50 protein-coding genes (1 of these 50 cut by a window edge) are annotated in these 57,671 nt (G+C 59.9%); 32 read left to right on the top strand and 18 right to left on the bottom strand.

Translation table 11 applies throughout. The annotated features are described in order from the left end of the window. From topA to NF676_RS18445, 3 genes are all read left to right on the top strand, one after another. Window positions 1–974 carry the 3' portion of a type I DNA topoisomerase gene (gene topA / locus NF676_RS18455; protein WP_041477349.1) on the top strand. It extends 1,660 nt beyond the left edge of the window, so 974 of the gene's 2,634 nt are visible here — the last part of the coding sequence; its start codon lies beyond the left edge, outside the window; its stop codon occupies window positions 972–974. Window positions 975–1,118: 144 nt separating this feature from the next. After that, complete coding sequence (locus NF676_RS18450) at window positions 1,119–1,643, top strand: DUF6586 family protein (RefSeq protein ID WP_041477347.1); 525 nt, start codon at window positions 1,119–1,121, stop codon at window positions 1,641–1,643. A 106-nt stretch (window positions 1,644–1,749) separates the two neighbouring features. Then, window positions 1,750–1,983, top strand: coding sequence for a hypothetical protein (locus tag NF676_RS18445; protein ID WP_003226592.1), 234 nt, complete (start codon window positions 1,750–1,752; stop codon window positions 1,981–1,983). 97 nt (window positions 1,984–2,080) lie between these two features. Here NF676_RS18445 and sulA read toward each other — a convergent pair whose 3' ends face one another. Both sulA and lexA read right to left on the bottom strand, forming a co-directional pair. Next, the gene (gene sulA, locus NF676_RS18440) at window positions 2,081–2,554 is read right to left on the bottom strand and encodes an SOS-induced cell division inhibitor SulA (RefSeq protein WP_041477346.1); all 474 of its coding nucleotides are present in this window, start codon (window positions 2,552–2,554) and stop codon (window positions 2,081–2,083) included. A 10-nt stretch (window positions 2,555–2,564) separates the two neighbouring features. After that, the gene (lexA, locus tag NF676_RS18435; protein ID WP_016775490.1) at window positions 2,565–3,173 is read right to left on the bottom strand and encodes a transcriptional repressor LexA; all 609 of its coding nucleotides are present in this window, start codon (window positions 3,171–3,173) and stop codon (window positions 2,565–2,567) included. A gap of 229 nt (window positions 3,174–3,402) precedes the next feature. Between lexA and NF676_RS18430 the strand changes: the two genes are divergently transcribed. The 4 genes from NF676_RS18430 to NF676_RS18415 all read left to right on the top strand — a co-directional run bounded on the left by NF676_RS18430 (window position 3,403) and on the right by NF676_RS18415 (window position 9,332). Then, window positions 3,403–4,110: a TetR/AcrR family transcriptional regulator gene (locus NF676_RS18430; protein ID WP_056791523.1), complete on the top strand. Its 708-nt coding sequence runs from the start codon at window positions 3,403–3,405 to the stop codon at window positions 4,108–4,110. Window positions 4,111–4,280: 170 nt separating this feature from the next. Further along, window positions 4,281–5,279, top strand: coding sequence for a beta-N-acetylhexosaminidase (gene nagZ, locus NF676_RS18425; protein WP_236169425.1), 999 nt, complete (start codon window positions 4,281–4,283; stop codon window positions 5,277–5,279). A gap of 12 nt (window positions 5,280–5,291) precedes the next feature. Continuing rightward, on the top strand, window positions 5,292–6,029 hold the full coding sequence (locus NF676_RS18420; RefSeq protein ID WP_252886569.1) for an S-methyl-5'-thioinosine phosphorylase: 738 nt from the start codon (window positions 5,292–5,294) through the stop codon (window positions 6,027–6,029). 9 nt (window positions 6,030–6,038) lie between these two features. Next, window positions 6,039–9,332 (top strand): DEAD/DEAH box helicase, encoded by a 3,294-nt coding sequence (locus NF676_RS18415; RefSeq protein WP_252886568.1) that lies wholly within the window; start codon window positions 6,039–6,041, stop codon window positions 9,330–9,332. Window positions 9,333–9,480: 148 nt separating this feature from the next. Here NF676_RS18415 and NF676_RS18410 read toward each other — a convergent pair whose 3' ends face one another. Genes NF676_RS18410 through mfd form a run of 3 tightly spaced genes read right to left on the bottom strand, consistent with a single transcriptional unit; the run spans window position 9,481 to window position 16,209 of the window. After that, on the bottom strand, window positions 9,481–12,171 hold the full coding sequence (locus NF676_RS18410; protein WP_041477338.1) for a DEAD/DEAH box helicase: 2,691 nt from the start codon (window positions 12,169–12,171) through the stop codon (window positions 9,481–9,483). A gap of 11 nt (window positions 12,172–12,182) precedes the next feature. Then, on the bottom strand, window positions 12,183–12,749 hold the full coding sequence (locus NF676_RS18405) for a CsiV family protein (RefSeq protein WP_056791507.1): 567 nt from the start codon (window positions 12,747–12,749) through the stop codon (window positions 12,183–12,185). 10 nt (window positions 12,750–12,759) lie between these two features. After that, window positions 12,760–16,209 (bottom strand): transcription-repair coupling factor, encoded by a 3,450-nt coding sequence (gene mfd, locus NF676_RS18400; RefSeq protein ID WP_150634827.1) that lies wholly within the window; start codon window positions 16,207–16,209, stop codon window positions 12,760–12,762. 354 nt (window positions 16,210–16,563) lie between these two features. On the opposite strand from mfd, the gene NF676_RS18395 reads away from it, so the two are divergent. Further along, window positions 16,564–18,027, top strand: a complete 1,464-nt coding sequence (locus NF676_RS18395; RefSeq protein ID WP_016775482.1) for a glyceraldehyde-3-phosphate dehydrogenase — start codon at window positions 16,564–16,566, stop codon at window positions 18,025–18,027. A 172-nt stretch (window positions 18,028–18,199) separates the two neighbouring features. On the opposite strand, the gene NF676_RS18390 is transcribed toward NF676_RS18395, so the two are convergent. After that, complete coding sequence (locus NF676_RS18390; protein ID WP_252886567.1) at window positions 18,200–19,498, bottom strand: MFS transporter; 1,299 nt, start codon at window positions 19,496–19,498, stop codon at window positions 18,200–18,202. A gap of 75 nt (window positions 19,499–19,573) precedes the next feature. On the opposite strand from NF676_RS18390, the gene NF676_RS18385 reads away from it, so the two are divergent. Continuing rightward, the gene (locus NF676_RS18385; protein WP_252886566.1) at window positions 19,574–20,620 is read left to right on the top strand and encodes an FAD:protein FMN transferase; all 1,047 of its coding nucleotides are present in this window, start codon (window positions 19,574–19,576) and stop codon (window positions 20,618–20,620) included. Between the two features lie 201 nt (window positions 20,621–20,821). Next, window positions 20,822–22,216 (top strand): Si-specific NAD(P)(+) transhydrogenase, encoded by a 1,395-nt coding sequence (gene sthA, locus NF676_RS18380; protein WP_039760770.1) that lies wholly within the window; start codon window positions 20,822–20,824, stop codon window positions 22,214–22,216. A gap of 42 nt (window positions 22,217–22,258) precedes the next feature. On the opposite strand, the gene NF676_RS18375 is transcribed toward sthA, so the two are convergent. Next, on the bottom strand, window positions 22,259–22,981 hold the full coding sequence (locus NF676_RS18375) for a glycerophosphodiester phosphodiesterase (protein WP_041477331.1): 723 nt from the start codon (window positions 22,979–22,981) through the stop codon (window positions 22,259–22,261). A 14-nt stretch (window positions 22,982–22,995) separates the two neighbouring features. After that, window positions 22,996–23,577 carry a PilZ domain-containing protein gene (locus tag NF676_RS18370; protein WP_016775478.1) on the bottom strand — a complete coding sequence of 194 codons (582 nt, stop codon included), beginning with the start codon at window positions 23,575–23,577 and terminating at the stop codon, window positions 22,996–22,998. Window positions 23,578–23,671: 94 nt separating this feature from the next. Here NF676_RS18370 and NF676_RS18365 point away from each other — a divergent pair, with 94 nt between their 5' ends. The 3 genes from NF676_RS18365 (at window position 23,672) to NF676_RS18355 (ending at window position 26,921) form a co-directional block, all read left to right on the top strand. Continuing rightward, window positions 23,672–24,922 carry a lipoprotein-releasing ABC transporter permease subunit gene (locus NF676_RS18365; RefSeq protein WP_252886565.1) on the top strand — a complete coding sequence of 417 codons (1,251 nt, stop codon included), beginning with the start codon at window positions 23,672–23,674 and terminating at the stop codon, window positions 24,920–24,922. Next, window positions 24,915–25,613, top strand: coding sequence for a lipoprotein-releasing ABC transporter ATP-binding protein LolD (gene lolD, locus NF676_RS18360; RefSeq protein WP_024013628.1), 699 nt, complete (start codon window positions 24,915–24,917; stop codon window positions 25,611–25,613). Before NF676_RS18365 ends, lolD begins: the two co-directional genes overlap by 8 nt. Before the next feature lie 63 nt (window positions 25,614–25,676). Beyond that, window positions 25,677–26,921 (top strand): lipoprotein-releasing ABC transporter permease subunit, encoded by a 1,245-nt coding sequence (locus NF676_RS18355; protein ID WP_024013627.1) that lies wholly within the window; start codon window positions 25,677–25,679, stop codon window positions 26,919–26,921. Between the two features lie 119 nt (window positions 26,922–27,040). Here NF676_RS18355 and NF676_RS18350 read toward each other — a convergent pair whose 3' ends face one another. Next, a complete protein-coding gene (locus tag NF676_RS18350; RefSeq protein ID WP_252886564.1) occupies window positions 27,041–28,387 on the bottom strand; it encodes a heavy metal sensor histidine kinase in 1,347 nt (448 codons plus the stop codon). Then, entirely contained in the window at window positions 28,387–29,067 is a 681-nt protein-coding gene (locus NF676_RS18345) for a heavy metal response regulator transcription factor (protein ID WP_130903103.1), read from the bottom strand. Before NF676_RS18345 ends, NF676_RS18350 begins: the two co-directional genes overlap by 1 nt. A gap of 166 nt (window positions 29,068–29,233) precedes the next feature. Here NF676_RS18345 and copI point away from each other — a divergent pair, with 166 nt between their 5' ends. After that, on the top strand, window positions 29,234–29,767 hold the full coding sequence (copI, locus tag NF676_RS18340) for a copper-resistant cuproprotein CopI (RefSeq protein ID WP_252886563.1): 534 nt from the start codon (window positions 29,234–29,236) through the stop codon (window positions 29,765–29,767). Window positions 29,768–29,828: 61 nt separating this feature from the next. After that, entirely contained in the window at window positions 29,829–30,659 is an 831-nt protein-coding gene (gene queF / locus NF676_RS18335) for an NADPH-dependent 7-cyano-7-deazaguanine reductase QueF (RefSeq protein ID WP_252886562.1), read from the top strand. A gap of 187 nt (window positions 30,660–30,846) precedes the next feature. Here the strand turns inward: queF and NF676_RS18325 are convergent, their stop codons facing one another. Together NF676_RS18325 and pcrP are read right to left on the bottom strand one after the other, a co-directional pair. Next, entirely contained in the window at window positions 30,847–31,110 is a 264-nt protein-coding gene (locus tag NF676_RS18325) for a DUF4404 family protein (protein ID WP_252886561.1), read from the bottom strand. 108 nt (window positions 31,111–31,218) lie between these two features. Further along, a complete protein-coding gene (pcrP, locus tag NF676_RS18320) occupies window positions 31,219–31,839 on the bottom strand; it encodes an HAD superfamily inactivated hydrolase PcrP (protein ID WP_252886560.1) in 621 nt (206 codons plus the stop codon). A gap of 199 nt (window positions 31,840–32,038) precedes the next feature. On the opposite strand from pcrP, the gene NF676_RS18315 reads away from it, so the two are divergent. The 3 genes from NF676_RS18315 (at window position 32,039) to rssC (ending at window position 34,736) form a co-directional block, all read left to right on the top strand. Beyond that, entirely contained in the window at window positions 32,039–32,728 is a 690-nt protein-coding gene (locus NF676_RS18315) for an MlaA family lipoprotein (protein WP_016775470.1), read from the top strand. Between the two features lie 344 nt (window positions 32,729–33,072). Then, a complete protein-coding gene (gene rssB / locus NF676_RS18310; protein WP_024013622.1) occupies window positions 33,073–34,254 on the top strand; it encodes a two-component system response regulator RssB in 1,182 nt (393 codons plus the stop codon). Next, window positions 34,254–34,736, top strand: a complete 483-nt coding sequence (gene rssC, locus NF676_RS18305; protein WP_003226553.1) for an anti-sigma factor antagonist RssC — start codon at window positions 34,254–34,256, stop codon at window positions 34,734–34,736. Before rssB ends, rssC begins: the two co-directional genes overlap by 1 nt. 214 nt (window positions 34,737–34,950) lie before the next feature. Here rssC and tal read toward each other — a convergent pair whose 3' ends face one another. Together tal and NF676_RS18295 are read right to left on the bottom strand one after the other, a co-directional pair. Further along, the gene (gene tal, locus NF676_RS18300; protein ID WP_016775468.1) at window positions 34,951–35,877 is read right to left on the bottom strand and encodes a transaldolase; all 927 of its coding nucleotides are present in this window, start codon (window positions 35,875–35,877) and stop codon (window positions 34,951–34,953) included. 202 nt (window positions 35,878–36,079) lie between these two features. Then, window positions 36,080–37,036, bottom strand: a complete 957-nt coding sequence (locus NF676_RS18295; protein WP_252886559.1) for a glycosyl hydrolase family 5 — start codon at window positions 37,034–37,036, stop codon at window positions 36,080–36,082. Window positions 37,037–37,325: 289 nt separating this feature from the next. On the opposite strand from NF676_RS18295, the gene NF676_RS18290 reads away from it, so the two are divergent. The 8 genes from NF676_RS18290 (at window position 37,326) to NF676_RS18255 (ending at window position 46,897) form a co-directional block, all read left to right on the top strand. Continuing rightward, window positions 37,326–37,766, top strand: a complete 441-nt coding sequence (locus tag NF676_RS18290; protein WP_150741248.1) for a low molecular weight protein-tyrosine-phosphatase — start codon at window positions 37,326–37,328, stop codon at window positions 37,764–37,766. A 39-nt stretch (window positions 37,767–37,805) separates the two neighbouring features. Further along, window positions 37,806–40,028 carry a polysaccharide biosynthesis tyrosine autokinase gene (locus NF676_RS18285; protein ID WP_056791475.1) on the top strand — a complete coding sequence of 741 codons (2,223 nt, stop codon included), beginning with the start codon at window positions 37,806–37,808 and terminating at the stop codon, window positions 40,026–40,028. A 40-nt stretch (window positions 40,029–40,068) separates the two neighbouring features. Beyond that, the gene (locus NF676_RS18280; protein WP_252886558.1) at window positions 40,069–41,151 is read left to right on the top strand and encodes a glycosyltransferase; all 1,083 of its coding nucleotides are present in this window, start codon (window positions 40,069–40,071) and stop codon (window positions 41,149–41,151) included. Between the two features lie 15 nt (window positions 41,152–41,166). Further along, on the top strand, window positions 41,167–42,279 hold the full coding sequence (locus NF676_RS18275) for a polysaccharide pyruvyl transferase family protein (protein ID WP_252886557.1): 1,113 nt from the start codon (window positions 41,167–41,169) through the stop codon (window positions 42,277–42,279). Beyond that, entirely contained in the window at window positions 42,276–43,508 is a 1,233-nt protein-coding gene (locus NF676_RS18270; RefSeq protein ID WP_353956298.1) for an MATE family efflux transporter, read from the top strand. The genes NF676_RS18275 and NF676_RS18270 overlap by 4 nt, the downstream gene beginning before the upstream one ends. Further along, window positions 43,499–44,602 (top strand): hypothetical protein, encoded by a 1,104-nt coding sequence (locus tag NF676_RS18265; RefSeq protein WP_016775461.1) that lies wholly within the window; start codon window positions 43,499–43,501, stop codon window positions 44,600–44,602. Before NF676_RS18270 ends, NF676_RS18265 begins: the two co-directional genes overlap by 10 nt. A 12-nt stretch (window positions 44,603–44,614) precedes the next feature. After that, complete coding sequence (locus NF676_RS18260) at window positions 44,615–45,661, top strand: acyltransferase family protein (RefSeq protein WP_122508327.1); 1,047 nt, start codon at window positions 44,615–44,617, stop codon at window positions 45,659–45,661. A gap of 105 nt (window positions 45,662–45,766) precedes the next feature. Continuing rightward, window positions 45,767–46,897 (top strand): SGNH/GDSL hydrolase family protein, encoded by a 1,131-nt coding sequence (locus tag NF676_RS18255; protein ID WP_252886555.1) that lies wholly within the window; start codon window positions 45,767–45,769, stop codon window positions 46,895–46,897. Between the two features lie 99 nt (window positions 46,898–46,996). Here the strand turns inward: NF676_RS18255 and NF676_RS18250 are convergent, their stop codons facing one another. Both NF676_RS18250 and galU read right to left on the bottom strand, forming a co-directional pair. Further along, on the bottom strand, window positions 46,997–47,410 hold the full coding sequence (locus tag NF676_RS18250) for a mannose-1-phosphate guanylyltransferase (RefSeq protein ID WP_071173032.1): 414 nt from the start codon (window positions 47,408–47,410) through the stop codon (window positions 46,997–46,999). Between the two features lie 32 nt (window positions 47,411–47,442). Next, window positions 47,443–48,276, bottom strand: coding sequence for a UTP--glucose-1-phosphate uridylyltransferase GalU (gene galU / locus NF676_RS18245; protein WP_024013613.1), 834 nt, complete (start codon window positions 48,274–48,276; stop codon window positions 47,443–47,445). Window positions 48,277–48,663: 387 nt separating this feature from the next. On the opposite strand from galU, the gene galE reads away from it, so the two are divergent. From galE to NF676_RS18215, 6 genes are all read left to right on the top strand, one after another. After that, entirely contained in the window at window positions 48,664–49,680 is a 1,017-nt protein-coding gene (gene galE / locus NF676_RS18240; RefSeq protein ID WP_073471420.1) for a UDP-glucose 4-epimerase GalE, read from the top strand. A gap of 230 nt (window positions 49,681–49,910) precedes the next feature. Continuing rightward, window positions 49,911–50,147, top strand: coding sequence for a hypothetical protein (locus tag NF676_RS18235; protein WP_016775457.1), 237 nt, complete (start codon window positions 49,911–49,913; stop codon window positions 50,145–50,147). Window positions 50,148–50,238: 91 nt separating this feature from the next. Then, window positions 50,239–51,354: a polysaccharide biosynthesis/export family protein gene (locus tag NF676_RS18230; RefSeq protein ID WP_177180896.1), complete on the top strand. Its 1,116-nt coding sequence runs from the start codon at window positions 50,239–50,241 to the stop codon at window positions 51,352–51,354. Window positions 51,355–51,366: 12 nt separating this feature from the next. Then, the gene (locus NF676_RS18225; protein WP_252886554.1) at window positions 51,367–52,032 is read left to right on the top strand and encodes a YjbF family lipoprotein; all 666 of its coding nucleotides are present in this window, start codon (window positions 51,367–51,369) and stop codon (window positions 52,030–52,032) included. Continuing rightward, on the top strand, window positions 52,029–52,790 hold the full coding sequence (locus NF676_RS18220; RefSeq protein ID WP_122691310.1) for a capsule biosynthesis GfcC family protein: 762 nt from the start codon (window positions 52,029–52,031) through the stop codon (window positions 52,788–52,790). Before NF676_RS18225 ends, NF676_RS18220 begins: the two co-directional genes overlap by 4 nt. Further along, window positions 52,787–54,865, top strand: a complete 2,079-nt coding sequence (locus tag NF676_RS18215; RefSeq protein ID WP_252886553.1) for a YjbH domain-containing protein — start codon at window positions 52,787–52,789, stop codon at window positions 54,863–54,865. Before NF676_RS18220 ends, NF676_RS18215 begins: the two co-directional genes overlap by 4 nt. Before the next feature lie 323 nt (window positions 54,866–55,188). Here NF676_RS18215 and NF676_RS18210 read toward each other — a convergent pair whose 3' ends face one another. Further along, a complete protein-coding gene (locus NF676_RS18210) occupies window positions 55,189–56,583 on the bottom strand; it encodes an undecaprenyl-phosphate glucose phosphotransferase (protein WP_252886552.1) in 1,395 nt (464 codons plus the stop codon). 390 nt (window positions 56,584–56,973) lie between these two features. Next, complete coding sequence (locus NF676_RS18205; protein ID WP_041477289.1) at window positions 56,974–57,633, bottom strand: winged helix-turn-helix domain-containing protein; 660 nt, start codon at window positions 57,631–57,633, stop codon at window positions 56,974–56,976. Between the last annotated feature and the right edge of the window lie 38 nt (window positions 57,634–57,671).

Here is a 57,671-nt window from a genome sequence, read left to right as displayed (position 1 = left end):
AAGAGAACCTCGATGACGTGGCGCAGGGCGAGCGCGACTGGAAAAACGTGCTGGACGAGTTCTATGGCGACTTCAAGAAGAAACTCGAAGTAGCGGAAAACCCGGACAGCGGCATGCGCGCCAACCAGCCGGTCATGACTGACATTCCGTGCACCACTTGCGGTCGTCCGATGCAGATTCGTACCGCATCGACTGGCGTGTTCCTCGGCTGTTCGGGCTACAGCCTGCCGCCGAAAGAGCGCTGCAAGGCCACCGTCAACCTGGTGCCGGGCGATGAAATCGCAGCGGACGACGAGGGCGAATCGGAATCGCTGGTACTGCGTGGCAAGCATCGCTGCCCGATCTGCAGCACGGCGATGGACGCCTACCTGCTGGACGAGAAGCGCAAATTGCATATCTGCGGCAACAACCCGGATTGCGCCGGTTACGAAATTGAAGAAGGCAGCTATCGCATCAAGGGCTATGAAGGTCCGAGCCTGGAATGCGACAAGTGCGGCAGCGAAATGCAGCTCAAGACCGGCCGTTTCGGCAAGTTCTTCGGTTGCACCAACCCTGAGTGCAAGAACACCCGCAAGTTGCTGAAGAGCGGTGACGCGGCGCCGCCGAAGATGGATCCGGTGAAGATGCCTGAGCTGAAATGCGAAAAGGTCAACGACACCTACATCCTGCGCGATGGTGCGTCCGGTCTGTTCCTGGCCGCCAGTCAGTTCCCGAAAAACCGCGAGACTCGCGCTCCGCTGGTGATCGAGATTCTGCCGCACAAGGACGAGATCGATCCGAAGTACCACTTCCTGTGCGAGGCTCCGCAAAAGGATCCTGACGGTCTGCCAGCGGTCATCCGCTACAGCCGCAAGACCAAGGAGCAATACGTACAGACCGAAGTCGACGGCAAGCCGACAGGCTGGAAAGCGTATTACGACGGTGGCAAGTGGACTGTTGAAGACAAGCGCAGCGCAAAGGCCAAGGCTGAGTAAGCGCTAGTCTGAACAGCAAAAAGGCCGCATGAACCCTTCGGGTTTTCATGCGGCCTTTTTGTTTTTTGCTTGCGCTGGCATCGGCTGATCCATGACACTGCCGGGCCTGTGTGAAGCAATTATTTCGTTGTGGAGGCTGCCGTCATGGCCCACGAACTCTATACCCGCACCAACCAGAAGATCTATTTCGCAGGCCTGTCACTCGAAGCTCTGGCTCGTGCTGAAGAAGGGCGGGCGATGAATTCTCTGGCGCTGATCCAGGCCGGGCGTGAGTCGGCGTTGTTCCACCTCTACGGCGCACTGCTGGGCTTGTGTCATGAGATCGCCGGTTTTTATCGTCTGCCGCAGGCCAATTCGCCGAGGGCAGAGGAGTTGTTGAAGCGCGAAGTGCTGGAGTCGATCGCCATTCCGGAGTTGGCCGAAATGGTCGAGCTGGCCGGTAATCCGGAAACCTGGCTGGCGAAACTGCTGGCGGCGCACGCAGCACTGTTTCAGCCACCGAGGGCGCCACGCAAGCCGAAAGGCGACGTGACGCAGCCGCTGATCCAAGCGATTAATCTTGATGAAGAAGAGGCGCCAGAAGAGCTCAGTCGAGACGAGCTGGAGAGCTGGCGGCAGAACCTTAAAGGTCTGGCCCTGCGTTTCCGTGAAGGCTTGAACGAGTGCTGAGGTAGTTTGGCGCAGTGGCAATCTGAAACATGCTGCTGGTCAAGATCCCGAGCGAAGCTCGAATGATGTCTATATAATCGCTGCCTTTCGTGGAGAACAGACTTATATGCCAACGTCCTTTCTAGAAATTGTCGAGTTACCAGACGGCCGAATCGAACTGCGCAGGGCCGAGGACGAAGGTTCTCTGGTGACGCTGGATTTCTCCGAGGATGCCAAGGCGTTCCTGCAAGGCCAGCACGTTGAAATTGCCAAAGCGATGTTGAGCGTCGGCGTGCAGATGGCAGGTCGTATGGTTGAAGGCGAGTTTGATAAGGAAGAGGGGCCGCGGGTTCTTCATTGATCCACGCTTTGGCCTTTTCTCGGTCGCTTGCGCTTCAGATCGGCTTCTCTGTCCCTGGAGAAGCCCTGCGCTTCACACAGCGCGCATTACTCAACAATCAACCCAAACGAATGTTCAGGCTCTGAGCTTCGCCCGTGCGCGCGGCGCTGATCAGTTGTTGCCGTGAATTGGCATTCAACGGGTTTAGCCAGGTCACCACGGTGTGGCTGCGACCCAGTCGCAACGCTTCGCACGCCAGTTGCTGAGCACTCTGCGTGCCACGCGGTTGCAGCAGCAGGATGCGTTCGCGGTTCAGGCCGGCATCGCGCAGCCAGGTTTGCGTCAGGCTGGCGGGTGGGGCGATCAGCGTCAGCCAGCGCGCATCCTGATCCTCGCTCAATTCACGGAGGATCGGCGCTAGCAGGTTCAGGCAGTTCCCGGCCGCACCACGCAGTGATAGCTCACTGAAGGCGTCAGGTTTGGCATTCCAGTCACGCTCGACCACGTCTTTGAGGATCGGCGCAATCGGTTGCGCCAGAAACGCTTCAAATAAAGGCAGTTGTGTTTGCTGAGGTGTGTGTGGGAACTGCATGGAGCCTCCTTTAGCGGCGAATGACGCCGACACTCAAGCCTTCGATCACCAGTTCCTGATCTTTCAGGTCGACTTCGATAGGGGCAAACTCGGGGTTCTCGGCAATCAGCCAGACTTTGCTGCCTTCACGCTTGAAGCGTTTGACCGTCACTTCGTCGCCGATACGCGCAACCACAACCTGGCCGTTACGCGCTTCGCGGGTGGTATGCACTGCCAGCAGGTCGCCGTCGAAGATGCCGATATCCTTCATGCTCATGCCGTGCACACGCAACAGGTAGTCGGCGCGAGGATGGAAGAAGGTCGGGTTGATGTTGCAGGATTCTTCGATGTGCTGCTGGGCGAGGATCGGCGCGCCGGCAGCCACTCGGCCAATGATCGGCAGGGTGGAGTCGTCGGCCTTGGCTTCGAAGCCGGGAATACGAATGCCGCGGGAAGCGCCCGGGGTCATCTCGATCGCGCCTTTGCGGGCCAGGGCCTTGAGATGTTCTTCCGCCGCATTTGGCGATTTGAAACCCAATTCCTGAGCGATTTCCGCACGGGTGGGCGGATAGCCGTTGTCTTCGAGGCAACGTTTGATGAAGGCCAGAATCTCGGCTTGGCGTGGCGTCAGCTTTAGCATATTGATCGCTCTGTCTTTTTATACAGTGACTGGGATTATATACAGTGAAGCGGTCTTGGCAATGGCCGTTTTTTTGCCGCCCGCCGAGCGGTCGCGAAGGGCGCTTATTAATGCTGGCGCCTTGTGTGGTTAAATAGCTGACCGACCATTCCCAAAACGAACCGGCAGGCTTGACAAGGCTTAGGCTGAAACGTATGTTTCAAACAAGTGTTTGTCAGGCGGAGTAGCCATGGCCCAGTCGGAAACCGTTGAACGCATTCTTGATGCTGCCGAGCAGTTGTTCGCGGAGAAAGGATTCGCTGAAACCTCATTGCGTTTGATCACCAGCAAGGCTGGCGTCAATCTGGCTGCGGTGAATTATCACTTCGGCTCGAAAAAGGCGCTGATCCAGGCGGTGTTCTCGCGCTTCCTCGGTCCGTTCTGCGTCAGCCTCGATAAAGAGCTGGAGCGCCGTCAGGCCAAGCCTGAGAACAAGCCGACCCTCGAAGAGCTGCTGGAAATCCTCGTCGAGCAAGCGCTCGTCGTGCAGCCTCGCAGCGGTAACGATCTGTCGATCTTCATGCGTTTGCTCGGCCTCGCGTTCAGCCAGAGCCAGGGCCACTTGCGACGTTATCTGGAAGACATGTATGGCAAAGTGTTCCGCCGCTACATGCTGCTGGTCAATGAAGCGGCGCCACGCATTCCACCGATCGAGCTGTTCTGGCGCGTGCACTTCATGCTCGGCGCCGCAGCGTTCAGCATGTCCGGGATCAAGGCCTTGCGCGCGATTGCCGAGACCGATTTCGGCGTGAATACCTCCATCGAACAAGTGATGCGCCTGATGGTGCCGTTCCTCGCTGCCGGCATGCGCGCCGAAACCGGCGTCACCGATACAGCCATGGCCAGCGCGCAATTGCGTCCGCGCAGCAAATCCATACCGGTCGCCGCCAAGGTTTGACCGCGCACGGGTGGGCGCGGCAGCTGGTATCCGCTAAGCTAGCCGGCCATGCCGACTCTCGTACTGAACCCGATCTGCATGAATTCTGCTGACCGTCCGGGCATTGCCCACGGTAGCGAATGCAAGCAGATCGGGTTTTTCGTTTTCAAGGAATCTCTATGACTGCTGGCCTGCAAGGCTCGTTGATGGTGGACGTCGCCGGTACCTGGCTGACGGCCGAAGATCGCCAATTGTTGCGTCAGCCCGAAGTGGGCGGCCTGATCATTTTCGCCCGCAATATCGAGCATCCACGCCAGGTGCGCGAACTGAGCGCCGCGATCCGCGCGATTCGCCCGGATCTGCTGCTGGCGGTTGATCAGGAAGGCGGGCGTGTGCAGCGTTTGCGTCAGGGTTTCGTCCGTCTGCCAGCGATGCGCGCCATCGCCGATAACCCGAATGCAGAGTATCTCGCCGAGCAATGCGGCTGGATCATGGCCACCGAAGTGTTGGCGGTCGGGCTCGACCTGAGTTTCGCCCCGGTGCTGGATCTGGACTATCAGCGCAGCGCCGTGGTGGGCACCCGTTCTTTCGAAGGCGATCCCGAGCGCGCCGCCTTGCTCGCCGGTGCATTCATTCGCGGCATGAACAGCGCCGGCATGGCCGCCACCGGCAAACATTTTCCGGGCCACGGCTGGGCGGAAGCAGACTCCCATGTAGCGATCCCGAACGACGAGCGCAGTCTCGACGAAATCCGCGCCAATGATCTGGTGCCCTTCGCCAAACTCAGCAAACAACTGGCCGCCGTCATGCCGGCCCACGTCATCTATCCGCAAGTCGACTCGCAGCCCGCCGGTTTCTCCCGACGCTGGCTGCAGGAGATTCTGCGCGGCGAGTTGCAGTTCGATGGCGTGATCTTCAGCGATGATCTGTCGATGGCCGGCGCCCACGTGGTCGGCGACGCTGCCAGCCGCATCGAAGCCGCGCTGAGTGCCGGTTGCGATATGGGCCTGGTATGCAACGACCGCGCGGCAGCCGAGCTGGCGTTGAGTGCCGCCCAGCGTATGAAGGTCAAGCCTTCCGCGCGCATCGCGAAGATGCGCGGTCAAGCCTTCGCCAGTACCGATTATCGTCAGGACCCGCGTTGGCTCACCGCCCTCGGCGCGCTCAAAGACGCTCAACTGATCGATTAAGGATTTTTCGTTATGACCGTTTACGCAATCATCGGTGGCACTGGCCTGACTCAGCTCGAAGGCCTGAGCATTCGCCAGTCGCTGGCAGTCGACACCCCTTACGGCGCGCCTTCGGCCGAGGTGCAGATTGGTGAATACGCCGGCAAGGAAGTGCTGTTCCTCGCCCGTCACGGTCACCCGCATCGTTTCCCGCCGCACAAGGTCAACTACCGCGCCAACCTGTGGGCGTTGAAGCAGGCGGGTGCCGAAGCGATCATCGCCGTAAATGCCGTTGGCGGGATCCATCCGGCCATGGGCACCGGGCATTTCTGCGTGCCGCACCAGATCGTCGACTACACCAGTGGGCGCGAGCACACCTATTTCGCCGATGATCTGGAGCACGTCACCCACATCGATTTCAGCTTTCCCTACAGCGAGCCGTTGCGTCAGCAACTGATTGCCGCGATCGCCGCCGAAGGCTGCGAATACAGCGATCAAGGCGTGTATGCCTGCACCCAGGGTCCGCGTCTGGAAACGGTCGCCGAGATCGTGCGACTGGAGCGTGACGGCTGCGACATCGTCGGCATGACCGGCATGCCGGAAGCGGCGCTGGCGCGTGAGCTGGATCTGGATTACGCCTGTCTGGCGCTGGTGGTGAATCCTGCAGCCGGCAAGACCACCGAAGTCATCACCATGGCCGAAATCGAACAGGCCCTGCACGATGGCATGGGCAAGGTGAAATCAACGTTGGCGCGAGTGCTGGCCAGCTAAGGACTGTCCATGAGCATTTTCATCGAGCGGCTTAAAGGGCTGACATGGACCCACGCATTCAGTAGCAAGGCGTTGGCCAAGGCCCGCGCTTATGCCGCCGATGACCGGGTAGAGATCCTCGAGATCGATGACAGGAAGATCGAGGCGTTCTGCGTCGGTTCGCAACTTCAGGCGTATGAGCAAAGCATTTATCTGTCCGAAGATCGGCTGGGGTCGGTAAACCTGCGTTGCCTGTGCAGCTGTCCTGTTGCAATCGACTGTAAGCACAGCGCGGCGGTGATCTATCACCTGCTGGGCACGGGTGAGGATGCGTCTGACAATGATGCACAGATCCCGTTGGGGCGAGCGCTCGAGCATTGGCTTTCGACAATTCCCGTGCCGGCCAAGCCTGCTGACGAAAGTGCGCAAACCGCAGGCACGCGTCTGTTTTACAAGCTCAAATCGACGTCTGCGAACGGCAAGTGGCTGCTCGATATCTTCAAGGTCTACCAGCTCAAGAGCGGCGAGTTACGCGAGGTCAAACCGATGTACTCGCTCGCGGAAATGCTCATGCGCCAGCCGGGCTACCTGTCCGAACTGGATCTGCGCATCGCCCGGCTGTTGGTCGCCATGCATTCCCATCACGCCTATTACAGCGGCTATCCGCTGGAAGGCAGCAGTGGCGCCGAACTGCTGGAAATGCTCCTGCGTACCTCGCGGCTGTTCCTCGACTTCGAAGACCTGCGAGCGCTGACACCGGGGGCGAAACGCGTCGGTCAGTTCTCTTGGGCCGAGCAGGCTGACGGCGGATTCCGCGCGCGATGGAGCAGTGCCGAAGCCGCGCAGGAAACCGTGCTGGCGCTGGAGCCGCTTTATTACCTTGATCGCGAGCAGCGCCAGGTTGGCCCGCTGTTCACTGAGCTGGAAGAAAAACTCGCCTGCCATTTGACCCAGGCGCCAGACATCCCGGCGCGTCAGGCCATGCAGTTCAGTCATCGCATGAGCGCGATGACCCAAATTGCGCCACCGCACAAACTCACCGAACGGATCATCGATGACGTGCTGCCGCAGCCGCAACTGACCCTGGTCAGCGGCCGAGAACGCTCGCGCTGGGAATATGTGCTGGAGCACCGCGCCGCTCTGCTGTTTACCTACAACGGTCATCCGGCGGTGGATCGCAACCCGGAAGTGATGATCCTCAACGGCAGCGAAACCCAGCGCATTCAGCGTCAACCGGCGCTGGAAAAGAAGCTGCGCCAGAACCTGCAAAAACATGGCTTCAAGAAAGCCACGCGCAAGAGTGCAATGGATCGTCCCGGCGAGATGTTTACCTTGCCGGATGATTCCGCCTGGCTCGGGTTCATGCACGAAGGGCTGGCCACACTGCGCGCCGCAGATTGGAAAATCGAGATCAGTCCCGGTTTCCATTTCGATGTACAACCGGTTGAACAGTGGTACGCCGAGGTCGAAGAAGAGGCCACGCATCAGTGGTTTGATCTGCAGTTGGGTATCGTCGTCAACGGCGAGCGCTACAGCTTGCTGCCGATCCTTCTGCACCTGTTGCGGACCCAGCCGCGCTTGCTCGACCCGGTCAATCTGGCGCAGCGCAGCGATGATGAAAAACTCCTGATCGAGCTCAAGCCCAGCGGTTTTGGCGACCCGGCCGGCGCCAAGGTCGCGTTGCCGCTGAGTCGGGTCAAACCGCTGATGGCGACGCTGGGCGAGCTGTATCTGGGCGGACACCAGGGCGATGCACTGCGCTTGACCGCTCCAGACGCCGCACGCCTGAGTATGCTCGATGGCGTACCGCTGGACTGGCAGGGCGGCGAACGCCTGCGCACTTTTGCCAAGCGTCTGCAGAATTCCAGTCACGCCCAGGTTGCTGCGCCGGCCGGCCTCAACGCGCAACTGCGCCCGTATCAGCTCGAAGGCTTGAACTGGATGCAGACCCTGCGCGAGCTGGAGGTCGGCGGCATTCTGGGCGATGACATGGGCCTGGGCAAAACCCTGCAGACCCTGGCGCATCTGCTCACCGAAAAACACGCCGGGCGCCTGGACTGTCCGGCACTGGCGGTGATGCCGACCAGCCTGATTCCCAACTGGCTCGACGAGGCCGAGCGCTTCACGCCGCAGTTGAAAGTCCTGGCGCTGCACGGGACCGGGCGGCAGAAGGACTTTGCCAATCTCGCCGAATACGACTTGGTGCTAACCACTTACGCATTGCTGCCCAGGGATCTGGAGATCTTGCAGCCGCAGCCGTGGAGCGTGCTGATTCTCGACGAAGCGCAGAATATCAAGAACCCGCTGAGCAAAGCCGCGCAGGCCGCCCGTGACTTGCAGGCCCGTCAGCGCTTGTGTCTGAGCGGTACGCCACTGGAAAACCACCTCGGCGAGCTGTGGTCGCAGTTCCATTTCCTCATGCCCGGCTGGCTCGGCGACAGCAAATCCTTCAATCGCGATTACCGCACACCCATCGAGAAGCACGGCAATGTCCAGCGCATGCAGCACCTGACCGCGCGCATCAAGCCGTTTTTGCTGCGGCGCAAGAAGGATCAGGTCGCCACCGAGTTGCCGCCGAAAACCGAGATCATCCACTGGGTCGAACTCAGTGATGGTCAGCGCGACGTCTATGAGACGGTGCGCGTGGCGATGGACAAAAAGGTCCGCGACGAAATCGCCCGCAGCGGCGTGGCGCGCAGTCAGATCATCATCCTCGATGCGCTGCTCAAGCTGCGCCAGGTCTGCTGCGATCTGCGCCTGGTCAATATGCCGCTCACGGCGAAGGCGTTGCGCTCGGGCAGCGGCAAGCTGATCAGCCTGATGGAGATGCTCGAAGAATTGCTCGGCGAAGGTCGGCGCATTCTGCTGTTCTCGCAGTTCACCTCGATGCTGGCGCTGATCGAGCAGGAGTTGCAGCAACGCGGGCTTGCCTACTCGTTGCTGACCGGCGACACCACCGATCGGCGCACGCCGGTGAGGGATTTCCAGGGCGGCAAGGTGCCGTTGTTCCTGATCAGCCTCAAGGCCGGGGGCACTGGTCTGAACCTGACGGCGGCAGACACGGTGATTCACTTCGATCCTTGGTGGAACCCGGCGGTGGAGAATCAGGCGACTGATCGGGCGTATCGCATCGGGCAGAACAATCCGGTGTTCGTCTACAAGTTGATTGCCAAAGGCACCGTCGAAGAGAAGATCCAGGCGTTGCAGCAGGAGAAAGCGGCGCTGGCCGGGGCGGTGCTTGAGGGTGGCACGACGGGCGGATTCAAACTGGAACAGAGTGATATCGAGGCGTTGTTTGCGCCGTTGCCGGTTTCCAAGGGTTGAGCCCTGAGTGATTGCGCAATATTGGATGACCCCATCGCTGGCAAGCCAGCTCCCACAGGTATCGAGTTGAAACACAATCTTCGGTACAGCTCATAACCCTGTGGGAGCTGGCTTGCCAGCGATAGCTATCTAACCAGCGACGCCGCTTTCAGCGCTTGTCGATCTTGTCCGGCAACGGCGCAAACAGCGCTTCAATATCATCGCTCTGCAACTTCCAGTCCCCGGCCTTGCGCCCATCGAGCACGCCCGCTGCCAGGTCGGACTTTTCCTTCTGCAGGTGCTGAATTTTCTCTTCCACTGTGCCCCGGGCAATCATCTTGTAGACGAACACCGGTTTCTCCTGGCCGATTCGATACGCGCGGTCAGTCGCCTGATTCTCGGTTGCCGGGTTCCACCATGGGTCGTAGTGAATCACCGTGTCGGCTTCGGTCAGGTTCAAACCGACGCCACCGGCCTTCAGGCTGATCAGAAAAATCTGACGCGTGCCGCTCTGGAATTCCTTCACCGGTGTGCGCCGGTCGCGGGTCTGGCCAGTGAGGAGGGCGTAAGCGATCTTGCGTTTTTTCAATTCCTCTTCGATCAATGTCAGCATCGAAGTGAATTGCGAGAACAGCAGAATCCGCCGGCCTTCTTCGAACAGTTCCTCAAGCATTTCCATCAGGCTGTCGAGCTTGCCCGAGGTGCTGCCGCGCGCGGGCAGGGTGGCGTCGTTGACCAGGCGCAGATCGCAGCAGACCTGGCGCAGCTTGAGCAGTGCTTCGAGGATGATGATCTGGCTGCGTGCCACGCCTTTGCGAGTGATCTCGTCACGGACTTTCTTGTCCATCGCCAGGCGCATGGTCTCGTACACGTCGCGTTGCGCTTCGTTGAGTTCGACCCAATGGATGATTTCGGTTTTCGGCGGCAGCTCGGTGGCGACCTGCTCTTTGGTGCGGCGCAGCAGAAACGGTTTTATCCGACCGTTGAGGTGCTGCAGTCTGACTTCGCTACCGCGCTTTTCGATCGGCACGCGGTAATCGGCATTGAAACTTTTCACGTCGCCGAGCCAGCCCGGTAACAGGAAGTGGAACAGCGACCAGAGCTCGCCCAAGTGGTTTTCCAGCGGCGTGCCGCTGAGGCACAGGCGCTGGCGTGCATTCAGCTCGCGGGCGGCCTGGGCGGCTTTGCTGTTGGGGTTCTTGATGTATTGGGCTTCGTCCAGCACCAGAACGTGCAGCGGCTGTTTGGCCAAGCGCTCAAGGTCCTTGGGCAACAGGGCGTAAGTAGTGAGGATCAGGTCGAAGTCGGCCAGATTGTCGAAGTGCTTTTTTCGCGTGGCGCCGTACAGTGCGAGGACTTTCAGTTGCGGGGTGAAGTGCGCCGCTTCGTCGAGCCAGTTCGGAATCAGGCTGGTCGGCATCACCACCATGCACGGACGATCGAGGCGTCCGGCGTTCTTCTCGCTGAGAATATGCGCCAGGGTCTGCAGGGTTTTGCCCAGGCCCATGTCGTCCGCGAGAATGCCGCCGACTTCGAGTTGTCGCAGCGATTGCATCCAGCTCAAACCTTCGAGCTGATACGGGCGCAGCGTTGCATTCAGACCTTGCGGCGCTTCGGCAGTGAAATCGCGGATGTCGCGCAGGCGCTGGGCGAAGGTGCGCATCTGCTCGCCGCCTTCCCACAACAGCGGCAGGCCTTCCAGCGAATTGAGCCGGGTGGCGTCAGCCTTGCTCAGGCGCAGGGTGGTTTCGCCCGGCTCCTGCAAATAGAACTCGCCCAGCGTCATCAATACCGGCTTCAAGCGACCGAGCGGCAGCGCCACTTGCAACGGCCCATGCTCGCTGGTGCGTTGCGGAATGTTGACCAGAATCAGCTCGTCATCGCGACGGCGGGCGAGGCGTTCCGGGTTGAGGATCTCGGTGTGCGAGCGCATCAGATTCAGCAGAATCGGCAGCAGGCTCAGGCGCTCGCCGTTGACGATGATGCCCAGCTCCAGATCGAACCAGTCGCGTTCCGGCGCCTGTTCGACGGTGGCGTACCAGTCGTCGACGGCGGTCAGGTCGAAACCGAATTCCTCATCGATCTGCAACTCCCAGCCCTGGCTGCGCAACTTCGGCAAGTCATTGAGGGTGAAGGTCAGCCAGGCGCTGTCGTTGACCATCTCGTAAAGTTCGCCGGCGCTCTCCGGCAGGGCTTTGCTCTGCCGGGTGGCGATGCGGAAACCGAGGATGCGTAACTGTTCGCGGTAGGACTGTTCGACGTCCGGGTGACGTTTTATCCGCAGGGTCTGGGCTTCCTGACGGATCAGGATATCGCTGTGTTTTTGCCCGCTGACGTATTCGTCCAGATAGCTGAACGACAGCGCCGCGCGGTGCTGAATGTAGCGCTGCATCTTGCCGTTGCGCGGCTCGAAGGCGCTGAACTCGACGCTCGCCAGCCACAGGCGCGGCACCGGCTGCACGTTGTCCACCAGCACTTGCGGTGGCGCTTTCGGGCTGCGGTTTTCCAGCACGGCCTGGAGCTTCTCCAGCAGCTCGGCATCTTTAGCGGCGGCGGGGTAATCGAGGGTTTCCTGGATTTTCAGCAGCACCGCCGCGCAGTGTTTGCAGTTGCTGCGCACCGGGCAGGTGCAGGTGGCGTCGACCAGCAGCAGCGTCGCTTTGGCTGACTCGCGCAGATGGATGGTTTGTCGGTAAACGCTACCGCCAGAACCTTCGCAACTGGCGGTGATGGTCGCATCGCCGACCTGGGCGATGCGCACTCGATTCTCCAAAGCGTAGCGGCGGCCGCGCTCCAGACTCTGTTCTTTGAATCGGCTGACCCACGACGGGGCCAGCGGTTTGCTCAGGGGCGGCGGCATAAGGACTTCGATCAGTCCGGCACGACTTCAGGCGCTTCGCGAGGCGCTGGCGCGGTCAGGGAAGTGATCTTGATCAGCAGGGCCAGATGACCGTTGTCGAGGTAATTGAGCTGGCCGTTCTTGGTGTGGCTGTCCTGACGCAGACGCTCACTGGCGGTGACCAGGCCATTGGCGTCGATCTGATTGACCCAGAAATCGGCGGTCACGTCGGTGAAGCGGCCGAGTTTCATTTCCAGCGTGCCCTCGATGGGGAACTGGCCGAACTGTTCCTGACCTTCGCTCACTGCGACTTTCGCCGGCGCTTCGCCGAGGCTCTGCTGCCAGGCTTTGTGCATCAACACGGTGTACTCGCCGCTGGCGGTGAGTTTGTTCACTACATCATTCAGCGCTGGGGTGCGCTGGCTGTCGCTGCCCAGACGCTGGGCGCCTGCGGCCCAGTCTTCCGGGGCGGCGCGGCTGACGATGGCCGGGACGGCATTCTGGCGCACCAGGATCATTTCGACCTGATACGTGTCATCGGCAAACGCCGTCGGTGCTGCAAGTGCAAGCAACAAAGTCAGAGAGCGGAACAGGCGCATCGGGCGTCCTTCAAGCGGATTTCGGGATGAGACGCTCAAACAGCGCCTCGACAGTATTGAAACGTTCTTCCGGGCGCTCCATCGGCACCTGGAATTTAAACATCGTCGCGCCTTCGAACTTGTAGCGCTTGGGCTGCGTCTGGATCAGCTTGATCAGGGTCATCGGGTCAACCGGCGTCTGCGCTTCGAACTCGATGCGTCCGCCTTGCGGCCCGCCGTCGACTTTCTTGATGCCGAGCTTTTCCGCCTGCAATTTCAACGCGGTGATCCGCACCAGGTTCTTGGTCGGTTCCGGCAACAGGCCAAAGCGGTCGATCATCTCCACCTGCAGGTCCTTGAGGCCTTCCTCGTCGGTGGCCGAGGCGATGCGTTTATACAGAATCAGCCGCGCATGCACATCCGGCAGATAATCTTCCGGAATCAGCGCCGGCACCCGCAGATTGACTTCCGGGCCGCCACCCAGCGGTTGATCGAGGTTCGGCTGCTCGCCCTTGCGGATCGACTTCACCGCGCGCTCGAGCATTTCCATGTACAGGGTGAAACCGACGGCCTGAATCTGCCCGCTCTGACCGTCGCCGAGCAGTTCGCCGGCGCCACGGATTTCCAGGTCGTTGGTGGCCAGGACGAAACCGGCGCCGAGGTCCTGGGTATTGGCGATCGCTTCCAGACGTTTTTCCGCGTCCGAAGTGATTTGCTGGCGTGGCGGTGTCAGCAGGTAGGCGTAAGCCTGGTGGTGACTGCGGCCGACACGACCACGCAACTGGTGCAGCTGGGCCAGGCCGAACTTGTCGGCGCGCTCGATGATGATGGTGTTGGCGCTCGGCACGTCGATGCCGGTCTCGATGATGGTCGAGGCGATCAGCACGTTGAAGCGCTTGTGGTAGAAGTCGCTCATCACCTGTTCGAGTTCACGTTCGCGCATCTGCCCGTGGCCGATACCGATGCGCGCTTCCGGCACCAGTTCGGCGAGGTCGGCGGCGCATTTCTCGATGGTCTTCACATCGTTGTGCAGATAGTAAACCTGACCGCCACGCAGCAGTTCACGCAGCAGGGCCTCTTTGACCGTGCTCTTGTTCTGTTCCATGACGAAGGTGCGCACCGACAGGCGCCGCGCTGGCGGCGTGGCGATGATCGACAGATCGCGCATGCCCGACACCGCCATGTTCAGCGTGCGCGGAATCGGCGTCGCGGTCAGGGTAAGGATGTCGACTTCGCTGCGCAGGGCCTTGAGCTGTTCTTTCTGGCGCACGCCAAAGCGGTGCTCTTCGTCGATGATCACCAGCCCGAGGTTTTTGATCTTCACATCATCGGACAGCAGTTTGTGCGTGCCGATGACGATGTCGATCTTGCCTTCCGCCAGATCGGCGATCGCCGCGTTGACTTCCTTGGCCGACTTGAAGCGACTCATCACTTCGACGGTCACCGGCCAGTCGGCGAAGCGGTCGCGGAAACTGTTGTAGTGCTGCTGGGCGAGCAGGGTGGTCGGCACCAGAATCGCCACCTGACGACCGCCGTGCACGGCAATGAACGCGGCGCGCATGGCCACTTCGGTCTTGCCGAAGCCAACGTCGCCGCAGACCAGGCGATCCATCGGTTTCGGCGCGAGCATGTCTTCGCGCACGGCCTCGATGGTCGCTTGCTGGTCCGGCGTCTCCTCGAACGGGAAACCGGCGCTGAAGGTGGCGTAATCGGCCTTCGGGTCGGCGAAGGCGTAACCTTCACGGGCGGCACGACGGGCGTAAATGTCGAGCAATTCGGCGGCGACGTCACGCACCTGCTCGGCGGCCTTGCGCTTGGCTTTCTGCCAGGTTTCCGAGCCGAGGCGGTGCAGCGGCGCGAGCGAATCGTCGCTGCCGGTGTAGCGCGCGATCAGGTGCAGGTTGGCCACCGGTACGTAGAGCTTGGCGTTCTCGGCGTATTCGAGGGTGAGGAATTCGGCGGCCTGATTGTCGATTTCCAGGATCGTCAGGCCCAGGTAGCGGCCGACGCCGTGATCGATATGCACCACCGGCGCGCCTTCACGCAGTTCGGTGAGGTTCTTGATCACCGCATCGTTGCTGACGTCGCTGCGCTTCTCGCGACGACGACGTTGCATGACCCGTTGGCCGAACAGCGGACTTTCCGCCACCAGCGCCAGCGCCGGGTCGTCGAGCACCAGACCCTCGTCGAGCGGGGCGATGGTGATCGCCAGACGATCCTTGCTGGCAACGAAGTCCGGCCAGCTGTCGACGGTTTTCGGCCGCAACTTCAGACGTTCCAGCAGTTCCAGCAGGACTTCGCGACGACCCGCCGATTCAGCGGTGAACAGCACGCGACCGGGGAATTCTTCGAGGAAACCGGCCAGCGCCGCCAGCGGTTGCGTGGCCTTGGCTTCGATGGCCAGATCGGGCAGCGCATGTGCCGGGAAGCGCTCACGGCCGACGCCGCTTTCAACGTCCTGTTGACTGGCAACGACCCGTGGCCAGTTCTTCAGGCGCGCGAAGCAGTCTTCCACCGGCAGGAACAATTCGGCCGGTGGCAATAAAGGACGCGATGGATCGACGCGGCGTTCTTCGTAACGATTGCGCACGTCGTTCCAGAAGTTTTCCGCCGCCTGCTCGATGCCCGGCAGCGAGAACACTTGCGTGTCCTGGGGCAGGTAATCGAACAGCGTCGAAGTTTCGTCGAAGAACAGCGGCAGGTAGTACTCGATGCCGGCCGGAGTGATGCCGCTGCTCAAATCCTGAAAGATCGGGCAGCGGCGGAAGTCGACGTCGAAGCGCTCACGGAAACGCGCCTTGAAGCGGGTGACTGCGTCTTTCTGCAACGGAAACTCGCGGGCCGGCAGCAGCTTGACCGACTCGACCTTGTCGATTGAACGCTGGGTTTCCGGATCGAAGGTGCGCAGGGTTTCGATTTCGTCGTCGAACAGGTCGATGCGATACGGCAGTTTGCTGCCCATCGGGAACAGGTCGATCAGCGCGCCGCGTACGGTGAACTCGCCGTGCTCGTACACCGTGTCGACATAGCGATAGCCGCTGGCTTCGAGCCGCGCGCGCATCTGTTCGACGTCGAGCTTCTGGCCGATATCCAGCACCAGGCTGCTGCCGAGCAGGAATTTGGTCGGCGCCAAGCGATGCAGGGCGGTGGTGATCGGTACCACCAGCACGCCGTGGGCCAGTTCCGGCAGGCGATACAGGCTGGCGATGCGCTGGGAGATAATGTCCTGGTGCGGCGAGAACAGGTCGTAGGGCAGGGTTTCCCAGTCGGGGAAATGCAGTACGGGCAAATCCGGGGCGAAGAAACTCAGCTCCTGTTCCAGCCGTTCGGCGCTTTGGCTGTCGGCGGTCAGCAGCAGGGTAAAGCGCTTGGCAGCGCTGGCAGCCTCGGCAATCGCCAGGCTGAGGGCGGCACCGGGCAGATTGCCCCAGTGCTGTTTACCTGCTTCGGCAGGGAGTAACGGTAGACGCAGAACAGGCACGGAAGGTTGAGCTCCAGGCGTTGCGACAAAGTCGGTAATTGTAGCGGCCTCCGGTGCCGCCTGTCAGTTGCAGACTGCGTCTATCTTCACGGTTTGGACGAAATGTAGTGGTAACCATAAAAACGAGCACTTTTTTCATGGTTATGTAGTGCCGAAACCGGGTGGTGTTACGGAGGGTTACAGACATCGTCTAACAGTCGTCGAAAAATTGACTGCGCTGAAAGCCCCGGTTTTATTGGGCTGGAGAAGGGCGTAAATTTTTTGAACGGGAATTTGTTACCGATTGCGCGACAAGCGCGCATTGCTGAAAGGGCTTGTCGGCGGCATAATGTAGCCCCTTTTTTCTGCCCCTACATGTGGAAGGTTACCGTGACTCAGAAGCCCGACCAGTGTCTTGGTGAATGGATCGACCGTGAAGCACTCGCAGAAGCGATGATTCCGCTTATCGGTCAGCTCTACCGCAATAACAACGTGGTTAGCTCGATCTATGGCCGCAGCCTGATCAACCAGTCTGTCATCGCGATTCTCAAAGCTCACCGCTTTGCTCGCCACCGTTCTTCGGACGACAGCGAACTCTCCGTCCACGAAACATTCCCACTGCTCAAGGCCATGAGCGAGCTCAAGCTCGGCGCGGCGTCGGTGGATCTGGGCAAGCTGGCGTTCAAATTCCGTAACGAAGGCAACGGCCGCAGCGCCGAGCAGTTCGTGCGTGAAGAGATGGCTGACGTGGTTGGCCAGCAGAACGCTTCGGCCCGCAAAGGCACCGACGTTGTTCTTTACGGCTTCGGTCGTATCGGCCGTCTGCTGGCGCGCATCCTGATCGAGAAAACCGGTGGCGGCGACGGCCTGCGTCTGCGCGCCATCGTCGTGCGCAAAGGCGCCGAGAACGACCTGACCAAACGCGCCAGCCTGCTGCGTCGCGATTCGGTACACGGTTCGTTCAACGGCACCATTACCATCGACGAAGAAAACAACACCATCACCGCCAACGGTAACCTGATCCAGGTGATCTACGCGAAGAACCCGACCGAGGTGGATTACACCCAGTACGGCATCAAAGACGCGCTGCTGGTGGACAACACCGGTGTATGGCGTGACGCCGATGGCCTGGGTCAGCACCTGGCCTGCCCGGGTATCGATCGCGTTGTTCTGACCGCGCCTGGCAAGGGCAAGCTGAAGAACATCGTTCACGGCATCAACCACGGTGAAATCACCGCTGACGACAAGATCGTCTCGGCTGCTTCCTGCACCACCAACGCCATCGTGCCGGTGCTCAAAGCGGTCAACGACAAGTTCGGCATCATCAACGGTCACGTCGAAACCGTTCACTCGTACACCAACGACCAGAACCTGATCGACAACTTCCACAAGGGCGATCGCCGTGGCCGCAGCGCCGCGCTGAACATGGTGATCACCGAGACCGGCGCCGCTACCGCTGCTGCCAAGGCTCTGCCTGAGCTGGCCGGCAAGCTGACCGGTAACGCGATCCGCGTTCCGACGCCAAACGTGTCGATGGCCATTCTCAACCTCAACCTTGAGAAAGCCGCCACCCGTGAAGAGATGAACGAGTACCTGCGCTACATGGCTCTGCACTCCGAGCTGCACAAGCAGATCGACTTCGTCAATTCGCAGGAAGTGGTGTCGACTGACTTCGTTGGCTCGCGTCACGCCGGTGTAGTCGACGCTGAAGCGACCATCGTGCAGGACAACCGCGTCGTTCTGTACGTCTGGTACGACAACGAGTTCGGCTACAGCTGCCAGGTAGTTCGTGTGATGGAAGACATGGCTGATGTGAATCCGCCAGCGTTCCCGCGCTAAGCCTCAGGCTTGAATGAAAACGCCCCGGCATTTTGTCGGGGCGTTTTTGTTTGTGGGCCTGTTGGATCTTCGGCGTCCTTGCCGGCCTCTTCGCGAGCAGGCTCGCTCCCACACTGGATCGGTGTCGTTCACAATCTTCTGTGGGAGCGAGCCTGCTCGCGAAAGCATTCTGTCAGGCGCCGCTGGCTACCGAGGCCTGCGCTGTGCGCAACTCATGCCGGTTGCCACGGAACAGCACCAGTGTCGCAATCAAGCCCAACACCGCCGCGCCACTGAGCCAGATGCCCGGTGCTGCCTTGTTGTCCAGCACATGAATCAGATAGGTGCACGCTGCCGGAGTAAATCCGCCGAACGTCGCCGTTGCCAAACTGTAAGCCAGGGAAAACCCGGTCGTGCGCACTTCCACCGGCATGATCTCGGTCAGCGCCACCACCATCGCGCCGTTGTACGAGCCGTACAGGAACGACAGCCACAATTCGACAATCAGCAAATGGCTGAAGCTCGGATTCGCCACCAGCCACGACAGTGCCGGATACGCCGTGAGGATCGCCAGAATTGTCGCCGCCAGCAGTAAGGGTTTTCGGCCGATCTTGTCGGATACCGCGCCCATCACCGGTAGCCAGAAGAAGTTCGACAAGCCGATGCACACCGTCACCAGCAAGGCGTCGAGGTCCGACAGATGCAGCTCAGCCTTGCCAAACGTCGGCGTGTACGCAGTGATCAGGTAGAACGACACCGTGGTCATCACCACCAGCGCCATGCCGGCAATGACGATGCCGAAGTTCTGCCCGATCGAGCGGACGATTTCGCCGAGGGTAGGGCGGTGGGTTCGCGCCTGGAATTCCGGAGTTTCTTCCAGCGAGCGACGGATGAAGAAAATCACCGGCACGATCATGCAGCCAATCAGAAACGGCACGCGCCAGCCCCATTCGCCCATTTGCTCCGGACTCAGCCAGTGGTTGAGGCCAACGCCGAGCAGACCGGCGAACACCACGGCTGCCTGTTGGCTGGCGGACTGCCAACTGACGAAAAAGCCTTTACGCCCCGGCGTCGAAATTTCCGCCAGATACACCGACACGCCGCCCAGTTCCACGCCCGCCGAGAAGCCTTGCAGCAAACGGCCGAACAACACCAGCAGCGGCGCGGCGACACCGAGCGTCGCGTAGTCGGGTACGCAGGCAATCAGCACTGTACCGGCGGCCATCATCGCCAAAGTGATGATCAGCCCTTTGCGCCGTCCGTGACGGTCGATATAGGCACCGAGGAAAATCGCCCCCAGCGGGCGCATCAGGAAGCCGGCGCCGAAGGTCGCCAGCGACAGCATCAGCGAAGCGAAGGCGCTGTCGGTGGGGAAGAAGGTTTTGGCGATGGCCGTGGCATAGAAGCCGTAGACCATGAAGTCGAACATTTCGAGGAAGTTGCCGCTGACAACGCGAAAGATCGCTTTGCCTTTGCCCGTGGTGGAGGACATGGGAGGTACTCACTGTTCAATTTTGTATAAAGGCGTTGCAGCCATGGGGAAGCGAGCGGGCGCTTGTAGTTCATAATGGCCGCCGTGGTTTTGCGGGGAGATGAAGAATTGTTAACTGGACGCTGGTTGGGGCTTGTGGTGTTGGCGGTGGCAATCGGCGGCTGCGGCAACGGCGATTCCCTGGAAGAGGTTGGCGGTTCGACCATGGGCAGCACCTGGTCGGTCAAGTACGTACGCCACGCCGGGGTCGCCGATCCTTCAATGGTGCGCGGCGAAGTGGAGACCATCCTCGGTGAAGTCGATCAACAGCTGTCGACTTACCGAAGTGACTCCGCCATCCAGCGTTTCAACGCCTTGCCCGCCGATAGCTGCCAAGCCATGCCGGCAGCGGTGCTCGAATTGGTCCGTATCGGCGAACAGCTTTCAATGCAAAGCGAAGGCTCCTACGACCTGACCGTGGAACCGCTGCTGGACCTCTGGGGATTCGGCCCGCAAGGACGCGAGGAAAAGATCCCTGATGCGGCCGCTGTGGCCGAGGTCATGCAGCGGGTCGGCCATCAGCATCTGCGCATCGACGGCGAACGGTTGTGCAAGGACGCCGCCGTCGAAGTCGACTTCAACAGTATTGCCGCCGGTTACGCCGTGGATACCATCGCCGCCAGATTGCAGGGCATGGGCATCGACAATTACCTGGTCGAAGCCACGGGCGAACTCAAAGCCCGGGGCAAGAAGCCGGATGGTTCCGCGTGGCGCATCGCTCTCGAAGAGCCTCGCGATGACCAGCAAGTGGCCGAGCGGATTATCGATGTCGATGGCTACGGCGTGTCCACCTCCGGTGACTACCGCCATTATTTTCTGCAGGACGGTCGGCGTTATTCCCACACCTTCGATGCGCGCAGCGGAAGGCCGGTCCTACATGATCTGGCGTCAGTCACGGTGATTCATCCTTCAGCGTTGATGGCCGATGGACTATCGACGCTGTTGCTGATTCTCGGGCCGGAAAGGGCACGGGACTATGCCCAGAAGCATGACATTGCTGCATTCTTTGTCCTGCGTGCCGATACAGGTTTCGTCACCCGCAGCAGTCAGGCATTTACGCAGCTTGTCGGTGAAAAAAACTGACCGAAGACAAGACGAAAGCTGGCGTTGTAGTGCAGGCAAAAGTAGCCTACGACGCGACCAAGGGTTAATGTGCGCGGCGTTGACGCTTCTATAGACTGTGTCCGGGTTCTTCACTGGCCCCCAATTGTTCCTTCGCGCCGCCGTTCGGCGTGATTTAGCCGCCGGTGCTGCTGGCACCGCGGCCTGTTCTGAGGAGTACGCATGGCTGTCTACAACTACGACGTGGTGGTACTGGGTTCCGGCCCGGCGGGAGAAGGCGCGGCAATGAACGCCGCCAAAGCGGGGCGCAAGGTCGCGATGGTCGACAGCCGTCGTCAGGTCGGCGGCAACTGCACCCACCTCGGCACCATCCCGTCCAAGGCACTGCGTCACTCGGTGCGGCAGATCATGCAGTTCAACACCAACCCGATGTTCCGCGCGATCGGCGAGCCACGCTGGTTCTCCTTCCCGGACGTGTTGAAAAGCGCCGAAAAAGTCATTTCCAAACAAGTCGCATCGCGCACCGGCTACTACGCCCGTAACCGCGTCGACGTGTTCTTCGGTACCGGCAGCTTCGCCGACGAGCAAACCATCGAAGTGGTCTGCGGCAACGGCGTGGTCGAGAAGCTGGTGGCCAAGCACATCATCATCGCCACCGGTTCGCGCCCGTATCGCCCGGCGGACATCGATTTCCACCACCCGCGCATCTACGATAGCGACACCATCCTCAGCCTCGGTCACACCCCGCGCAAACTGATCGTTTACGGCGCTGGTGTGATCGGTTGCGAATACGCATCGATCTTCAGTGGTCTGGGTGTGCTGGTCGAACTGGTCGACAACCGTGGCCAGTTGCTGAGCTTCCTTGACTCGGAAATTTCCCAGGCGCTGAGCTACCACTTCAGCAACAACAACATCACCGTGCGTCACAACGAAGAGTACGACCGCGTCGAAGGCGTGGACAACGGCGTGATCCTGCACCTGAAATCCGGCAAGAAGATCAAGGCCGACGCCTTGCTCTGGTGCAATGGCCGTACCGGCAACACCGACACGCTGGGTCTGGAAAACATCGGGGTCAAGGTCAACAGCCGTGGCCAGATCGAAGTCGACCAGAACTACCGCACCTGCATAGAGAACATCTACGGCGCCGGTGACGTGATCGGCTGGCCAAGCCTGGCCAGTGCCGCCCACGACCAGGGTCGTTCGGCCGCTGGCAGCATCGTCGACAATGGCAGCTGGCGCTTCGTCAATGACGTGCCGACCGGCATCTACACCATTCCGGAGATCAGCTCGATCGGCAAGAACGAGCAGGAGCTGACCCAGGCGAAAGTGCCGTACGAAGTCGGCAAGGCCTTCTTCAAGAGCATGGCGCGGGCGCAGATTGCCGGTGAGCCGCAAGGCATGCTGAAGATCCTCTTCCACCGCGAAACGCTGGAAGTGCTCGGCGTGCACTGCTTCGGTTATCAGGCGTCGGAGATCGTGCACATCGGTCAGGCGATCATGAACCAGCCGGGCGAGCTGAACACCCTGAAGTATTTCGTCAACACCACGTTCAACTACCCGACCATGGCCGAAGCCTATCGGGTAGCGGCGTACGACGGCCTCAATCGGCTTTTTTGACGGGCTCCGGCCGGTGGCCTGAGCCGGCCGGGGAGACCGATTTCAGCAATTCTCAAGGGTGGCAGTGGCCAAACCGGGAAAGTCTGTAATCAGGCTGTCAACGCCGAAGTCGGCGAGTCTGCGCATCAGTGCAGGCTCGTTGACGGTCCACACCGACACGTGCAGGCCCTGACGCTGCGCCTTCTGCAGGCGTTCCGGCGTACACAGCGTCCAGTTCAACGCGAGAATTTCGCAACCGTAGCTGGCCGCCACCTTCAACGGATCGAGCCACGCGTATTCGGCCACCAGGCCACGGGATACGTCCGGTACCAGGTCCAGCGCTGCCTTCAAGACTTCCCGTGAACTCGAGGTGATCGTCACCTTGTCGAGCAGGCCATGCCGTTGAGCCATTTCCCGAATCGCCAGCACGGTAGTCGCCGCGCGGGTGCGTGAAGCGCTTTTGACTTCCAGCTGCCAGTGCTCGAAATCACATTTCTCGAACAACTCTTCCAGCGTCGGAATCGGGCACGGCTGGATCCAGCCCGGGCCACCCTTGCGCGCGTCGTAGGTCACCAGTTCGGCGGCGGTGTGCTCGACGACTTTGCCGCGACGGTCGGTGGTGCGCTTGAGCGTCGGGTCATGGATGACCATCAGCTCGCCGTCCTTGGACAGGTGCAGATCCAGTTCGCAGCGGCGCACGCCGTGCTTGAGGCATTCCTGAAAGCTGCTCAGGGTGTTTTCCGGTGCTTCGCCCTTGGCGCCGCGGTGGCCGTAGATGAGGGTCACGGTGCTTCCTTAAGTTAAATGCCAGATTCGTTCTGTTCGCGGGCCAGACGGCGTTCCTGAGCCTGCTTCTGCAAGATGTAGCGCGCGAGCAACTGGCGCTGGGCATCGGTCGGGCGCTCGAACTCGGTGCCGACGTCATAGCCATCGCCCTTGGGATCGCAATGGGTGACCCGGGCGCGCAGCAGCAGGCCAAGCGCCTGCGGCATCAGCACCAGTTTCACCGACAGGTGCGCGCCGGTGGCAATCGGGGTCGGGTACTGAAAGTCGATCCCGCCCTCGGAGATGATCACCGGCTGCGGCTCGCCGATGTGTCCGAGCACCGTCAGGGCGATTACCTGGCTGAGCAGGTCGATGCGTTTGTTCTGCGATTTGAGGAAGGCCGCGATGGCGCGGTCGCGCTCGCTGATCTGCCGCAACAGGTGCTGCGACTCGAATTCGCTCAGGTGCAGTTCGCTGAGCAGGTTGAACAGTGGGGAAGCATCCTGCAACACTTCCTGGCCTGCGGCTTCGGGAGCGGACAGGGGCCGAATTTCCAGTGCGATCGTGTCCTCGATACGGTAGTATTCGCGGCGATCTTCTTCATCTAATGTCGACATGGCGAACCCATGGTAGCGGCGGTGGTCTGAGTGTAAAGCTGGTTTTCGACCCCCGCCACAAGGACGTTCCTTTTCCCTCCGAACAAGCCCCGACATGTTCAGACCTCTCTTCGTATTTATCGGCACGCGTTATACCCGTGCAAAGCGTCGCAATCATTTTGTGTCATTCATTTCCCTGACTTCGATGATCGGGCTCGCCCTTGGCGTGGTCGTGATGATCGTCGTGCTGTCGGTGATGAACGGCTTTGACCATGAGATGCGCACCCGCGTGCTGGGCATGGTGCCCCACGCCACTCTCGAGACCGGCGAGCCGATCAATGACTGGCAGAGCCTGGCCGACAAGGTTAAGCAGAACCGGCAGGTGACGGCGGTGGCGCCGTTCACCCAGATGCAGGGCCTGCTGACCAATAACGGTCAGGTTTCCAAGGTGTTGCTCAATGCCATTGATCCTGCGCTCGAGCGCAATGTGTCGATCATCGACAACTTCATGAAGCAGGGCAAACTCGACGACCTGACACCGGGCAGCTTCGGCATCGTCATCGGCGACAAGGCCGCGACCAAGCTTGGCGTTGGCATCGGCGACAAGGTCACCTTCGTCGCGCCGGAGGTCAGCGTGACCCCGGCCGGGATGTTCCCGCGCATGAAGCGCTTCACCGTGGTCGGGATTTTCCATGTCGGCGCCGGTGAGCTCGACGGCTACCTCGGCGTGACCAATCTGCAGGATCTGGCGAAAATGCACCGCTGGAAAGCCGATCAGGTGCAGGGCCTGCGACTGAAGTTCGACGACCTGTTCCAGGCCCCGCGCGAGGCGTGGAACATTGCCCAGCAGCTCGGCGAAGATCGTTACTACGCCCGCGACTGGACCCGCACCCACGGCAACCTGTATCAGGCGATCCGCATGGAAAAAGCCATGATCGGGCTGCTGTTGCTGCTGATCGTCGCCGTCGCCGCGTTCAACATCATTTCCACGCTGGTGATGGTGGTCAACGACAAGAAGGGTGACATCGCCATTCTGCGCACCCTCGGCGCGACACCGGGCACGATCATGCGCACGTTCATGGTGCAGGGCACGGTGATCGGCGTGGTCGGCACGGCCATTGGCGCGGTAGTCGGGATCCTTGCGGCGCTGAATGTCAGTGCGGCCATTTCGGCGCTTGAAGGGCTGATCGGCCACAAGTTCCTTAATGCTGACGTGTATTTCATTGATTATCTTCCTTCGCAGGTCCAGAGCCAGGACGTCATCATGGTCTGCGCCGCTGCGTTGGTCCTGAGTTTCCTCGCCACCCTGTATCCCGCCTGGCGTGCCGCGCGCACCCAGCCGGCGGAGGCGTTACGTTATGAGTGAGTCGGGCATGAGTGAACAAGCAATTCTGAGCTGCCGTAACCTGGGCAAATCCTACGAGGAGGGGCCTGAGTCGGTACAAGTGCTGGCCGGCCTGCAACTGGAGTTGCACCCGGGCGAGCGTGTGGCGATCGTGGGTAAATCCGGTTCCGGCAAAAGTACCTTGCTCAACCTGCTCGGCGGCCTCGATACGCCGAGCAAGGGCAGCGTCTGGCTCGACGGTGAAGAACTGTCGGCGTTGAGCGAGAAGAAGCGGGGCCTGCTGCGCAATCGCGCGCTTGGTTTCGTTTACCAGTTTCACCACCTGCTGCCGGAATTCACCGCGCTGGAAAACGTCTGCATGCCGCTGTTGATCGGCAAGACCGCCATCCCGGAGGCGCGCCAGCGTGCCACGGCATTGCTGGAGCGCGTCGGTCTGGGCCATCGTCTGGAACACAAACCGGCGGAACTCTCCGGCGGCGAACGTCAGCGCGTGGCCATTGCCCGTGCACTGGTGAACAACCCGGGGCTGGTGATGCTCGATGAGCCAACCGGCAACCTCGACCTGCATACCGCCGAAGGCATTCAGGATCTGATGCTGGAGCTGAGCACTTCGATGCGCACGGCGTTCCTGGTGGTGACGCACGACATGAACCTGGCTCGCCAGATGGACCGCGTCCTGCAGTTGCAGGAAGGTTGCCTGACCCCCATCTGAATGGCTGAAACCCGGCGCCCGTAACGGTGCCGGGTCTTTTATTTCTATACGGTGCCCCAGCGAATGTTCAGACCGTTATCGATCTTTATCGGCACGCGCTATACCCGCGCCAAGCGCCGCAATCGCTTTGTTTCGTTCATTTCGATGACCTCGATGATCGGCCTCGCCCTCGGCGTGCTGGCGATGATCGTCGTGCTGTCGGTGATGAACGGCTTTCAGCGCGAAATGAGCTCGCGCATCCTCGGCATGGTGCCCCATGCGACCATCGTTGGCGTCAAGCCGATCGATGACTGGCAGCCAGTGGCCGCCGCTGCGATGAAAAATCCCGAAGTGACGGCCGCCGTGCCGTTCACCGAAATGGAAGGCATGCTGTCCTACAAGGGTTCGATGCAGCCGATTCAGATCAGCGGCGTTGATCCGGCCCAGGAAGGCAAGGTGTCGATCGTTGCCCAGCACATCGTCCAGGGTCGTCTGGATGCCTTGAAGCCGGGTGAATTCGGTGTGGTGATCGGTGAAATCACCGCGCGGCGTTTCCGCCTCAATGTCGGCGACAAGATCACTCTGATCGTCCCGGAAGTCAGCACCGCGCCGGGCGGTATCACCCCGCGCATGCAGCGCCTGAATGTGGTTGGCGTGTTCAAGGTCGGCGCCGAGCTGGACGGCTCGATGGGCCTGATTCACGTCGCCGACGCCGCGACCATGCAGCACTGGCAGCCAAATCAGGTGCAGAGCGTGCGTCTGGCGGTCAAGGATCTGTACGCGGCGCCGAAAGTGTCTGCGGACATTGCCGGTGGCCTCGGCGCCGACTTCAAGGCTGACGACTGGACTCACACCCAGGGCAGCCTGTTCAGCGCGATGAAGATGGAAAAAACCATGATCGGCCTGCTGTTGCTGATGATCGTCGCGGTGGCGGCGTTCAACATCATCGCGACGCTGATCATGGTGGTGAACGACAAGGGCGCCGACATCGCCATCCTGCGCACGATCGGCGCCACGCCCCGTCAGATCATGGCGATCTTCATGGTCCAGGGCACGGTGATCGGTATTGTCGGCACCATCATTGGCGGCGTGCTGGGCGTGATTGCGGCGCTCAATGTCAGTGAATTGGTCGGCTGGGTCGAGCGTGTGACCGGGCAGCACATCTTCAGTTCGGATGTGTATTTCGTCAGCAACCTGCCCTCGGAACTGCAGGGTGGGGATGTGCTGTTGATCTGCTCGGCGGGTTTCATCCTGAGCTTCCTGGCGACGGTGTATCCGGCGTGGCGGGCGGCGAAGATTGAGCCGGCGCATGCGCTGAGATATTCGTAAGCGACTCCATGCTCGTTCCCACGCTCTGCGTGGGAATGCCTCAACGGACGCTCTGCGTTCGGCTCTTGAAGGGACGCGGAGCGTCCCGGGCTGCATTCCCACGCAGAGCGTGGGAACGATCAGGTCCGAGGCAACTCGATTACAAACCGCGTCCAACCCGCTTCAGATTCGCAATGAATCTGCCCGCCATGGGCACGCACGATCGACTGGGTAATTGCCAAGCCCAACCCCGCATGTTCACTGCTGCCTTCCTGCCGTGCAGGGTCCGCCCGATAGAACCGGTCAAACAAACGTGGCAGCGCGTGCGCTGAAATCCCTTGGCCACTATTCTCGACGCAAACGCGCACAGCTTTCGCCTCGTCGACGATGCTCAAGCGAACGTACCCCTCGGCCGGGGTAAACCGCAGTGCGTTATCCAGCAGGTTCGACAAGGCCCGGCGCAACATGCCGCGATCACCTTCGATACGCGCCTCACCTTCACGGCTCAAGCTCACGCCAGCGTCTTCCGCCAATGGCGCAAAAAACTCCAGCAACATGTCGGCCTCATCCGCCAGCTCCAGTGGTTCGCGCTTGGGCATCAGCAAGCCGTGGTCAGCCTTGGCCAGGTAGAGCATGTCGTTGACCAGTTGCGCCATCCATTGCAGTTCTTCGAGGTTGCTGTGCAGCGCTTCGCGGTAATCCTCCAGTGCCCGGGGGCGGGTGAGGGTGACCTGGGTGTGGGTCAGCAGATTCGACAACGGTGTGCGCAGTTCATGGGCGATGTCGGCGGAGAACGCCGAGAGGCGCTGAAACGAGTCGTCGAGGCGTGCGAGCATGGCGTTGAAGCTGTAGGCCATTTCTGCAAGCTCTGGTGGCATCTTCTCTTCAGGCAGTCGGGCGTTGAGCGATTGCGCAGAAATCCCACGGGCCACTGCGCTCATCCGCCGCAACGGGCGCAGACCGCTGCGCGCGGCCCAGGCGCCGAGCAGGGCAGTGGCCAGCGCCGACAGGCCGACGGTCAGCCAGATCAGATGCTGCATGCGCTCAAGAAAATGCTGGTGATGGGTGATGTCCAACAGCAGCGTCAGTTGTGGCGAATCCGCTGTGTCCGGGTAGAGCGGGGCGCGCAGCACGCGGTAATCGGTGCCGTCATGGCTGATGGTCGACAGGCCAGTTTGCAGCGGCAGATTCTTCGGAATCTGCACCGAGCTGTCATACCAGTGCTGGCCATCGCCGCTGGTGATGCGCAACGACAGATCCGCCTGACGGCTGAGTTCATCGGCCAGCCGCGCTTCGCGTTGAGCAGGCTGCAGATCCTGCAAGGCGCGGCGCAGGCCGATCAGCTTCGTCTCCAGTTGTTGCTGGTCAAGTTCGATGAAGTGCGCCTCGCTGGCGCGGTCGAACAGCACCCCGGCGAACAGCGAGACCACCGCAGTGCAGGCGGCAAACAACAGTGCCAGGCGCGTGCTCAAGGACCAACGACGCATCACAGCGAACGCTCTTCGAGCACATAACCCATGCCGCGCACGGTATGGATCAACTTGTTGGGGAAGTCATCGTCGATCTTCAGGCGCAAGCGGCGGATCGCCACTTCGATGACGTTGGTGTCGCTGTCGAAATTCATGTCCCAAACCTGCGAGGCGATCAGCGATTTGGGCAGGACTTCACCCTGACGGCGCAGGAGCATTTCCAGCAGGGCGAATTCCTTGGCGGTCAGGTCGATGCGCTGGCCGCTGCGTTCGACCCGGCGGCGGATCAGATCCAGGCGCAGATCGGCCAGTTGCAGGCTGGTTTCCTGGGCGATTGCGCTGCCGCGCCGCAACAGGCTGCGCACCCGCGCGAGCAGCTCGGAAAAGGCGAATGGCTTGACCAGATAATCGTCGGCGCCCAGTTCGAGGCCGTGAACCCTGTCCTCCACGGCGTCTTTGGCGGTGAGAAAAAGTACCGGCGTTTCGAGGCCAGCGCTGCGCACCGCTTGTAGAATCTGCCAGCCACTGCGCCCGGGCAGCATCACATCGAGGATCAACAGCGCGTAGTCGCCGCTCAAGGCCAATTGCTGGCCGCTGATGCCATCGGCCACCAGCTCGGTATTGAATCCGGCCTCGGTCAGGCCCTGACGCAGGTATTGGCCGGTTTTCGCTTGGTCTTCGACGATCAACAGTTTCATGGGCGACTCGGGCGGGGTTGGTATTTGGAAGGGCGAGGGCGTTATACCGTGAGATCCGGCGATAAGCGCCAAGCTGACAAAGTTGTAATCTGCCTGTCAGGTCGATGCCAGCCCTGGGTGGTTAGAGTTTCCCACAGGCTGAACCTTCTCTTGTTGGAGTACGACCATGTTTTTGCGCACCTCGCTGAAAATAGCCACCTGTCTGCTGGCATTGAGTTCGCCAGCCTGGGCGACACCGGCGCACACCTTCGCCTTCGGCCAGCCGGCAGCGGCGAGCCAGGCCACGCGCAGTATCGAAATCGTCATGGGCGACATGAACTTCGACCCGAAAGCCATACAGGTCAAGGCCGGTGAGACGGTTCGCTTTGTACTGGTGAATAAAGGCCAGTTGCTGCATGAATTCAACCTCGGTGATGCGGCGATGCATGCCAGTCACCAGCAGGAAATGCTGCAGATGCAGCAAAGCGGCATGCTAACGCCGACAGGCATGAAAGAAATGTCCCACGACATGGCGGGCATGGATCACGCAGCGATGGGCCACGGCATGCAGCATGACGACCCCAACAGCGTGCTGGTCGAGCCCGGTAAAACCGCCGAGTTGACCTGGACCTTCAGCAAGGCCACGGCGCTCGAGTTTGCCTGCAATATCCCCGGGCATTATCAGGCGGGCATGGTCGGCAAACTGACAGTCAGTCAGTAAGCACTCAAAGGCGCGGGCAAAGGCTGGTAGAATCCGCTGATTCTTCAGTCAGGTTTCCGCCATGCATCCCGCAGCCGAACATTCGCCGCTGGGCAAATCCAGCGAATACATCGCCACGTACACGCCGTCCCTGCTGTTCCCGATTCCGCGCACCGCGAAATGGGCGGAGCTAGGTCTGACCGCCGAAACCCTGCCGTATAAAGGCGTGGATTTCTGGAACTGCTTCGAGCTGTCGTGGCTGCTGCCCTCGGGCAAACCGGTGGTGGCGATCGCTGAATTCAGCATCCCGGCGGACTCGCCGAACATCATCGAATCGAAGTCGTTCAAGCTCTACCTCAACTCGCTGAACCAGACGCCGTTCGCCGACGTTGCCATATTGCAAGCGACGCTGGTCAAGGATCTGTCCGCCGCTGCCGGTAAACCTGTGGGCGTTCGGGTTCGCAGTCTGAAGGACGTCGAAGCCGAAGGCGTGGTGGCGTTGCCGGGCGTGTGCATCGACGATCTGGATATCAGCGTGAGCAACTATGAGCATCCGCGTCCGGAGCTGCTGCGTTGCGACAATTCGCGCGTGGTCGAGGAGAGCGTGCACAGCCACCTGCTCAAATCCAACTGCCCGGTGACCAGCCAGCCGGACTGGGGCAGCGTGGTAGTGGAATATCGCGGCGCGGCGCTGGATCACGCCAGCCTGCTGGAGTACATCGTCAGCTTCCGCCAGCATTCGGACTTCCATGAGCAATGCGTTGAGCGGATTTTCCTCGATCTGCAGCGGTTGTTGAAGCCGGAGAAACTGACGGTATTTGCGCGCTATGTACGCCGGGGTGGGCTGGATATCAATCCGTATCGCAGCACTGAAGAGGTGCAGTTGCCAAATCATCGGCTCGTACGTCAATAAAGATCCTGAATGTGCGATATCCAATGTGGGAGCGAGCCTGCTCGCGAATGCGGCGTGTCATTCAACGATGATGTCGACTGACACGACGCCTTCGCGAGCAGGCTCGCTCCCACAAGGGCTTGCATGCACATTTTGCAAATGAAAAAGCCCTGCCATCGCTGGCAGGGCTTTTTTGTGCGGCGGGGCGTCAGATGCCCATGCTGCCCAGCGCGTTGACGATGTTGCGCAGGGTGCCGGCGATCGCCGGGTGTTCGACTTCGAAGCGCTCCACTGCCAGGTTCACGCCATCGGCGATGCTTGCGTTCTGGGTGGCAGTTTCCAGCTGGATCTCCGATTCGATCTGCGCCATCAGCGCATGCAGATCATCACGCTCGGCTTCCGACAGCGGTGGATTGTGTTCCAGCTGCTCGCGCAGGGTATCGAGCTGTTTTTGCAGTTCTTGGGCGGGCATGGTGGTTTCCTTTTATCAATAGGCACTGGCATTGACCGCAGCCGCGCGCCAAAGGTCTATGGCTGACCTTTAGATTAATCCACTCTCGGTAAACCTGCATGACGCCGGTCAGGGCTTTTCGCCTTTGGCGCGGCGCAAGCTGATGTCGGCGAGGCAGGCGTCCAGTACGCCGAGATGATCGATTACCGAATGCACGCCCAGGCCGAACAACTGCACAGTTGCCTTGCCGCGCAACTGTTCGCGCTCCTTTTGCGAGAGCGCCTGCCATTCGCTTGGGTTAAGGCCGCACAGCGAGCCACAGGACGCCAGGCCAATCGTCCATAACCCGGCATTCAGACCGGCCTGTAACAGGCGCGGCTCACCACTGACCAGCACGCAACCGTCGAGGCGGTCGATGTTCAAACTCATCAACGCCTGCCAGCACGCGTTGGGCGCTGGCCACGGATTCATTGTTGCTGAATGTTGCGTCGGTTTGATCCAGTCCGGCAGCGACGCGGCCAGTGGCTGAGCGAGGGCAGGGGGCAATTCGTCGAGCCACGCGCAGGGAATTCCCTGGCGCTGCAAACTTTTCAGGCTATCGAGTGCGCCCGGTGTAGTTTTGGCATGTTCCGGCTGGGAGTTGAGCTCTTGCGCGGCGCGGGCACCGAAATCCACCAGGCAACCGCTCAGGCCGAACAGCACGGCAGTCAGGCCGGGCGCGGCGACGGGCAAGGTTTCGGCGTGAGTCATGGCAACGTCCCTGAAATAACGCTCAAGACTAAGGCGCTGGGGTGACAGTTGCATGACAGGCGGGTGAAAGCCTGCGTAGGAAACTTCCTGCATATCCTTGCAGCGGCGCACTGCCCAAATCGCCGTTTACGCTTATACTAGCGGCCTTAATGCCCGGGCCGAGAGGACCGCGCCAGTATCGAATCCAAGGAGTTTTTCTATGCGCTGGAGCCCTTCGCTCACTCAGCTAAGTGTATGTGCCAGCCTGTTGCTGGCGCCGTTCGCCACCCAGGCGGCCACCGAAGAAGACCCTTGGGAAAGCGTCAACCGGCCGATTTTCCAGTTCAACGACTTCGTTGACACCTACGCGCTGAAGCCACTGGCCCAGGGTTATGAGTTCATCACCCCGCAGTTCGTTGAAGACGGCATTCACAATATGTTCCGCAACGTCGGTGACGTGACCAACCTGGCGAACAACATTCTCCAGGCCAAACCGGCTGCGGCGGGCGTTGATACCGCCCGACTGATCTTCAACACCACCTTCGGTCTGCTCGGCTTCTTTGATGTCGGCACCAAGATGGGCTTGAACCGCAGCGACGAAGACTTCGGTCAGACCCTCGGTTACTGGGGCGTGGGCAGCGGCCCGTACGTTATGCTGCCGCTGATGGGGCCGAGCACCCTGCGTGACGCACCGTCGAAATATGTCGACAGCTTCACCGGCGCGTACCGCTACATCGACCACGTGCCGACGCGTAACTCGATCTTCGGCCTGAACATCGTCGACACCCGCGCCAGCCTGCTGTCGAGCGAGAAGCTGATCAGCGGCGACAAATACACCTTCATCCGCAACGCTTACCTGCAGAACCGCGAGTTCAAGGTGAAGGACGGTCAGGTCGAAGACGATTTCTGATTTCGACCGGCGACAGAAAGGCGACCCTCGGGTCGCCTTTTTTGTCCGCGCCAGAGCGTTGCCTGCGACTGCCACTACCTTCCATCGGGTTACCGTTGGAGCGGTTCTTATAACTCCCGGTGATTTGACAAACAAAGTCGTCAAGCGACAATCGGCGCATGCTTGAAACGCTCTGCGGATGGGAGTACCGTCTGCGCCTTAGAAGGGCACCTCTGTTTAAAACCGCGCGCCAGGCGAATGCTTGAAAGCGCTGCAACAGAGAGGCTAGAAAGCGAATCCAGTAGTCTGCGCAGGGCCGTTGCCCCGCTCACTACGCCAACCTAATTCTGGCGCCGTTTGCCCACATGCCAAAAACCAGTGCCACGCTGCTGATAATCGATGATGACGAGGTAGTGCGCGCGAGCCTCGCGGCCTATCTGGAAGACAGTGGTTTCAGCGTCCTGCAGGCCGGCAACGGTCAACAGGGTCTTCAGGTATTCGAGCAAGACGAGCCCGATCTGGTCATCTGCGATCTGCGCATGCCGCAGATGGGCGGTCTCGAACTGATCCGTCAGGTCACCGAGCGCTCACCCGATACGCCGGTGATCGTGGTCTCGGGTGCCGGGGTGATGAACGACGCAGTCGAGGCCCTGCGCCTGGGTGCGGCGGACTACCTGATCAAGCCTCTCGAAGATCTGGCTGTGCTCGAGCACTCCGTGCGCCGGGCCCTGGATCGTGCGCGGCTGCTGCTGGAAAACCAGCGCTACAGCGAGAAGCTGGAAAAGGCCAACCGCGAGCTCGAAGCCAGCCTGAACCTGCTCCAGGAAGACCAGAACGCCGGTCGCCAGGTGCAGATGAACATGCTGCCGGAAAGCCCGTGGAGCATCGACGAATTCAACTTTGCCCACCAGATCATCCCGTCGCTGTACCTGTCGGGTGATTTTGTCGACTATTTCCGCGTTGACGAGCGCCGGGTCGCGTTTTATCTGGCGGATGTTTCCGGGCATGGTGCGTCATCAGCCTTCGTCACCGTGCTGTTGAAGTTCATGACCACGCGTTTGCTCTTCGAGTCAAAACGCAGCGGTACCTTGCCGGAGTTCAAACCTTCGGAAGTGCTCGGTCATATCAACCGGGGGCTGATCAGTTGTAAGCTGGGTAAACACGTCACAATGGTCGGTGGAGTCATCGACGAGGAGACCGGTTTGTTGACCTATAGCATCGGCGGCCATCTGCCTTTGCCTGTGTTGTACACGCCTGACAGTGTTCGTTATCTCGAAGGCCGTGGTCTGCCGGTGGGGCTTTTCAACGAAGCCACCTACGAAGACCACGTGCTTGAGCTGCCGCCGACGTTCAGCCTGACGCTGATGTCTGATGGCATTCTGGACCTTTTGCCGGAAGCAACGCTCAAAGAAAAAGAGGCTGCTTTGCCCGAACGGGTGAAGTCGGCGGGCGGCAGCCTGGATGGTCTGCGGCAAGTGTTTGGTTTGGCCACGCTAGGGGAGATGCCGGATGATATCGCCCTGTTGGTGTTGAGCAGGAATCTTTAATGAGTACCGGTAGAATCCAGTTCGCCGAGCAGGACGGCACCTTCGTCCTGAAGTTCGTCGGTGAAGTTCGCCTGACCCTGTGTTCGGCGTTGGATGCGACTATTGAGAAAATCTTCACCGCGCTGAATTTCAACGCGATCGTGATCGATTTGACCGAAACCCGCAGCATCGACAGCACCACCCTGGGCCTGCTGGCCAAACTGTCGATCCTGTCGCGGCAGAAGGTCGGCCTGTTGCCGACGGTTGTCACCACCCACGAAGACATCACTCGGCTTTTGCAGTCGATGGGCTTCGAGCAGGTGTTCAACATCGTCAACCACCCGGTGCCGTGCCCGGAGTGCCTGGACGACCTGCCGGATCAGGACCAGTCCGAAGAAGTGGTGCGAATCAAGGTGCTGGAAGCGCACAAGATTCTCATGGGCCTGAACGATTCCAATCGTGAAGCGTTTCATGATCTGGTCAATGCCCTGGAAAGACACTGACCTCATGAATTGATGTTGTCTGGGCTGGCCTCATCGCGGGCAAGCCCGCTCCCACAATGATCGCGTGAAACCTCAAACTTAGGTTCTCCACATACCCTGTGGGAGCGGGCTTGCCCGCGATGGCGTCGGGTCGGTCGATACATTTATCAGTGCAGGCAAATGAAAAAGGGCGAACCCTCACAGGTTCGCCCTTTTTGCGTTCTACAGACTCAAATCACAGCTTGGCCTGCAGCAATGCTTCCAGTTTTTCCTGGTCGCGGGCGAACTGACGGATGCCTTCAGCCAGTTTCTCGGTGGCCATCGCGTCTTCGTTGGACAACCAGCGGAATTGCGCTTCGTTGAGGCTCAGACGCGCTTCACCGGCATTGCCCGGCGCCAGTTTGCGTTCCAGCTTGCCGGTATCGGCGGCCAGCTTCTCCAGCAGTTCCGGGCTGATCGTCAGGCGATCGCAGCCAGCCAGTTGCTCGATCTGGTTGATGTTACGGAAGCTCGCGCCCATGACCACGGTCTTGTAGTCGTTGGCCTTGTAGTAGTTGTAGATGCGCGTCACCGACTGCACGCCCGGATCATCGGCGCCGGTGTAGTCGTTGCCGTTGGCCTTCTTGTACCAGTCGTAGATGCGGCCCACGAACGGCGAGATCAGGAACACCCCGGCGTCGGCGCAGGCGGCGGCCTGGGCGAAGGAGAACAGCAGCGTCAGGTTGGTCTGGATGCCTTCCTTCTCGAGGATCTCGGCGGCGCGGATGCCTTCCCAGGTCGAGGCGATCTTGATCAGCACGCGGTCACGGCCAACGCCGGCCTTGTCGTACAGCTCGATCAGGCGATGCGCACGCTTGAGGATCGCATCCTGGTCGAAGGACAGGCGCGCATCCACTTCGGTGGAGATGCGGCCTGGAACCACGTTGAGAATTTCCTTGCCCACTGCGACGCCGAAACGGTCGCTGGCCAGGCCTACATCGCCCTTGCAGTCGCGAACGCAATCGTTCAGCAGTTCGGCGTAACCGTGAATCGCCGAAGCCTTGAGCAGCAGGGAAGGGTTGGTGGTGGCATCGGTCGGTTTGACTCGGGCGATCGCTTCGAAGTCGCCGGTGTCGGCAACCACGGTGGTGAACTGTTTGAGTTGTTCCAGCTTGGAAGTCATGGGCGTGCTCTATCCTATGGGTCTGAAGACATTACCCGAGCGCTGACGGGCACTCAAGGGTGCATTCGTGGATCGATGGCCCCTGCGGCAACAACCTGAAAACGATTGTTTGAAAGGCGGGGCGCGGTGTCGCTGAATACGATGCCAAAACAGCCCACAGGTTCAAAGCAACCGACCTGTGAACAGGCCGGTCGCCCAACGCCTACTCAGCGTTCAACACACCTTCCACGGACAACCGCGCCGGTTTTGGCTGGCCGTCAGAGGTCAGAAAGCCGAAGTTCTTCTCGCGATCGTTGCTGCCTGAATCACTGTTCCGCCATTCATAGATAGAGGTCAGGGGAATATTGAGGCGTTTAACGTCGGTAATAAACGCGTTGATCTTGGTCGCTTGCCCCTCAGGACCACCGTTGGAGGCGAGGGCCGAAACCCCCCATTCACTGATGACCCCCGGCAGATTGAAGTTCTGCTGGATGAAGGTCTGCGCGTTGCTGATCTGCGTGGCGGTCATGCCGTAAGGGTGGTAGGACACGGCGTTCAAGCATTCGGGGTAATCGCTGACGATGCTTTTCAGCGCCACCGTCGAGGCCGAGCCGGCGCTCGGCGGCCGGGCGAAGCCGAAACCGACCCTTGGTGTCGTCTGCGGCTGACCTTCGAAGGCCTTGCACATGCCGGCCATGAACGGCACGAACGTTGTATCGAAATTGCGCGTCGGCCAATAGGTTTCCAGGTCCGGCTCGTTCCAGATTTCGATCGCCACCAATTGCGAGCTCCAGGATTTTTCCAGCCCGGTCACGGTGTTGGCGAACTTACCGCCGGCGGCGTTCAGCTCCTCCGGCGAAGTGGCCGGCAGTGCCTTGATCGCGCGCACCGTCAGCAGCACCGGCAGGCCGGCGGAAGCGGCGGCGGCGAAGGCGTCGCTGACCTGTTTCTGATACGTCTTGGCGGTGAGGCTGTCACTCCACACACCGAAGCGCACAAAGCTGAAGCCGGCGGCCTTGATTTGTGCGGCATCGGCGGCGGTGAAGCTCTGGATTTTCACCTGCACGCCGATGGTTTTTGCTGGAAGGTTGGGGAACAGCTCACTGGCGTGAACCTGGCTGGTGGCACCAAGCGCCATCAGGGCGAGGGCGGCGAGTTTATTGCGCTGTGCTGTTTTCATGTCTGCTCTCCTGAAGAGAATGACAACTACGAATATTTATCCCGTTACTCAATTTCCGATAACGGTGATGGCACTAAGTGCGCGAATGTTATTTTTTGTCAGGAAAACAGCAACTGAAAATCACAGTTATTTTTAGTCCGCTAATTGTGGTTGGGGCGGCTTAAAACGCTGTGGTACTTAATGTTCCTGTACTAACAGGGCGAAGCTATTTCTGAGTGCAGGAAAGTCGTGAGGGTTCATTAACTTTCGCGACATGTTGGCTGTTTGATATTACACAGGAAAGCACGACTTGTTCAAAAAGATCCTCGTTGTCTGCGTGGGCAATATATGCCGAAGTCCGACGGCCGAACTGCTGCTGCGCAACGCGCTGGGGCCGTCCGCCATCACGGTGTCCTCCGCCGGCCTGTCCGCCCGCGTCGGCGAGGGCGTGGAGGCCTCGGCGCGGCAGGTTCTCGAAGAACACGGGCACCGTGCCGAGGCCTTCAAGGCGCGGCAACTGACTTCGGACATCGTCAATGACTCGGACCTGATCCTGGTCATGGAAAAAGCCCACGTCAATCAAGTGCTGAAGATTGCCTCGCACGCCCGAGGCAAAGTGTTTCTGCTCGGCAAGTGGCAGAGCGAGCGCGAAATACATGATCCGTATCGTCAAGGCAAAGCCGCGTTTATTCATGCCCACGCATTGATTGAAGATGCTGTTAGTTCATGGGCAAAGCGTCTCGGGCATTGATGAATATTCTTCAGAACAGCAAATGGTAAGAACAGACTTATGCAGTTACCGTCCGTAATCGGCACCCGCGACAATGATCAAGACAGTATTGATCTGCTCGGCATCTTCGGCAGCCTGATCGACCAGAAGTGGCTGATCGGCGCGCTGACGGGCGCCTTCATGGTCACCGGCGTCGCCTATGCGGTTCTGGCGACGCCGGTGTACCTGGCGAACGCGCTGGTGCAGGTCGAACCGAAAAAGAACGACATGCTCGGTTTCTCCGACCTCAACAGTATGCTCGGTGGGCAATCGCCGTCGGTGACCGAAATCGGCATCATCAAATCCCGCGCGGTGATCGGCAAAACCGTTGACGACCTGCGCCTGGATATCGACGTCACGCCCAACACGTTCCCGTTGATCGGCGGCTTTCTTTCGCGGCGTTATCGCGGAGACAGCGAGACCAGCGTCGCGCCGCCGCGTTTCGGCTTGAACAGTTATGCCTGGGGCGGCGAACGTCTGGAATTCACTCGGCTGCAATTGCCGAAAGACCTGCTCGGCAAGAAACTCACCCTGATCGCCGGCGAGCAGCAGCGTTTTCAGCTGTTCGATGAAAACGACAATCTGCTCGCCGAAGGCGTGGCCGGCGAAGCGTTTGCCAACGATGGCGTGGAAGGGCAGATCGCGCACTTTTCGGCCAACCCCGGCACGCGCTTTCAGGTGGTGCGCAATCCTCGGATTGTGACCATTCAGGGCTATCAGGACGCGCTGGATATCTCCGAACAAGGCAAGGAGTCGGGGATCATTCGTCTGGCGCTGGCCAGCTCCGACGCGGCCGAGGCGGTGAAGATCCTCAACAAGATCGCCTCGCTCTACGTCGAGCAAAACGTACGGCGCACTTCGGCGGAGGCCGCGCAGAGCCTGGCGTTTCTGCAGAGCCAGTTGCCCCAGGTCAAGCGTGATCTGGCCAAGGCCAGCGACGCTTTGAATGCCTACCAGACCCACGGCAAGACCGTGAACATTTCGCTGGAAACCCAGTCGGTGCTGGGCCAGTCGGTGGCGCTGGAAACGCGCATCTCCGAGCTGAAAATGCAGCAGGCTGAGCTCGATCGCAAGTTCACCAAACAGCACCCGGCCTATCGCGCCTTGATGACGCAGATCGGCGAATTGACCCAGCAGCAGAAATCCCTCGAAGGCAAGGTTCAGGACTTGCCGGCCACCCAGCAGGAATTGCTCAACCTGACCCGCGACGTCGAGGTGGCTTCGCAGATCTACACGCAGTTGCTGAACAAATCCCAAGAACTCGACATCGTCCGCGCCGGGGCCGTCGGCAACGTGCGCTTGATCGACACTGCCGATGTCGACCTGACCAATCCGATCAAACCGAAGAAACCACTGATCGTGCTGATCGCGACATTGCTCGGCGCGTTTGTCGGCGTGGCGCTGGTGCTGCTGCGCAAATCCCTCAGCCGTGGCCTTGAAGGCCCGGAAGGCATCGAGCAGTTGGGCCTGCCGGTTTACGCGTCGATTCCCTACAGCGCCTTGCAGGAAGAAGAGGACAACAAAAAGGGCCGCGCCCGCGATGGCGTCGACAAGCCGGCGTATCTGCTGGCGCTGCGCAACCCGACCGATCTGTCGATCGAATCGATCCGCAGCCTGCGCACCTGCCTGCATTTTGCCGGGCTCGATTCGACCAACAACCGCATCATGATTTCCGGGCCGAGCCCGCAGGTCGGCAAGACCTTCGTCTCGTCCAACCTTGCGGCGGTCATGGCCCTCAGCGGCCAGCGCGTGGTGCTGATCGATGCCGACATGCGCAAAGGGCACCTGCACAAAACCCTCAACACGCCGATCAGCAATGGTTTGTCCGACCTGCTGGTCAAGCGCTGCACCCTTGAGCAGGCGATCAACAAAGTCGAAGTCGACAACCTGCATTTCATCAGCCGGGGGCAGGTGCCGCCCAATCCTTCCGAGCTGCTGATGCATGCGAACTTCCGTGAGCTGCTGGCGCAACTGAGCGAGCGCTACGACCTGGTGATCATCGACACGCCGCCGCTTCTGGCGGTGACTGATGCCGCCATCGTCGGTCGCGAGGCCGGCATCAGCCTGATCGTCACCCGCTTCGGGGTGAACCCGGCCAAAGAGATCGAACTGACCATTCGCCGCTTCGCCCAGAACGGCATCGAGTTGAAAGGCGCGGTGTTCAACGGCGTCGAGAAACGTGCGGCCAGCTATTACGGCGGCACCGGCTATTACAACTACGAATACGCGTCCGACAAATCCTGATGGTTGCCGATTGTTCTTTCCTGTTTGAAGTGGGTGAGTTGTGAAAAAAATACTGCACGTGGCAGAGACGATCAAAGGTGGCGTGGCGACGGTGATCCGCACGATCTCGACATCCCCAGAAGACGACGCAGCGAATTATCAACTGGTCTATCTGGTGCCCGAGGATCAGGCCAAGGAGCTGCACGGCATCGCCCCGCAGCAGGTGCGCACCTTTCCACGTAGTGGCCGCAACGTGCCGTCGCTGCTGCGTTTCGCCTGGCGTCTGAGCCAGGTGCTGCTCAAGGAAAAACCCGACGTGGTGCATTTGCATAGCACCTTTTCCGGGGTGATTGGACGCTGCGTGTGTGTGCTTTTGCGACCATGGCGCAAGCCGAAAATCGTCTACTGCCCGCATGCGTTTTCGTTCCTGATGGAAAGCTCGCCGACCAAGCAGAAGGTCTACGCGTGGATCGAGCGGGTGTTGCAGAAAGTCACCGACGTAATCATTTGCGTCAGCCAGTACGAGCTGGATAAAGCCGCGCGTTTCGGCATCGAGCGCAAGCGCATGAAGCTCATCTACAACGGCATTCATCACAAGGATGACGCGCCAAAAACCGCCGGCGCCGAGCCGATTCATCTGCTGTTCGTCGGGCGCCTGGATTACCAGAAAGGTTTCGACGTGCTGCTCAAGGCCTACGCCAAGGTCAACCGCAACGACCTGAAACTCACCGTGGTTGGCAGTGCGGTCAACGAAGATTCGGTCGAGTGCCCGCCGATGGATTCGGTCGAGTACCTGCCATGGGTCACCCCGAGTGAAGTGCAGGCGCTGTATCAGAAAGCCGATGCGCTGATCGTGCCGAGTCGCTGGGAAGGCTTTGCCATGGTGCCGCTGGAAGGCATGGCCATGGGGCTGCCGGTGATCGCCAGCAACTGCACTTCACTGCCGGAACTGGTCACCAATGAAGTGTCCGGCTACGTCTTCCCCTCCGGCGATCACCAGGCGCTGGCCGACGTTTTGACGATCATCCAGAAGCCGCGCCTGCTCGACCTCGGCAACGAAGGCCGGAGCATTGTCCGCGAACGTTTCAGCGCCGCGTTGATGATCCGCCAGACCTACGACCTGTATCACGCTCCCACTTATTAAGTAGAACTCAAGCTTATGAACGTAACGATTTTGCATGGCTACAGTGCGTCCAACTCCGGTGACGGTCTGCTCGTCGATCTGGCCATTGCTCTGGTGCAGCGTAACTTCGGTGACGACACCGCGATCAGTGTCGTGGCGTCCGACCCTGAGTCGTTCAACTATCTGCCGCACCCGCGTTTCGATGCGCCGGTGATGGCGGCCAAGGGTCTGGGGCGGGTCAAGCAAGCGGTGTTTCTCAATCAGTCCTATGCCGGGCTCGCTGATCTGCTGAAGAAGACCGATCTGATCGTCGGTGTCGGCGGCGGTTACATGCGTTCGAAAAGCGCCTTCGAGCACATCAAGCTGAAGCTCGGCCATGCCAAGCAATTGGAAACCGCGATCCTCAGCAAGGTGCCTTCGGTGTACCTGCCGCAGAGCATCGGCCCGTTCCACGGCGAGAGCAGCAAGATCGTCGAATACTACGCCAGCGCCGATGCGGTGTTCGTGCGTGACAACCGTTCCTCGGCGATTTTTGACGCTTGCGAAAACGTCTACCGCGCGCCGGATCTGGCCGTGCAGTCGCTGGCGAGCAAGATTCTTCAGCAACCGAAATTCACCCGCTGCGCCGCGTCGCCGGCGACCGTCTGCGTGGTGCTGCGCAAGCCACCGGAGTGGAGCAAAGAGAAGAAGGTCGCTTACGTGGCCAATCTGAAACTGCTGCTGCAGCGTCTGAAGAACAAAAGCAAAGTGGTCTGCGCGGTACAGAGCGCGGTGCGTGGCAACGATGACGGCGCGTTCTACCGCGAGCTGGGCATAAACGAAGACCTGCTGTCGCTGAAGGCAACCATCGCCAAATACCAACCCGATCTGGTGATCTCGGTGCGTCTGCACGGCGCCATCGAATCGCTGCTCTCCGGCGTGCCGGCGTATCACATCAGCTACGAGCGCAAAGGCTTTGGCGCCTATCAGGACATGGGCGTCGAGGACTGGGTGATCAACGGCGGCGACATCGACGTCGACACCATCATCAACACCGTTTACGCGCCCAATGCCTTGGCGGATTTCGGCAAGCGCCTGACCGACACCTGCCGCGAGATCGAGGCGAAAACCGTGGCCATGGACGAAATCATCAAGGGTGTCGTTCGATGATATTTCGGCTGTTGCTTCGCGGCGGAGCCTTGGGCGCGAAGTTCTTGCTGGTGTTGGCCATCACCCATTACCTCGGATACGAGGCGCTGGGCTTTTATGGTGTGGTGGTCGCGGCTTCGCTGATCGCCTCGAAGTTCTACAGCGTCGGCTTCAGTTCCGAAATCAACCGGCTGATCAGCGTCGGCGGCAGCTCGCGGCGGGTGGTCGACAAGGTTCTGCTGCTGTATCTGGCGGTCGGGCTGTTGTTGTCGGTACTGACGGTGCTGGTCTATTCGCTGTTCCAGTCGGTGGAAGCAACCGCCACCTTGATCCTCTGCGTGACGCTGGTGTTGCTCACCGAGCACCTGTCGTTCGAAATCAATTCCTTCGTGTTTTCCGCCCAGAAAGCCACCGCCGGTGCTCTGCTGTTCTTCATCAAGACCGGCCTGTGGGCGGTGTTGGCGGTGGGCGGCATGGTGCTCGGCTGGGTCGCGGGCATCGCCAGTGTGTTGTGGCTGTGGGTCGCCGCCAACGTGCTGGTGATCATTGCGGGTTACCTGATCGTGGTTGACGTGCACAAGGGCCGCGAAGCAGCGCCGCTGGACACCGCGACGGTGTGGAAGGCCGGGTTGCCGTTCTATCTCGGCACCGGTCTGATCGCCCTGAGTCAGTACGCCGAGCGCTTTCTGATCATCGACCTGGAGCCCTACGCCAGCCTCGGTAAATATGTGTACGCGTGGTCGGCGGCCAATACCTTGCAGGCATTGTCGTATGCGGTGGTGGCGGTGGTCGGCATTCCGGTGCTGGCCAAACGGTTTCAGGCCGATCAGCAGGCGTTCACGGTCAGGCAACTGTTCGTCAACAAATGGGTGATGCGCTCGCTAGTGGTCTCCGCCGTTGTGGCCGTGGCGATCTATGTGTTTTTCAATGTGCTGCTCGATTACGTCGCCAGCAGCGTGCCGCGCCCGGATAACGCGCTCCTCGCGGTGCTGATTTTTTCCTTCGCTTTGCGGGCGATTGGCGACATCGTCTGGGGCGGTTTGATTGCTTCGAAAAACAGCCGGGTGTCGCTGGCCAGCGCGGCGCTCTGTCTGCTGATTTCAGTGCCGGTCAGCTATGTGCTGATCAAGCATTACTCGATCTATGGCGCGGCGTGGGGCAATGTTTTCGCCATCGTCGTGCAACTCGGTGTGATTGCAGTGTTGACCCGTGTCACCGGCGCGAAAAAGGCTGCGCTGTCATGGGCCTGAAGCTGCCGCGCATCGAGTTTCGTGGGCGCAAATTCGATTCGTCGATTTCCTTTCTGATTCTGTTCACCGGGCTGTTTCTGTCAGTGGCGATGCCGTTGCTGGTGCCGCGTGATCCGGGTCCGGATGCGATGACGTTGTGGTCGTCGTATGCGCGTGCCGACAACTGCAATTTCTGGAACCCGTTCTCGCCGGATCGCTCGTCCTACGAATGTTCGGCGTTCCTGCTGCGGCCCACCGGGATCAACCTGACCAATGCCTGGGCCTACGGCATGTTCTGCAATTTCTTCCTCACCGCAATTCCGGTGGTGGTGTTCCGGCGCATGCCGTTGACCATTTTCGGCACTCTGTGCCTGTGGGGCATCGTGCGCTCGTTTTTCCTCGAGAACCTGACCAAGGAAATCATCGTGTCGGTGGCGGTGTTGAGCATTCTGCTCAGCGCATTGACGCGTAAATATCGCGGTGGTTTTTTCCTCTCGGCAGTGATTTACGGTGTGCTGATCCGGCCGTACTGGATTCTGTTTTCGCTGTCGTGGGTCGGCGTCTGCGTGATGAAAAAGTACGTCTCGCGCTTCACCTTCTTTCTGATGCTGTTTCTGTTTTATCTGGCGGTGGCCATGGCCATTCAGCTGGCGCTGGGCTTTCCGGTGTCATCGATCCGCGCGAGCAACAACGAGCTGCGCACGGCGGGCGAGGAGGGCTCGAAGTCGCTCATCGTGTCGTGGCTCAGCGGCAGTGACTTCGTCTCCCAGGCGCTGGATTCGATGATCATTTTCTTCCGGCTGTCGTTTCCGGTTGAGCTGATTCTGCTGTCCGGACCGGGGCAGGTGATCTTCGTTGCGCTGATGATCATGACCGCGCTGCTGCTGTTCAAGGTCATCACTTCGACCGACTACAAGGGCGCGCCGATCCAGACCAAACCCAAGGAACTGATCGCGATTCCGCTGGCGTTTCTGTTGGTGCAAGGCTTGTTCGAGCCGGACTTCGGCTCCTTTGCCCGACACTTCTCGATGGTCGTGCCGGTGTTGTTCGTCGGCCTGGGCTTGATGCTGCGCGCGAACAAACCGGTGCAGGTCGAATCAAGAATTCTCACTTAAGGCAGGTGCTCTATGTCGAGCAAGAAAAAATCCCTGGAGATCGAAACCCTGCGCGGCCTGGCGTGCCTGCTGCTGGTGCTCTATCACGTCATCGGCCCGCTGGGCGGCGGCTTGAAGATCGACATCGGCTCGCCGTTCCGGGTCATCGCCGACTCGATGGTGTACGTGCGCATGCCGCTGTTCACGTTCATCTCCGGCTACATCTATTCGATCTACAAGATTCGCGGCAATGACTTTTCCGCCTTCTTCGTCGGCAAGGTGCGCCGGTTGATCGTGCCGCTGTTCTGTGTCGGCGTGCCGTTCTCGGTGCTGCAAGCGGTGGGGCCGGGGGTGAACAAGGACGTCGGCGTGATCGATGCGTTGTTGTCGTTCTGGGTGCCGATCAACCACTTCTGGTTCCTGCAGGCGGTGTTCAGTATTTTCATCTTCGTCGGTTTGCTGGAGTGGCGCGGCCTGCTGCGTTCGGCGACGCGGTTGTATGGCTTGTTTGCGTTTGCGGCGGTGTTGTTCCTGCTGCCGCCGCTACCGCTGGATGCGTTCGGTATCAACGGTGCGATTTACCTGCTGCCGTTTTTTGTTGCAGGGATGATCGGTCAAGAAAATGTCGATGTTTTGAAACAGCGTTTCAAAGTGATCGGGCCGCTGCTGTTTGTGTTGATTTCACTGACGCTGTTGTACGTCGCGGCGATCGATCGTGAGCTGATTGTCGATCGCCGCAGCCTGATTGGTTTGACGGTGGGTTGTGTGTCTTGCATCGCGTTGCTGTCGAGTGACATGCGCTCGAAAGCGCTGACCTGGCTCGGCGGGTATTCCTATGCGATTTTCCTTTTTCATGTGCTGTTCGCAGCGACCTCGCGGTTTGTCCTCGGGCGCCTCGGCGTAAAGGATGAGAGTTTGCTGGTGCTTGGTGGTCTGAGTTGTGGATTGCTCGGGCCGGTGCTGTTGGCGATGGTGTTCAGTCGGTTCAATTTCACTTCGGTGTTGTTCCTTGGCGAGCGTGCGGCGAAGAGGAAAGCACCGGTGATTGTCGCTCCGGTGGTGCAGACGCAGAACAGCTGAAAGCTTCGCGAGCAGGCTCGCTCCCACAGAGGTTGTGCGGATTGCGTCTTTTGTGGGAGCGAGCCTGCTCGCGAAGGGGCCATCCCGGACAAAGGAAAATATTCAATGATGCCAGTAGACGCCCCTCAACCAGTCGCCACCTCGGCCATCACGGTAGACGATGCCCGCCAGCGCTTTGCGCAGTGGCGCGACGGCAAGACCGGCAAGGTGCTGGCGGTTTCGGTGATCGGCGACAGCTACACCGCCGGGCAGGATTTCTACCTGAACAAACTGGTGCAGCGAGTGGCCGCCGAGGTGGGTTTTGCCGGCCCCGGTTACGTCGGTTTCAACCACGGCGCGGCGCTGGGCGGCACGCACTTCAAATACACCCGCAGCAGCGACAAATACTTCGGCGGCGGCTGGAAGGTTTCCGACCTGGGCCAGGCCAGCCCGGACAGTCGCACGATCAGCGGCAAGCCGGGTGCCTGGTTGCAAGTCGATGCCAGCCCTTCGCCGCGCATCGATACCACGGTCACTCAGGCGAAACTGTTGTATCTGGGCAATGGCGAGTCCGATGAGTTGCGCTATCGCTGGTCGCCCGCCCAAGACTGGCAACCGTTGAAACTCGCAGGCTCAGGTGTTCAGGAAGTCGCGCTAGCGGGCGCTCCATCAGCCGCAGACTGGTCATTCAGACTGGAAGTGGTGAAGGGCGCGCCGACACTGTTCGGCCTGTGGCTGGGTAACCATCAGCAGGGCGTGCGAGTGTCGAAACTGGCGGCCTCCGGCGCGGCATCGGCGGATTTCTATCACGCCGATCCGCAGTGGCAGACGCAATGGAAAGCTGTGGTGTCGAAGATTCCGGCCGACGTGTACCTGATCATGCTCGGCGGCAACGATCAGGGCTTCGGCGTCAAACCTGCGCAGTACCTGCAGAACGTTCAGGGCCTGGTGAGCATGCTGCGCGAGATCCAGCCAGCGGCGAGCATCAACCTGATCATGCGTCAGGACACTACGCGCTCCAGCGCTTACCCGATGTCGGCCTATGCGCAGGTGCTCGAACCGTGGGCGCGGGAGCAGCAGCTCGGTTTTGCCAACCTGCAATGCGCGTTCGGCCCCGACGTCAAACGCTACGCCAGCGCGATGATCGGGCCGGACAAGATTCATCCGTTGCCGGCCACAGGCGGGAAGGTGATTGCCGATTATTTTTATGGCTGGATAACTGGTACGAGTACCGGTTGCGACGACTCGCCACCATGATCGTTCCCACGCGGAGCGTGGGAACGATCAATGCTGACTGTGCCGCCGCTTTCGCGAGCAGGCTCGCTCCCACAATGGATCGGCGTGACGCCCGGGTGATCAGGCGTCGTGCTTGAAGGCGTCGATGAGCCCCAGCAGTTCGTCAAGCTTGCGCGGCATCAACCGCGCATCACAACGGGTTTCCACGTTGATGATGATCGCCGGATCATTGCAGCAGATGCGCACGCGAAAACGCCAGTCGCTGAAGATCACTTTCAGGCCATCGCGGTCATCCATTTCCAGCGCCTGTTCGCCATACAACGCTTTCAGGTGCGCGAGCAGCGGATAGGGATCGCGCATCGGCCGGCGAATATCGCCGGACGCAGGAAACACACCGATCCGCTCCACCAGCAGAATCGTGCCCAGCCAGGTTTCGTTGGCGCTGGGCAGCGGTTGATGACGCGACAACCAGCTCATCACCCCGAGGTTGCCCACCTCACGTTCAATCTCTGTCGAATGTTGTGCAATGTTCATGGTTGCCTGCCTGTGGGGAGAGAAAAGCCGTCTCAGCGGCCTTTGAGGTACACGTTGTCGTAGCAGAAATTGGTCGCCTGCAAGTAACCCTCGGCATCGCCGCAATCGAAGCGCAGGCCTTTGAATTTGTAGGCCAGCACGCAGCCGTTCTGCGCCTGTTTCATCAGTGCGTCGGTGATCTGGATTTCGCCGCCCTTGCCCGGTTCGGTGTCGGCAATCAGGTCGAAGATGTCCGGGGTGAGGATGTAGCGCCCGATGATCGCCAGGTTCGACGGCGCGTCCTGCGGCGCCGGTTTTTCCACCATGTTGTTGACCCGGTAGATGCCCTCGGAAATCAGCTCACCGGCAATCACGCCGTACTTGTGAGTCTGGTCGGCGGGGACTTCCTGAATGGCGACGATCGAGCAGCGAAACTTCTTGTACAGCTGGATCATCTGCGACAGCACGCCGTCGCCTTCGAGGTTCAGGCAGAGATCGTCGGCCAGCACCACGGCAAACGGCTCGTCGCCAATCAACGGGCGGCCGCTGAGGATCGCATGCCCAAGCCCTTTCATTTCCACCTGACGGGTGTAGGAGAAGGTGCAGGTGTCGATCAGCTCGCGGGTGCCGGCGAGGAATTTCTCTTTCTCGGTGCCACGAATCTGGTGCTCGAGTTCGTAGCTGATGTCGAAGTGGTCTTCCAGCGCGCGTTTGCCCCGGCCGGTGACGATGGCCATGTGTTGCAGGCCGGCGTCCCGTGCTTCTTCAACGGCGTATTCGATCAACGGCTTGTTGACGATCGGCAGCATCTCTTTCGGCATGGCTTTGGTCGCCGGCAAGAAACGCGTGCCGTAGCCGGCAGCGGGGAACAAACATTTACGAATCATAAAAGTATCCTGGACAGTCATGGAACACAGGCGACGGTTGCGCACCAGAAAGTGGCGGCAAGTTTCAATGATTATTGAAGGCTTACTTTAATACCCGAGTCAGGTTGTTGCTGGCAATTAGTTGCGCTGTTAAAAAGCGCTAATGTTATTAGATGTCGACTACTTGGTTATAAGTTATTTTTAGTCGGTATCTGTCGATAGTGATAAGTATCCAGGGAGTGCTAATAAGTACCCGTCAAACAGTTTGACCGGCAAAAATAATTATTGCCAGTGGTTGAACTAAATTTGTTTGAGGTTGTTGTCGCCCTGTTTGTGTGAATTGCTCCGCATATCCACCAGGCATGGCTTGACACGCTACCGGGTATTTATTCAATGACGGACCGCGCTATGAAGATTCTGGTAACGGGTGGTGCCGGCTATATCGGCTCGCATACCACACTTGCATTGCTTGAAGCAGGTTATGAAGTTGTCGTTCTGGATAATCTTTGTAACAGCAGCGACGCAGCACTTCACGCCGTTGAGGCCATTTGCGGCAAAAGTGCATGGATGATTCGCGGCGATGTCTGCGATCGGCCGCTGCTCGACCGGATTTTCCGCGAGCATCAGATCGACGCCGTGCTGCATTTCGCCGGGCTCAAAGCCGTGGGCGAAAGTGTGCGTAAACCGCTCGAATACTACGAAACCAACGTCGGCGGCAGCATCACCCTGTGTCAGGCGATGGCAGCGGCGGGGGTGTTCCGGCTGGTGTTCAGTTCCTCGGCGACGGTGTACGGCGAGCCCGAAGAGATGCCGATTCGCGAGGATTTTCCGACGGGCAATCCGACCAATCCCTACGGCCAGTCCAAGCTGATCGTCGAGAACGTGCTGCGCGACCTGAGCCTCGCCGAGCCGCGCTGGAGCATCGCGCTGCTGCGCTATTTCAATCCGATCGGCGCTCACGCCAGCGGGCACATGGGCGAAGACCCCAACGGCATCCCGAACAATCTGGTGCCGTATATCAGCCAGGTTGCGGTCGGCAGCCTGCGCGAGCTGTCGATTTTCGGTAACGATTACCCGACCGCCGATGGCACCGGCGTGCGCGATTACATCCATGTCGTCGATCTGGCGGATGGGCATTTGAAAGCGTTGCAGTCGATCAGCGAGCGCACCGGCATTCACACCTGGAACCTCGGCACCGGCGATGGCTACAGCGTGCTGCAAGTGCTGCATGCCTTCGAACAGGCCTGCGGGCGGCCGGTGCCGTACCGGATGATGCCGCGCCGCGCCGGTGATATCGCCGAGAGTTTTGCCGATGCTTCGAAAGCGGCGAAAGAACTCGGCTGGAAAGCCACGCGCAACTTGCAGGACATGGTTGCCGACACTTGGCGCTGGCAGTCGAATCATCCCAATGGTTATTCAGGGTGATGGCCATTTAGTCCGATGTTAGTTTCAGTCAGGTTGTTAGATAACGTCGGGAAATTACACTGGCAATGCCTTTTGCAAGTCCGTAGATATAAACCTGCCGTTCGACTTTAGCAGTTGCACAGGACTGTGAAAGAACAACGGATCTTGTTCGCGCTCTTTGCGGACTTGAAAGCTACCAGCTCTGACACAGATCTGTTTTTTAACAGTTCGAATGTTAGAAAGGAGTTGTTATGAAAAAAGTGATGGCAGTTGCCCTGTTGACGATGTTGAGCAACTGGGCTGCCGCCGCTGAAGCACCGTTGACAGCGGTAACCAATGTAGGTGGCAGTGTGGCGGCTTCGCAAGCGCCCGCGGCCAGTACTGCAATGGTTGCCAGTGCTGTAGCGGCGTCCAACAGCGGTGGCAGTGCCAACGGCGGTACCACCGGTACGACGGGTACCACCGGTACAACCGGCACGCATAACTAACAGGAACATTTGTTAGTGCAGTACAGAGTCGCCCGACGCAAGTCGGGTGACTTTGTTTTTTGGATTCGCCCTTGAATAGCGTAGTGCCATTATGACTCGTAGTGTTTATCTTTTAATGTTGGCAAGTCTCGCTTTGCAAGGTTGCATGTTTTCCCCCGGCCAGTACCTGAGCACCAGCGATATCACCCGCCAGGGTGCCAGCGAAAGCAGTCGGGTCGAGCTAATCCCGATCACCCCGAAGCTGATCGCCATGAACCGCGCCACGCAAAAGCGTGAGTCACTGCCGGCGGAGCTGCTGGTGACGCCGGCGGAATATCGCATCGGCAACAACGACGTCTTGTACATCACCGTCTGGGATCACCCGGAGCTCACCGCCCCCTCGGGCGCGCAACAACAGATCGATGCCAACGGCCGACTGGTGCGCTCTGATGGCACGCTGTATTACCCGTTCATCAAGGAAGTCCAGGCCGCCGGCCGGACCATCCAGCAACTACGAGCGGACATCGAACAGCGCTTGTCGGCATTCATCGCCGAGCCGCAGGTCGACGTTGCAGTATTGCGCTTCGCCAGTCAGAAAGTCGTGGTCACCGGCGCCGTCACGAAGGCCGGCCCGCAAGCGATTTCGACCAATCCGTTGAGCGTGGTCGAAGCCCTCGGTTCCGCTGGCATCGACACCAATAACGCCGACTTGTCGGGCCTGCTGCTGACGCGCAACGGGCGGGTGTATCCGCTCAATCTCGACACGCTCAATCAGCAGGATTCCGAACTGCAGAACGTCTACCTCAAGGGCGGCGATCAGCTGTATCTGCCGTACAACGACAACAAGCGCATCTACGTCATGGGCGAGGTCAACCAGCCGCGCGCGCTGAGCTTCAAGACTGCGACCATGAATCTTTCCGACGTGCTCGGTTCGGTCGGTGGCCTGAGTCAGACCAGTTCCAATGGCAACGCGGTGTACGTGATTCGCGGCGTGGAAAATCTCGACGTCGAGCCGGCGAAGATCTATCAGCTCGAAGCCGAATCACCGACCGCCATGGCGCTGGCTTCGCACTTCCAGGTGCGGCCACAGGATGTGGTCTACGTCGGCCCGGCCAACGTCACTCGCTGGAACCGTTTCATCAGCCAGTTGGTGCCGTCGGCGTCGATTGTCGGCACCGGGGCTTCGGCAGCGAAGAACTGGAGCGAATACAGCAACAACAGCAAATAAGGCCGCCCGACTGTGAACCTATTGAAAGTGGGCGTCTGCCTGATGGCGGCCTCGTTGCTGTGCGGCTGTAACCCGCTGATGAGCGCATCGCTGAACAACCTCAAGGCCGCCGTCGTCGGCCCCGACGAGGTTGATGTGACAGCAGCCGAAGTCGCCGGGGTCAACTACCCGCAACTGAAACTGACCACGCCATCCGGCTCAGGCGTGCTGGCGCTGGTGCGCGAGCGCGAAGACCTGCAATTCTGGGTCGCCTCCGGCAAGCAGGTTTTGCTGCTGCGCGATGGCCTCGCCGTGCGCAGTATCGGCCTCGGTCTGCAAGGCGACCTGGATGGCACGCGGCTGGCCGATGACTCGCCGTTCAAGCACGGTCTGCATCACGTCGCCGACGGTTTCACCACACGGCGCTGGATCGATCTGTACAAGGGCCAGGAAGTCGGCGTGATCGTCAATAGCCGCTTTTCGCGCCGTTCCACCGAGACCCTGGAGATTTTCGACAAGGCTTACTCGGTGCTGCGCGTCGATGAACAGATTGACGCGCCAGCCATCGGCCTCAGTGCGACCAACCGTTATTGGGTCGACCCGCGCGACGGTTTCATTCTGCAGAGCGAGCAACAACTGACCTCGCAATTGCGCGTGAAGCTGGTGCAATTGACTCCTGACCGCAGGCATCTGCCGTGAAGCGCTTAAGCCTAATCGCGGCGGGTCTTTTGCTGATCGCAGGGGCGAGTCAGGCCGCCGTCATCGTGTCCGGCGACGTCGCCAATCCCGGTCCGATCGCATTGCCGCCGGGTGGACGCCTGTTCGATGTGATCAGCGAAGCCGTGCCCAATGCCGAAGGCTATTGGCTGGCGGGCGGCTTGTTGCGCCAGTCGCTGGTCGAGGAACAGACACGGCTCAAGGTTGGTGTGCTGTTCGATCTCGAGGTGCTGCAGCGCATGGCGACGCTGTTTGATCGGCCAAGCCGCGCGGCACTGGCACAGCGCGTTGCTGAAGAAGTCCGGCAAATGCCAGTGACCGGACGGCAGATCGCTGACCTCGATCCGGTGGCGGTGGAAGTCGGCTTCGCCCGCAACATTCGCCTGGATGACGGCGATCGGCTGATCTATCCGAAACGGGTTGATGAAGTGCAGGTGTTGGGCGCGGTCACCGAGCCGTGCCACCTGCCGTACCAGCCATTGCAGGAGGCCCGCGAATATCTCGAAGGCTGCTCGATTCTCGACGATGCCGAGGCCGATTACCTGTGGTTGATCCAGCCCAACGGCGTGTCGCGGCGCGTCGGCATCGCGCACTGGAATCGCGAGAGCGGGCAGTTTCCGGTGGCTGGCAGCAGGATTCTGGTGCCGATAAAAAATGATGATCTTGATCCGCCTCTTCCTGAATTGAATCAGCAGTTGGCCGAATTCATTGCCACGCAGCTGGCCGAGGTGGTTCGTTGAAGTTACGTTTTGCAGCTGTGTTGTTATTGCCCTGCGGTCTGGCCCACGCCGAGCCGCGCATCACCCAGAATGACTTCGGAGGCACCGGTCTGTTGCAGACGCCGACGGCGCGCATGGCTCCGGCCGGCGAGCTGAGCGTCAATGCCAACCGCACCGACCCGTACAGCCGCTACAGCGTGTCGTTGCAGCCGCTGGACTGGCTCGAAGGTTCGTTCCGCTACACCGCGATCACCAACCGCCCCTACGGCTCGGAGGCCCTCAGCGGCAGCCAAAGCTACAAGGACAAGGCGGTCGACGCCAAAGTGCGCCTGTGGCAGGAAAGCCACTGGGCGCCGGAAGTGGCGCTGGGCTTTCGAGATATTGGTGGTACCGGTTTGTTCTCCAGCGAATTCTTCGTCGCCAACAAGCGCTTCGACAATTTCGATTTCAGCGCCGGCATCGCCTGGGGCTACATCGGTAATCGCGGCGACTTCGACAACCCGCTGGGCTACGTCAGCAGCCGCTTCGATACGCGCCCGGCGCTGGAAGGCACCGGTGACGTCAACTCCGGCTCGTACTTTCGTGGCAAGCCTTCTCTGTTCGGTGGCGTGAGCTACCAGACGCCGTGGGATCGGCTGAGCCTGAAGCTGGAATTCGAAGGCAACGACTACAAGAACGAGCCGAAGGACAACGAGATCAAACAGGACTCACCGATCAACCTTGGCGCGGTGTTCAAGGTGACCGATTCGATCGACCTGAGCGCTGCCTGGGAACGGGGCAATACGGCGATGTTCGGCGTGACCTTTCACACCAATTTCGTCAGCCGCAAAGCGCCGGCCAAGACCTACGATCCGACTCCCGAACCGCTGCCGGCGAAGGCGCCGACGACCTCGATGGAACAGGTCAACTGGGCCGATGTGTCGCGGCGTTTGCAGCAGAACGCCGGGTACAAGGTCGAGCGCATCAGTCAGCGCGATTCCGAACTGATCGTCTACGGCGAGCAGCAGCGGTATTTCCATTCGTCCAAAGCCGTTGGCCGCGCGAGCCGGATTCTCGACAACAGCGTCAACGACGACATCGACTGGTTCACCGTGGTCAACAAGCGCTACGACCTGCCGCTGGAAGAAACCAGCCTGCCGCGCCAGACCTTCCGCGAAGTGATCAACAACGAAGAGCCCTTGGAGGCGCTGCACCGCACCACCGAAATCAACCCGGCGATGCCGCACAACGAGAAGACCCTCTACACCGAAGCGCCGCAGCATTTCAGCTATGGCGTGGGGCTAGGCTTCAAGCAGAACGTCGGCGGCCCGGACGGTTTGCTCTATCAATTCAGTGCTGACGCGGACGCGGAATATCGCTTCAACCGCAACACCTGGTGGAGCGGTTTGCTCAGCGCCAATCTGGTCAACAACTTCGACAAATTCGTCTACGACGCGCCGAGCGGATTGCCCCGCGTGCGCACGGATTTGCGCCAGTACCTGACCACGTCAAACACGACCATGCCGTTGTTTCAGCTCAGCCATGCCGAGCAGTTGGACAAGGATCTCTACGGCATGGTGTACGGCGGCTATCTGGAGTCGATGTTTGCCGGCGTCGGCGCGGAAGTGTTGTTCCGCCCGACCGGCGAGCGCTGGTCGCTGGGCGCGGACCTGAACTGGGTGCGCCAGCGTGATTTCGATCAGGGCTTTGCCTTGCGCGATTACTCGGTAGTGACCGGGCATATCACCGGCTATACCGACCTGCCGTTCGACACGCTGGCGGCGGTCAGTGTCGGTCGCTATCTGGCCGGCGATTGGGGCACGACCGTGGACATCTCGCGTGAGTTCTTCAATGGTGTGCGGGTCGGTGCCTGGGCAACCATCACCACGGCCAGCAGCGCCGAATATGGCGAAGGTAGTTTCGACAAGGGCCTGTACCTGTCGATCCCGTTCGACGAAATGATGAGCATGTCGACCATGCGCCGCGCCAACCTGGTCTGGGCGCCACTGACCCGAGATGGCGGCGCCAGACTGAGCCGCAGCTATCAACTGCACTCGATGACGGATAGCCGGGAAGGGGACATGTTCTACCGCAACTTCGAGAAGATTACCGAGTAAGCGCTGGTCTGTGGGAGCGAGCCTGCTCGCGAATGGTCCGGCACTTCCAATATCTCCAGTGCCTGACACACCGCTTTCGCGAGCAGGCTCGCTCCCACAGTTGATCGGCGTCACGCCACACATCCAGGTCATCACCCGAATCCCTGTGGGAGCGAGCCTGCTCGCGATAGCTTCGTGTCAGCCGACATCGTCATTGACTGACCCACCGCCATCGCGAGCAGGCTCACTCCTACAAGGTTTGTGCCGGTAGTCGATACCGGTTACCAAAATCCCGCCCACAAAAAAGGGGACTTTCGTCCCCTTGTGATCTGCAGCGCTGAGCCTCAGTAAATATCCTTCGACAACAACGTAAACGGCGTCTTCACGAGGATCTTCAGATCCAGCCACAACGACCAGCTGTTGATGTACTGCAGGTCGATCTCGACACGCTTCTGCATCTTGTCGATGGTGTCGGTCTCACCCCGGCAGCCGCTGATCTGTGCCAGGCCAGTGATGCCCGGTTTGATTCGGTGACGCGCCATGTAAGCGAGGATCTTGCCCGAGTAGTAATTGTTGTGCGCCACCGCATGCGGCCGTGGCCCCACCAGCGCCATGTGCCCCTGCAACACGTTGAACAACTGCGGCAACTCATCCAGCGAAGTACGGCGGATAAAACGACCTACTGCGGTAATGCGCGAGTCATTGCGGCTGGCCTGTTTCACTTCGCGGTCATCGTGGACACGCATCGAGCGGAATTTCCAGACCTTGATCACCTTGCCGTTCCAGCCATGGCGGTCCTGCTTGAAAAACACCGGGCCGGGCGAGTTGATTTTCACCGCCAGAGCGATGATCAACAGCAGCGGACTGAGCGCAATGATCGCCAGGAACGCCACGGTTTTCTCAACCAGACTCTTGCTCAGAGCAGCGGTCGGGCGGCTGGTCAGCGGGCTCTCGTTCAGGTAAATCGCCGGCAGGCCGTCCACGACTTTCACCGAGTGGTTGAGCAGGGTCAGGCTGTTCAAGTCCGGCACCCACACCACATCGACGTTGGCGCCGAGCAAATCGACATACATCGCTTCGATTTTCGCGGCTTCGCACAGGGGCAGGGTGATGTACAAACGACGGATGTCGTGGGCCTCGATCAGCTCAAGCAACTCGTCCTGAGCACCAACGACACGCGGTGCGTCGGAAGCGAGGACCGGTTTGTCACCGTTGCTGACCAAGCCAATCAGCGGCAGGTTTTCCAGTTGGCTGAGCTTTTTCGCCAGGCCCAACGCCAGTTCGCCGGTGCCGACAATCAGCGTCCGGTGTTCGCTTTTACGCGAACGCTGGTAGAACTTGGAAAACGCATGCAGCGGCGCGTAGAGGAACGCCTGACCGAGGAAGCCATAGACCGCCCAGCTGAGAATCACCTGACGGGAAAACAGCTCATCGGCCTGGCAGACGAACGCGATGCACGCCAGCGCGGCCATGGTCATCGACCAGCCCATGAACAAGCGGCCGAGGCCGGTCAGGTAGTTGTCGCGTTTGCGATAAACGCCGCTGAATGTGTAAGCCGGCACCGAAGCCAGGACGGCGAGGGTGGCGCACATTCGGTAGTAGAACGCGACGGTGCCGGTGTGCTGTTCAGCGAGAATGAACAGCAGCGTCACAACGAAAGCCTGTGCCAGCGCCCATTGGCCCCAAAAGGTCAGTCCCTTGAGGCCCGTGCTTCGATTAATACTGAGAGAAAGATCCATACGATATCCCCAAAAGACGTCCATTCAGGTTTCAACAGTTGAAAGCCGAGTTGTTATGCAGACTTATTGTTTTTGTTTTAGCGAGTGTCTTGAGGTAACAACATCGAGAGCCGAACTGTCGTCAGCCAATAGACTAAGTTATTGCCGGGAATGGTGTCTGACGAGTTCTAACAAGATGGCACAGTGCCAACTTTTTAATAATTAAATAGATGACTGTTAGAAAAGGTCGTAGAGCGGGGGATGAAAAGGCGAGGGGGTATTTGTTACTGTTGCAGGGTGGAGGCAGGGAAGCTTTTATTGAATCAGGGAGGGAAAACCAGACAGAGTGCTCTTCTTGTTGTTGTAGTCGCACTTTATATCTGTTTGTCTCGGTTTTAGTGGCGCCGGTGATTACGCTACGACTTCCTGGATCAGGCAATATCCGCGATTTCTTACGGCACGGAACAATCGCTCGCCATTACTCGCACTCTTGAATTTGTCCTGCAACCGGCTCAGGCACATTTCCAGGCCACGGTATTGTTCCGGTTCCCGGCCAATACTGATGATCAGGTCATCACGACTGACCACACGCTCTTCATGGCTCAGCATTTTCCTCACCAGCGCGGTTTCAAGGCCAGTCAGGCTGATCGCAACATTGTCCTTGAGCAACACGCCTTGTTCATCGTCGAGATGCCAGGTATCGCTGCAAGGCTCAGTGCTCTCGCTGACATTGGAGATATGAGCGCGTTCTGCACTGCGGGTCGGGAAGCTTTGAAACGGATTGTCTGTTTGCGCGGCTCGCCATTCATTTTCAAGAGTGGCCAGTATGCGTTGAGTATCATGTTCGATACTGCGCGCAACATTCTTTCGGCTGAGGCTTGGGTAACTGAACTCCATGACCATCGGGGCGGAAGAGGGCGAAGCAACACCTTCAACAAACATTTGTGCCTGCGACGTGCCAAACGAATTGAAACGCTCACTGGACAAGATGCTTTCCAGTTCACGTTGCGACGTTGTGCTGTGCGTCACAACAACAAAATATTTTCTGGGGAGGGTTGTACTCGTTTCCATGTCTCTCTCCTAAATACACACCAAAATTGGCTAAAAGA

The sequence above is a fragment of the Pseudomonas siliginis genome (assembly GCF_024072275.1).
Taxonomy (GTDB): Bacteria; Pseudomonadota; Gammaproteobacteria; order Pseudomonadales; family Pseudomonadaceae; genus Aquipseudomonas; species Aquipseudomonas siliginis.
This window is presented reverse-complemented; position numbering and strand designations above follow the sequence as displayed.

Bases quoted from the DNA above. Each gene is read 5' to 3' on its own strand.
- copI (WP_252886563.1), top strand. From the start codon at position 29,234: ATGTTTTTGCGCACCTCGCTGAAAATAGCCACCTGTCTGCTGGCATTG.
- galE (WP_073471420.1), top strand. From the start codon at position 48,664: ATGAAGATTCTGGTAACGGGTGGTGCCGGCTATATCGGCTCGCATACC.
- NF676_RS18405 (WP_056791507.1), bottom strand. From the start codon at position 12,749: ATGCGCCTGTTCCGCTCTCTGACTTTGTTGCTTGCACTTGCAGCACCG.
- NF676_RS18355 (WP_024013627.1), top strand. From the start codon at position 25,677: ATGTTCAGACCGTTATCGATCTTTATCGGCACGCGCTATACCCGCGCC.
- galU (WP_024013613.1), bottom strand. From the start codon at position 48,276: ATGATTCGTAAATGTTTGTTCCCCGCTGCCGGCTACGGCACGCGTTTC.
- sthA (WP_039760770.1), top strand. From the start codon at position 20,822: ATGGCTGTCTACAACTACGACGTGGTGGTACTGGGTTCCGGCCCGGCG.
- rssC (WP_003226553.1), top strand. From the start codon at position 34,254: ATGAGTACCGGTAGAATCCAGTTCGCCGAGCAGGACGGCACCTTCGTC.
- lexA (WP_016775490.1), bottom strand. From the start codon at position 3,173: ATGCTAAAGCTGACGCCACGCCAAGCCGAGATTCTGGCCTTCATCAAA.
- NF676_RS18230 (WP_177180896.1), top strand. From the start codon at position 50,239: ATGACTCGTAGTGTTTATCTTTTAATGTTGGCAAGTCTCGCTTTGCAA.
- NF676_RS18235 (WP_016775457.1), top strand. From the start codon at position 49,911: ATGAAAAAAGTGATGGCAGTTGCCCTGTTGACGATGTTGAGCAACTGG.
- NF676_RS18365 (WP_252886565.1), top strand. From the start codon at position 23,672: ATGTTCAGACCTCTCTTCGTATTTATCGGCACGCGTTATACCCGTGCA.
- sulA (WP_041477346.1), bottom strand. From the start codon at position 2,554: ATGCAGTTCCCACACACACCTCAGCAAACACAACTGCCTTTATTTGAA.
- NF676_RS18265 (WP_016775461.1), top strand. From the start codon at position 43,499: ATGGGCCTGAAGCTGCCGCGCATCGAGTTTCGTGGGCGCAAATTCGAT.
- NF676_RS18415 (WP_252886568.1), top strand. From the start codon at position 6,039: ATGAGCATTTTCATCGAGCGGCTTAAAGGGCTGACATGGACCCACGCA.
- tal (WP_016775468.1), bottom strand. From the start codon at position 35,877: ATGACTTCCAAGCTGGAACAACTCAAACAGTTCACCACCGTGGTTGCC.
- NF676_RS18325 (WP_252886561.1), bottom strand. From the start codon at position 31,110: ATGCCCGCCCAAGAACTGCAAAAACAGCTCGATACCCTGCGCGAGCAG.
- NF676_RS18430 (WP_056791523.1), top strand. From the start codon at position 3,403: ATGGCCCAGTCGGAAACCGTTGAACGCATTCTTGATGCTGCCGAGCAG.
- NF676_RS18260 (WP_122508327.1), top strand. From the start codon at position 44,615: ATGTCGAGCAAGAAAAAATCCCTGGAGATCGAAACCCTGCGCGGCCTG.
- NF676_RS18210 (WP_252886552.1), bottom strand. From the start codon at position 56,583: ATGGATCTTTCTCTCAGTATTAATCGAAGCACGGGCCTCAAGGGACTG.
- pcrP (WP_252886560.1), bottom strand. From the start codon at position 31,839: ATGACTCACGCCGAAACCTTGCCCGTCGCCGCGCCCGGCCTGACTGCC.
- NF676_RS18270 (WP_353956298.1), top strand. From the start codon at position 42,276: ATGATATTTCGGCTGTTGCTTCGCGGCGGAGCCTTGGGCGCGAAGTTC.
- NF676_RS18350 (WP_252886564.1), bottom strand. From the start codon at position 28,387: ATGCGTCGTTGGTCCTTGAGCACGCGCCTGGCACTGTTGTTTGCCGCC.
- NF676_RS18445 (WP_003226592.1), top strand. From the start codon at position 1,750: ATGCCAACGTCCTTTCTAGAAATTGTCGAGTTACCAGACGGCCGAATC.
- NF676_RS18295 (WP_252886559.1), bottom strand. From the start codon at position 37,036: ATGAAAACAGCACAGCGCAATAAACTCGCCGCCCTCGCCCTGATGGCG.
- NF676_RS18250 (WP_071173032.1), bottom strand. From the start codon at position 47,410: ATGAACATTGCACAACATTCGACAGAGATTGAACGTGAGGTGGGCAAC.
- NF676_RS18385 (WP_252886566.1), top strand. From the start codon at position 19,574: ATGGCCGCCGTGGTTTTGCGGGGAGATGAAGAATTGTTAACTGGACGC.
- rssB (WP_024013622.1), top strand. From the start codon at position 33,073: ATGCCAAAAACCAGTGCCACGCTGCTGATAATCGATGATGACGAGGTA.
- NF676_RS18345 (WP_130903103.1), bottom strand. From the start codon at position 29,067: ATGAAACTGTTGATCGTCGAAGACCAAGCGAAAACCGGCCAATACCTG.
- NF676_RS18410 (WP_041477338.1), bottom strand. From the start codon at position 12,171: ATGCCGCCGCCCCTGAGCAAACCGCTGGCCCCGTCGTGGGTCAGCCGA.
- lolD (WP_024013628.1), top strand. From the start codon at position 24,915: ATGAGTGAGTCGGGCATGAGTGAACAAGCAATTCTGAGCTGCCGTAAC.
- NF676_RS18255 (WP_252886555.1), top strand. From the start codon at position 45,767: ATGATGCCAGTAGACGCCCCTCAACCAGTCGCCACCTCGGCCATCACG.
- NF676_RS18370 (WP_016775478.1), bottom strand. From the start codon at position 23,577: ATGTCGACATTAGATGAAGAAGATCGCCGCGAATACTACCGTATCGAG.
- NF676_RS18285 (WP_056791475.1), top strand. From the start codon at position 37,806: ATGCAGTTACCGTCCGTAATCGGCACCCGCGACAATGATCAAGACAGT.
- NF676_RS18390 (WP_252886567.1), bottom strand. From the start codon at position 19,498: ATGTCCTCCACCACGGGCAAAGGCAAAGCGATCTTTCGCGTTGTCAGC.
- NF676_RS18205 (WP_041477289.1), bottom strand. From the start codon at position 57,633: ATGGAAACGAGTACAACCCTCCCCAGAAAATATTTTGTTGTTGTGACG.
- NF676_RS18315 (WP_016775470.1), top strand. From the start codon at position 32,039: ATGCGCTGGAGCCCTTCGCTCACTCAGCTAAGTGTATGTGCCAGCCTG.
- NF676_RS18420 (WP_252886569.1), top strand. From the start codon at position 5,292: ATGACCGTTTACGCAATCATCGGTGGCACTGGCCTGACTCAGCTCGAA.
- NF676_RS18450 (WP_041477347.1), top strand. From the start codon at position 1,119: ATGGCCCACGAACTCTATACCCGCACCAACCAGAAGATCTATTTCGCA.
- NF676_RS18275 (WP_252886557.1), top strand. From the start codon at position 41,167: ATGAACGTAACGATTTTGCATGGCTACAGTGCGTCCAACTCCGGTGAC.
- NF676_RS18395 (WP_016775482.1), top strand. From the start codon at position 16,564: ATGTGGAAGGTTACCGTGACTCAGAAGCCCGACCAGTGTCTTGGTGAA.
- queF (WP_252886562.1), top strand. From the start codon at position 29,829: ATGCATCCCGCAGCCGAACATTCGCCGCTGGGCAAATCCAGCGAATAC.